Source organism: Actinomyces sp. HMSC075C01 (assembly GCF_001812965.1).
Lineage (GTDB): Bacteria > Actinomycetota > Actinomycetes > Actinomycetales > Actinomycetaceae > Actinomyces > Actinomyces acetigenes.
In genome coordinates this window covers 1-57,671 of the sequence record NZ_KV810984.1, presented here as the reverse complement: position 1 = coordinate 57,671, position 57,671 = coordinate 1, and the positions used below count along the sequence as shown (strand labels likewise).

Genomic DNA, 57,671 nt, shown 5'->3' with positions numbered 1-57,671 from the left:
TGGCCTCGCCCTCGCGGTCGTCGTCGGTGGCCAGGTAGAGCTCGTCGGCCTCCTTGAGGGCCTTCTTGAGCTGGGCGACCGTCTTCTTCTTGTCGGGGTTGACGACGTAGTAGGGGGTGAAGTCGTCCTCGACGTCGACCGCGAACTTCCCGTAGGGCCCCTTCTTCATGGTGGCGGGCAGCTCGGAGGGCTGCGGCAGGTCGCGGATGTGCCCCACGGAGGCCTCGACGTCGAACTCCGGACCCAGGTAGCCGGCAATGGAGCGCACCTTGTTGGGGGACTCCACGATGACGAGCTTGGTGGACACGTAAAGCCTTCCTCACGGGTGGTGCGCGGCTGGCCGCGGCTGGCGGGTCTGCGGGTGGTTGTCGGCAGGTCCCGGCGGTCTCCCCGTGATCGTGACGATCCGGGCGATCCGGGGCCCTGACGAGGGGGACGGAGGGAGACGGCTCGCACCGGCTCCCAGCCGACTGTAACGCACCACCCACCTTTTCCAACCAGGCAGTGTCCGGAAGAACGACTTTCGTCTCAGATGGGCTCGGCCAGGGCGCCGCGCACGGCCGCCAGGCGCTGAGCGGCGACGTTCTCGTCGTAGGGCAGGTGCAGCCCGCGGCACTCGGCGGCCAGCTCGGCCAAGGAGCGGACCTCGGGGAATCCGCGGGAGGTGAGCTGGGCGACCTCGTCGATGATCGGCGAGCCCGAGGAGCCGGCCCCGCCGCCGCGCAGATCCACCCACTGCCCCAGGCGCCGGGCCGCCCGGTCCAGGCTGGAGGTCACGGTGCGCAGGGCGTCATTGAGCTGGGCGACCTGGCCGCTGACGGTCTGCAGCACGGGGCCCAGGCCGCGGAAGCCGGACTCCAGCGCCTCACACAGGTCCGTCAGGGAGTGCACGGCGTCCACCTCGGTGCCATCGAGGATGGACTGCGCGAAGCACCCCACCATGAGGGTGAGCAGGCGCATGAGGGCCACCGAGAAGCGCAGCTCGGTGACCGACTGGTGCAGGACCTTGAGCCGCGAGGGCAGTGCGCTGAGCTCCGCGCCCGCGACGCCGGTGAGCTCGGTGATGCGCTCGCTGAGCATGAGCACCTTGGTCTGGGCGCTGTCGCCGACGTCGTGGGAGACCAGCTGGCCGATGCGCCCCACCCGCGCCTCCACCGCCCGGGCCGAGTCGTGGGTGGCCTCCATGGTGGTGATGAGGCGCAGGTACTCGTCGAGCTCGAAGACCAGGGCATCGGTGTCCTTCTCCATGGCGGCCGTCGCGTTGAGGATCCGGGCCACGGCGCCCAGCCCCTCGGGGGCGGCCGCAGGGACACGCACCCCGGCGGCCACCAGGGCGGCCACCTCGCGCGGCAGGGTCACCAGCGTCATGTCGTGCAGGGAGGGGAAGCCCAGGGCCGCCAGCTCCGCGGCCAGCTCGCGACCACCGAACTCGCCGAGCTGGTGGCGCGAGGCGCCCCGGGCCTGAAGGTCGCGCTCCTTGGCGCGCACCCGGCGGTAGACCTCCTCGACCCGCTCCCTGGTCGCAGTGTCCATCGGCTTGATCCGCACCGACAGGTACCCCTGGCGCAGCGGCACGATGGTGGCAAAGACCCGGTAGTCCAGGCCGTCCACGGCACGGTTGGTGATGTACCCGCAGGCTGGGCGCCGAGTCTGCAGATCGTCCCAGATGAGACGGAACAGACCCGCCGGCATGTCCAGGTGACGAATGATGTTGTGCGGAGCCCCGATGAGACGCTCGCGCGAGTAACGCGACAGCGTATCGAACGTCCGGTTTGTGTTCTGAATGACGCCTTTGAGATCCGTGGTGGAAAAGAAGATGTCCTGCGGATCGAACAAACGCTCGTAACCGACCTGCGACTCCATGGTGCTTTCCTTCAAAGTGAATAATTCGCGGGAGCACCTCGCCGAGGACTCTTTCCTTAGCTCCTCACACAGTGCCGAGAAGAACCTAGTGACACGCGCGGACCCGCGGAAGACAATTTATGACATTGTCACCAATAAGGTGGGACCTATCTTGTGGATTATCGCCAACTACTCCCCAGGTGACTCAGGGTCTCGCGGACCGTCGCCACCCGCTGACGGATGACGGGTTCGTCCAAGGTCACAACGACGCCGCGGACCTTGGCGGCCAGCTCGGCCAGTGAGGCCGTCTCCGGGAAGCCCTGTTCACCCACGGCGACGGCCTCACTCAGGGCGGCCTCGGCGTCGACGCCCTCGACGAGCGCCTGAGCCCCCTCGTCCTGAAGAGCGCGGATCCAGCGCTGGAAGGGCCGCTTGACGCGGTCGAGGTTGCTGACCACGGAGCGAAGGTCACCCTCCAGGCGCTCAGCCAGGTTCGCCGCCTCCTGGCAGGAGGGCACGAGCTCTTCCAGGTCGGAGAGCATCGCCTCGGCGAGGTCGCCGATGGCGTCGGCGGACTCCCCCTCCTGGCCGTCCAGGACGGCGGCGGCGAAGATGCCGGCCATGAGGGTGTGCAGACGCATCATCGAGCTGCGGAAGCGCACCTCGGAGGCCGCCTCGTAGAGCGCCACGAGGGAGGAGTTGAGCTGGCGCAGCACCTCGACGGCCTGAGCCCCGCGCTCCTTGACACGCTCGGAGACGGTGGGCACGGAGGACTCGGCGTCGAGGCTGGTCACCTCCCCCATAAGGGAGCCCACGCGGTCGGCCCGGTCAATGACCGAGCGCACCCCTCCGGCCCAGGAGCCCAGGCCGTTGATGAGCTCCTGGTACTCGCCGAGCTGGAAGATGAGCTTGTCGGTGTCCCGCTCGATGGCGGCGACGGCCTGCAGGACGGCGGACATGGGATCGTCCGACTCGGCGCGCGGCGGCACCCGCACGCCCTCGACGACCAGCAGGGCCAGCTCGCGCGGCAGGGCGGCCCGGGCGAAGTTGTGCAGGTCGTGGTACTGAAGCTTCGCGAGCTCCTCGGTCAGCAGCGCGGCCCCGTGCTCGGCGACCTCCCGGCGCCCGTGCCCCTCCTCGGCGTAGGCGCGCTCGGCGGCGCGCACGCGGGCGTAGATCTCCTTGACGGGCGTGAACATGGCGTGGTTGGTCGGGCGCACGCGCACAGACAGGTAGCCGTCGGCCAGCGGGGCGATCGTGGCGAAGACCCAGTAGTCCCGCCCGTCCTTGGCCCGGTTGAGCACGTAGACGCAGGAGGAGCGTCCCTGCTCGAGCTCATCCCACATGAGCTTGAAGGCACCGGCGGGCATGTCATCGTGCCGGATGATGTTGTGCGGAGAGCCGACGAGCTCCTCGGAGCTGTAACGGGACAGCGAGTTGAAGACCCGGTTGGTCCTGCGAATGACACCCTTGGTATCCGTCGTCGAGAAGAACAGGTCCTCGGCACCGAAGCGGCGCTCGTTGCCATCGACGTATTCCATGACTCTCCTGCTGTTGCTGTATGAGGGAAATGATGTCGACGCCGGCTCACCGACGGCGACACACCGGATGAGGGACGGCGGAGATACCACTTGGCCGCCCTCCGGGAGGCTACGCTACGTAGTAACGTTCTGGTGCACGCGAATGTGGAGATCAACAACCAAGACGCATGACCGCTTAAGCATGTCACAGCACTCGCGTCGCCATGTCTCCGTTCGGTCTCAGATCGGTAACACAGTCGAGACACAGGTCGTCCTGTGGTCGAGCACAGCACCTTCCTGTTGAATAGACGACGTGACTAACGCCCCCACCGAGAACCTCACCCGCGCCGACGGCACCCCCCTACGCGTCCTGGTCGTCGACGACGAGCAGATGCTCGCCGACCTGCTCGCCTCCGCCCTGCGTTACGAGGGCTGGGAGGTCACCACCGCCGGGACCGGGATCGCAGCCGTCCGGTCCGCCCAGGAGATCGACCCCGACGTCATCGTCCTGGACATCATGCTGCCCGACTTCGACGGCCTGGAGGTGATGCGCCGGGTGCGCGGCCACCGCCCGAACGTGCCGGTCCTGTTCCTGACGGCCAAGGACGCCGTCGAGGACCGGGTGGCCGGACTGACCGCCGGAGGCGACGACTACGTCACCAAGCCCTTCTCCCTGGAGGAGGTCGTGGCCCGGCTGCGCGCCCTGCTACGCCGCTCCGGGGCCAGTGAGGAGAAGCAGGCCTCCCTGCTGGAGGTCGGGGACCTGCGCATGGACGAGGACTCCCACGAGGTCTGGCGCGGCGAGGACGAGATCCAGCTGACCGCCACCGAGTTCGAGCTGCTGCGCTACCTCATGCGCAACCCCCGCCGGGTCCTGTCTAAGCCGCAGATCCTGGACCGGGTGTGGAACTACGACTTCGGCGGGCAGGCCAATATCGTCGAGCTCTACATCTCCTACCTGCGCCGCAAGATCGACAAGGGCCGCGAGCCCATGATCCACACGATGCGCGGCGTCGGGTACGTCCTCAAGCCGGCCGCCGGCACGGATGAGCGCAGCTGAGCACCCGCAGATGTCCCAGCAGCCGGCACCAACCGGGCGGCGGATGAGCCTGCGCTCATGGCGGCCCGGCTCGCTCCTGAGGCCTCCTCGCAGTCTGCGCACCCGGCTGGTGGTCGGGGTGCTCGGGCTGGTGCTAGTCATGGCGGCGGTCATGAGCGCCTTCTCCACCGTCAGCCTGCGCCACACGCTCATGGCACGCACGGACAGCCAGCTGATGGCGGCCGCCCAGCGCGCCGCCGACAAGCGCCACGACCTGACGCAGGAGGCCAGGAAGGCCTCCGAGGAGGCGGCCCAGGAGGGCGCGGACAAACCGGGCGATCAGCCCGACGGGGCCGACGGCGGCCCAGGCAAGGAGGGGGTCCCTCCGGGCCTCGACGCCGCCGGGCAGTCGACCGGGACCCTGACGCTCATTACTCCGCAGGCGTCGTCCTCCGGCGGTGAGGCCAGTGAGGCCGCGGCCTACATCGACAAGAACGGCCACTACGCGGCCATCTCCAAGGAGGACTGCCGGCTGCTGCTGTCCCAGGCCACGGAGGACCACCCAGTTACCGTGCACCTGCACCACCTGGGCAGCTACCGGGTGGTGGCCACCCGTGACGAGACCTCGGGCAGCACGGTCATCACCGGACTCTCCCTGGAGGGGGACAAGGCCCTCATCCGCACCCAGCTGCTCATCGAGCTGGCGGTGGCCCTGGTGGGTGCCCTCGTGGTGGCCCTGGCCGGGCGGACCATGGTGCGCTCCTCCCTGGCGCCCCTGGAGCGGGTGGCCCGCACCGCGCAACGCGTGGCCTCTCAACCGCTGGAGCGCGGCGAGGTGAGCATCGAGGACCGCGTGGAGAAGGCGGACCTGGACTCCTCGGCCGAGGTCGGGCAGGTCGGCGGCGCCCTCAACACGCTGCTGGGGCACGTGGAGTCCGCCCTGGCTGCGCGCCAGCGCTCGGAGACGCAGGTGCGCCAGTTCGTGGCCGACGCCTCCCACGAGCTGCGCACGCCGCTGGCCTCGATCCGTGGCTACACCGAGCTCATCCGCCGCGAGGGGGCCGACGCCGACCTGCCGGAGGAGGCCACCTACGCCCTGGAGCGCGTGCACTCCGAGTCGGTGCGGATGACGGCGCTCGTCGAGGACCTGCTGCTGCTGGCCCGCCTGGACGCCGGGCGCGAGCTGCGCCGTGAGGAGGTGGACCTGGTCGGTCTTCTGGTGGACACGGTGGCCGACGCCCGTGCGGCCGGCCCCGACCATGACTGGCAGCTGGATCTGGCCGTCCTGGAGCCGCCGGCCGACGCCACGCCGGAGGAGGCCGAGGACTTCCTGCCCGAGCCTCCGCTGGTCATCGGTGATGAGGCCCGCCTGCGTCAGGTCGTCGTCAACCTCCTGGCCAACGCCCGGGTCCACACGCCGGCCGGCAGCCATGTGACCACGACGCTGACCCGCGAGGGCGACACGCTCATCGTGCGCATCCACGACGACGGCCCGGGTATCGCTCCCGATGTGCGCGACCGGCTTTTCGAGCGCTTCGCCCGGGGCGACTCCTCGCGCGAGCGGCGCACCGGCTCCACGGGCCTGGGCATGTCGATCGCGCTGGCCATCGTCCAGTCCCACGGCGGGAGCATCGACGTCGACTCCTCCACCGCGTCCGAGGACCACGGGACGACCTTCAGCGTCAGGCTCCCGGCCGCGGCCGTCGAGGAGTAGGACCGGGGCCACGTAGGCCGCCGTCGCGTTCGTACCTTATGCCGCGCGTTCGGGGGTTCAGGGTACGAACGCGAGGGCTACCCTACGAACGCGAGGCGCTCACGTACCCGACGGCGCCGGGTAGGCGTCAGTCGCGGTGGCGGGCCTCGTGCTTGCGGCGGGTGCGGCCCCAGTCGGTCAGCGAGACGAGTGCGGACAGCGCCAGGCAGGTGATACCGACGACGGCCACCGACCCGGTGGCGTAGGCGCCGAAGAGCTGCCAGCGCGTCTCCGGGACGTCCAGGTGCCACCACACCCAGGCGCCCAGGCCGAGCGCCCCCAGGGTGCACACGATGCCGGCAGCGGCCATCAGAATATTGCCGACGAGCTGGTACCACAGGCGCGGCCCGGCGGCCGTCACCGGGATCGTCCCCACGGTGGTCAGTCCGGGCACCTCACCGGAGCCCTCCTCCCCGGTTCCCTCGCGCAGGGACCAGGGGGCGCGCCAGGCCCCGCCGGCCACGGCGAGGGCGCCCCAGGCGACGGGCACGAGGATCCCGGCCAGGACGTCTGAGGGGCGGTGCCACTGGCACACGAGGGTGGAGTAGCCCATGGCGATGGTGAACAGTGCCCCGGCCCAGGCCGACAGCGGCCGCCAGCGCCGCCCGGACAGCAGGATGAGGGCGACCGCGGCGGAGGCCGCCATGGTGGTGTGCCCCGATGGCAGGGTGTTGGCGTTGTCCCAGCGCTCGGTGATGTTGAAGTCGGGTCGCCACAGGATTCGGTACTTGAGGATCTGGGTGGTCAGGTTGGCACCGGCCACGGCGACGACAGCCCACACGGCGCGCCGGTGGCTGCGGCGCAGCAGGCCGATGACGAGGATCGTCACCACCAGGACGACCGCCGCAGGCATGGACACGACCGACAGGAGCCTGCGGGCGTGGGCGCTCACGTAGTGCGCCCCGATCTCCGAGCCCTCCAGGGCCATGGCGTCAAGGACCTGACCGGTGTGGGTGAACACGAACAGTCCCCACAGGCCGAGCGTCGCCGCCAGGCAGGACAGGGCCAGCAGGCCCCCGCGCAGGCGCAGCTGCCCCAGGGAGCGGGAGGACTGCGACTGGTAGGAGGCCACCGGCCGATCGTAGGTTCTTGCACGCACCAACCAACAGGACGTCAGCAGCGATTCCTGTGCGGGACTGCTCACGACTCGCGCGCCTCCAGGTCACTGAACGGGTCCTCCCCCTGGTCGCCCGCGGCCGCGGTGATCGGCCCGTAGGGGGAGGCAGTCCCCGGGTCCGGCTGCTCGGCGGGCGCAGACGCCGGAGCCTGAGAGGCCTCGTTTCCAGCAGTCTCCCCGGCAGCGGCCGATGGGCCAAGGACCTCGAGCTCACTGGTCTGGTCGGTGAACTGCGCATCCGCCCCGGCGGAGCCGACGACGTCCTGCAGGTGGCGTCCGGGCCAGTGCTTCGCCGCACCGACGTCGGCCGCGTCGTCACTGCGGCCATCACCACGGTCATCACTGCTGCTGCCCTCACGGGCGGCTGAGTCCTTGACGGCCCGCCCGTTGGCGCCCCGGGCGCGCCGACGACGCATCCACCACAGACGCACGAGGATTCCGACGACGACCGCCAGGATGACGGCGACGGCCACGATGATGGCCTTCATCCAGGTCTGCATGGGGGCGGGCAGGGCCTTGGCCTCCTCGGCCGCAGCGGCCGTGGGGTCCATGGGGACACGCTCACCGGTGACCAGGAGGCGGTGGGAGTTGACGCCGTAGGGCGTGCAGGTGATGAGGGTGACCAGGTCGCGCCCGGGGACCTTGCGCAGGGAGTCGGTCTCCTCGGGCTTGACGACGGTGATGTCGTTGACCTCGTACTTGAGGGTCTGGCCCAGGGAGGAGACATAGAAGACGTCGCCCTTCTTGAGCTGGTTGAGGTTGTCGAACATGGTCGCGGTGGACAGCCCGGTGTGGCCGGTGAGGACCGCGTGGGTGGAGGGGCCGCCGATCGGCAGGCTCGTGCCGAACAGGTGCCCGATTCCCTCCGTCAGGGTGCGGCTGTCGGTGCCGTGGTAGACGGGCAGGCTCACGTGGATGGAGGGGATGACGATCCGGGCCATGACCGGGTCGATGTCCATCTCGTGGAGGTAGGCCTGGTACTGGGGGGTGTCGGGGCGCTGCGACTCGAGCCAGGGGTCGAGGATCGGCGCGCTCTCCAGGTTGTTGTTGTAGGTCTCGGCGGAGGCGCGCTCCTTGGCGACGGTGTCCGGGCCGGCCGCCTCGACGGAGGCGGTGTACATCTTGGCCAGGCGCTGCTGCTCGTCGTTGTTGTGCTGGGTCGCCATGACCGGGTAGAGGAGGACGGCGACGCCGACCAGCACCAGGACCAGCGGGAGCCAGGTCAGGAGGCGCTCACGCAGGACCTTGCGGCGGGCCGCCTTCTTCGGGTCGATGTCCGCAGAGTCCGGGCCGTCCGGGCCGTCCGGGCCGGGCTGCGGGGCCGCGGAGTCGGGCTCCCCCTGGGCCTGGTTCATGCGGGACTGGGCGATGCAGTCACGAAGTGAAGGGAGTGGCGCTGTCACGAAGAACCTTGCCTTCCTGCGTCGGGTTGTCTGCGCAGCTCGCTGCGAGAGACGGTTGGGGATCGGTTGTGGCTTTAACGATTGGCAGGGAGGATCCCTGTGACGCCCTTGTGGGGGAGACGGGTTCTCCCGCCTCCCCCACAAGGAAGCAGTCAGCGTGATGACGGCCGGCTGGGGCCGGTCACCTCAGTGGCTGCCAAGGGCTGTCAGTGCTTGGCAGCGTGACGGCGCTTGTTGGCGTAGGCGACCACCGCGCCACCGGCCACCAGCAGGGCACCGGCGACGGTCAGGAAGATGACGCCGTTGGCACCGGTCAGCGGCAGGCGGAAGCCGGCGTTCTTCGGGACGTCGGTGACGGTCACCTCGGTCGGGACCTTCCCCTCGGCGTCATCGGCCAGGACCCGGAAGGGGATCGGGTCGGCCTGGAGGCTGTAGCCCTCAGGAGCCTTGGTCTCAACGAGGCAGTAGTGGTCCTCGTCGGTCAGCTGGTCCTTCTTCACGCCGTCGACGTAGTCATTGGCGCGCAGCGAGTTGATGGTGACCGTTCCCTGGCCGGCGGTGGTGAAGGTCTTCTCCCCACCGATGGTCAGCGGGTCGACGGTCGGGGTGCTGGGGTCGGCGTCGCGCAGCGTGGCACCGCTGGCGGTCTTGGTGCACTCGTAGACCTGGAACTCGGCGCCGTTGTACTTGGTCTTGTCAGCCAGCTTGTCGGTACCGGTTTTGGTGACGTTGACCTTCCCGTACTTGGTGAGCACGGGGGTGGTGGGGATACCGGGGACCTCCGTGGTGGTGCCGGGGTTGTTGGGGTCCCAGGTGAAGTTGGGGCTGTCGTTGGGGATGAGTCCCGCGGTGTTGGACAGCACGCCCTCGAGGTCAACGGACTTGGGGTCGAAGGTGGCGGTGAGGGTCACCTGGAGCTTGGTCTCGCCGTTGCCGTTGTGACGCGCCTCGGCGGCCTTGCGACGTCCCTCCTCGGTGAGCTGGATGGTGGCCCAGTTGTGGTCTTGACCGTCAGCGGTGATGAGGGTGTAGTCGGTGGTGTCCGCCAGGGTCACCTCGTTCTGACCGACGATCTTGACGACCGGGGCGAGGGTGTTCTTGTTGATGCGCTTGTCGAGCCGGTCAACGACCTCGTAGCGCTTGATGCGCGCGCCACCGGGGTAGTCCACCTTCGGGATGGAGGTGGTGATGGTGTAGGTGAGGTCCTGGCCGGAACCGGGGGCCTTCTTGTCCGCCACCTGCTTGTCCACACCGGAGAGGGTGTTCTTGGGGTAGACGTGGACGTTGTAGTTCCACTTGGTGGTGTCCTGCGGGTTGGTCATCGGCAGGGTGACGACGAAGTCCTCGGCCGGGATGACCTTGTCCGGGGTCTTGGTCTCGCTGACGAGGTAGGCGCCGACATCGGTCTGAGCGTCGGTGAAGGAGGCCAGACCGTCAGCACCGGTGGTGATCTTCTGGACGGTGTTGCTCTTGAGGTCACCGGCCTTGGCCACATCGCCCTTGATCTCGGCGAGCTGCTTCCAGCCCTCGGAGGTGGTCAGGTCCACGTTCAGCTTGGTGATGGTGAACTCGACGCCGGAGACGGGCTTGCACTCGGCCTGGGGGTCCTCGTTACCGGTCCCCTCCGTGACGCCGTTGGTGTCGGTCTGCTCGCACTTGTGGACGGTCAGCGTCGTGGCCGCGTCGGGGTCGATGGTGGATCCGTTCGGGTCAGCTGGTGCCGCCACGCCGGTCGGGGCGATGAGCGCGCCGACGGCGAGCGTCATCGCAGCGGCGAGGCCAAGGCCCCGGCGCGTGTTGAGGGAGTGCATTTCTGGTCTCTCCTGTGTTGTTGGGATGAATGAGGGATAAATGGGGTGACCCGCGCGCGACGGAGCGGAGTCCTGGGTTCTTCTCGCGATCAGGCCGAGCGCCCGAACGAGGAAGTCTTTCGTTGACGCAGCGCCAGCAGGCCGGCGCCGGCGATGGCCGCGATACCGACGGCGATGTTCATTCCGATGCCGCGTCCGCCGGACAGGGGCAGGGTGCCGACCTGAACGTCTCGGATGGTGATCGTGTCGTCGGACTTGCTGGCCCCGCTGCGCGAGACCGTCAGGGCCGAGCCACCGGGGTCGGGGGTGATGAGCTCGATGCCCGTGTCGGTCACCTTGAAGCGGGCCGGCTTGGCCATGAGCTGGTGCCCGGCGGGAGCCTTGGTCTCCACCAGCCAGTACTCGCGGTTGATGGCCAGTCCTGTGGTGGTGAAGGTTCCGGTTCCCTTGCCGCCGGTGAAGGTCACGCCGTCGGACAGGGGCTTGGCACCCGGAGAGGAGGGGTCCATCGGGTAGATGTCGAAGGCCGCGTCATCCAGGGGGCCCTGGCTGCCGGTCTTGATGATCGACAGGATGCGCTTGCCGGCATTGGGCGAGACATTGGCACAGGCCACGTCGTGGTCGGGCCGGGTGTCGGAGTCCTTGCCCTCCTGAGGAATGACCTTGTTGTACAGGCCGTGGCCGGGGACGAGGCGCTCCTTGTCCGTGGTGCAGGACAGCAGCTCATCGCTGTATCCAGCGGCTGACGGGTCGATCGTCACCGTGAAGGTGATCGTGTAGCGGATCGTCAGGCCCGAGTAGAGCTTCTCATTGTCGGACAGGCGGTAGGAGCCGTCGGGCTGGGCCGCGACCGTCCGGGCCGGTCCCATCTCGCGCTGCACCTTGACCAGGGTCGGGTTGAGCCCGGGGGCGAAGGAGGGCTTGTCGTTGATCGGTCCGGTCGACACGGTCAGCGATCCCTCGTTGACCACGCTCACGGTGTAGACGACGTCGAAGGTCGAGCCGTTGCCCGGCTGGGTGGTGACCTCCTTGGAGAACTTCAGCTTGCCGTCGGTGGACAGGCAGCCGTGGTTGTTCTCCTCGCCGTCGGTGTCCCCCTCCATGGCGATGGTGTTGACCAAGCCGGAGGGCTTGCCGTCGGCGCGCTGGTGGCCGCACTGGAAGTCGGACTCGTTGTAGCCCGGGGTGTTCTCGCGAACGGTAAAGGTCATCTGCATCGTGAAGGTGCGGCTGCCACCATCGGCCCCGGCCCGGGGAGCGGCGGCGAGGGACTCGCCGGTGCCCCCCTTGATGAGGGTGATCGGTCCGTTGAAGGTGCCGGTGGTGTCGTTCCTCCCGGGGAGGGTCACACCCTGGGCGTCCACACCCTTCTCCAGGATCCGCACCTTGTGCAGGTAGGTGCCGGCGGGCATCTGCGGGGTGTCGGTGAGGTCGGCGACCACCGGGCTGGCGACCACGGAGGTGTTGGTGACCGTCACCGTGTAGCTGGAGGTGAAGGTGCCATCGCTGTTGCGGACCACGTCGAGCGGGGTCTTGGAGGCCTTGAACTGGGGGTTGATGGGCAGGGTGCCGCAGGCTGCGGCCTCCTTGGGCTGCCCGTCGCCCTTCGTGGTCACCGAGGCCTTGTTGTAGACGGCCTTGCCCTGACCGACGGCGTCGGGGGTGCAGGTGCCCTGGATGCCGGGCAGTCCGGCGTCGGGTCCGGAGACGTTGAGCACCACCGTGTAGGTGTGCTTCTGGCCCGCGGGCAGGGTGATGCCGGTCTTGGTGTAGGGGACCCCGGCTTGAGGCGTCTCGGTGCCGGCGATGGCGCCACCGGAGATGCTGACCTTGTGGACGGTGACCCCGTTGGGGACCTGCCAGGCGTCATTGAGGTCGTAGGTGAGGCTCGCCTTGGCGGAGGGGTTGGTCACCGTGATCGTGTAGGTCTGGTCGAAGGTGTTCTTGCCGTCGACCTTCTCGGTGCTCTTGGTGACCTTGGCGAAGGTCTTGTCGATACCGGCGTGCGGAACGACGGAGTTGACGACCTTGATCCGCACGGCACCCTGCGTGGAGTCGGGCACGGTGAAGGTGACACCGCCGGCGTTGCCGTTCGCCGGGGCCACGGCGGTGGAGGCGAGCTCCTTCTCCTGGTTGCCGGGGTTGGTGACCACCTTGAAGGCGGCCGGGTCCTTCCAGCTGACGCTTCCGCCGGCGGGGGTTGCCGGCTGCTTGAGTCCCCTGGCGTCACGAGCATCCTCGGTGACGGCGCAGGTGGCGCCCACGTGCTGGGCGGGCAGGTCCGCGACGTTGCCCTTGGCGTCCACCGTGATCTTGCCGGTGGAGGTGCCCTTGCCGTCGGGGCCCGGGGTGCAGGTGTAGCTCAGGGAGTAGGAGCCCGCCGTGGCGGCGTCGGAGGCACCGTCGACGCTCTTGACCGCGCTGACGGGGGTCTGCTGGGGCTTCTGGTGCACGACGCAGGTGACGTTCTTTCCCTCGCCCAGCACGAACTTGTTGTCCGCGCTGACGGGCACGTTGCTGCCGTCGTCGTTGGTGCACACCCAGGGGCCGTTCTGCGAGTAGCCCTCGGGGCCGTTGCTCGTGGACAAACCGTAGGTGCCGCCGGCGGTGTAGACCTTGCTGACGGCGGGCGTGCCGCTGGCACCGGTGATGGTCTTCTGTCCGAAGAGCCCCTCGGTGGCGGGCTTGGCGGTCATGGTCCACTGCTCGGGCCTGGCGCTGCCGCCGTCGACGACGGTCACGAGGGTGACGCGTCCACGGCCGACGACGTACTCGTTGTGCCAGACGCACTTGACTCCGACCTCGTCCTGGTGCTCGGCGAGCTGGGTCTCATCGAGGCGGATCGTGCGTTTGTCGAGGTCCACCGAGTCGGACTCGTCCAGGCGGGTGATTCCGTCACGGCGCAGCAACGGAACGTCGCCACTACCCACCGTGCAGCTGACATTGCGCAGGAACCACCCGGATGTCCAGACCTCACCGGTCTTCCGGTCGACGGAGGCCTGCGGACTGGTGCCCGTCTCCTGCACCGTGGCGGCGTCGTTGGGGGCCAGCAGGGGGTAGGAGGTGGGATCGACGTCCTCAGCGTTCCAGGTGGGGGTCAGGGGACTGGGGGTCCCCCACTTCTGCGCGCCGTAGGTTCCCTCCGGTGAGGCGTTGGCGTACTTGAAGGTGGGGATCGTCAACGATCCTTGAACCGATGAGTCCGCCTTGACGTCCTTGGCGAAGGTGACCGGACGCTCCTGCTCGATGGAGCCGTAGAGGCAGCCGAAGGAGGTGGCGTTCTCGCGGGTGATGAAGCGCTCCTCCAGCTGGGAGGTCTGCGCCTTCTCCAGGTCAGCGAGGCACTGCTGGTCCGATCCGTTGTTGACGAATCCCCACAGCTTGAGCTTGTACTTGATGCCGGTGTTCGGGTCCGTCCAGGCGGTGTCGGAACGGTCGGACTCGATGTCGAGGATGTCGTCGGCGCAGGAACGCCCGTTCTTGTCGGTGAAGGCCTGCGTCATGTAGCCGTTGAACCAGACCAGGGATCCGTTCTGGTACATGTAGGTGTAGGTCCGCCCGTCGTAGCGACCGACTTTCCCGTTGCGGTCATAGGCGTAGGGGGTTGCCACCGTGTCCTGTTCAGTGGCGTAGTCGCCGATGACGAGCTTGCCGTCCGACCCGAGCTTTCCGGTGCACGTATTGATGGTGTCGAACTCCTTCCAGGGAAAGTTCGCCTCGATTGTGCCGGCGGTACGGATGTTGAAGCTGCCGTAGTAGGAGGTGCCGCCCTCGGCGGGGTTCGTGACCCGGCTGCTGTCGGTGTACACCGGGCTGTTGACGTGCCTCATCCGACCGACGAGGAAGACCTGACCAACCTTGACGCTCGTCGTGTCGGAGGGCTGGAAGCCCAGCGAGGTCTGGCTCCGGTCGGCGGCCTCCCCCTTGTAGACGTCGGGGCAGCTGTTCTGTTCCCAGCGGGGGCGCCCGTAACCGACCGCCGCATACTGGCCGCTGCTGCCGCGCACCATGTCAGTCCAGTAGAGGTTGCTTCCCGGCGTGTAGCGGATGCAGGCGCGGGTCCTCCCCCACTCCCACGGGTACGAGGTGTAGGAGCGTCCGTCACTCGCGGTGTCAGTAATACGATCACTACTCTGAATAGTGCGCACATAGCCGATCTGTGCCGAGGTGTCCCCCAGAGGAACATCCAGCTCTCCGGTGGCGGCGTCCGCGGACGGCGCCGTCCACGGGAGCGACACCATGGTCACCAGGACGATGGCAAGAGAACCGACCACCGCAAAGAATCTGCGCAGTAGTCCTTTGCGCCCGCACCGCGAGCGAAGTGATGACTGGGACATGCCGATGGATTCCGATCATGAGGGACGGGTGCACGGGGAGCGCACAAAAATGTGACTGCTAAGGAATGTAGGTCATTCGACCTCTTCCCCAACACCTCAGAAGCGGTTCGCGAGGCAACGATCATGCATCATCGCACGTCACAGACACTTTCCCCTGAAATAGCAGCGGTCAGTCAGAGTTTCATTTCCATATCATTGATGACGAAGACGTCACGGTGATCAAGAAATGACAACGCTGAACCCGCGTATATCTCGAGATGGAATCATATCCACCGGGCGCTCGACACTATCCGCCTCTCCGAGGCCCAGCAGCTCATCGTCACTTTCCCAGGCGCAGGAATCCCGTGGTCAGAAGATGACGGGCCGCCTCAACCATCTCCGCACGCAGCGCGGCAGCATCTGCTGCGTTCAGCTCACTGAGCGCGGCGACCGCGGAGGCGACCTGCCCGACGCTCAGCTCACCGTCGGCCACCCCGGCCAGTGCGGCCACCGCCGTCGAGGCCTGCAGAGCGCGCCCCAGTCCTCCGCCCTGACGCAGCAGGATGACCGCGGGCTCGGCTGCACCCGGGATGAGGTGACGCTCCTCGGTGACGTCGGGGGCCAGGAGCGGGTGCAGGTCGGCGACGGCCTCGTCGTCGAGACCGGCGAGCTGCTCGCGTACCTCCAGCACCTCGGCGACATGGGGCCCTAGGACCCCCTGACCGGAGGTGGTCACCTCCTCCAGGAGGCGCCAGGGCTCACGGTGGCGCCGAGGACGGTGGACGATGAGGTAACCGAAGCCGACACCCCGGACGTCACGAGCCTCGAAGTCGTCGATCCACGCCTCCAGGGCGGCGTCGAAGCCCCCGGCGTCACGCTCGGGGGTCAGGCCGCCGTCGCGCAGCCACATGGTGGCGTACTCCACCGGGTCCTGGAGCTCGCGCTCAATGACCCAGGCATCGAGCTCCTCGGGGACCCAGGCGGCCACGGCGTCGCGCCACGAGCCGGTACCACGGTGCTCCCAGTTGCCGAGCATGACGGCGACCGCGCCGGGCTCGAGGTGCTCGCCGAGACCGGCGACGAGCCCCGGCAGGATGGGGCCGCCGGCGTCGCGGTACTCCATGAGGGGCAGGCCGGCCTCGCGCACCGCCGGTGGGGTGAGGACGAAGGGCGGGTTGGAGGCGATGAGGTCGAAACGACGCCCGACCACCGGCTCCAGGAGGGAACCGCGCAGGAGCTCCAAGCGGCCGGAGCCGAGGACCGGCTCGGAGCCGGCGTCGGGAGCACCGGAAACGTTCACGCCGGCCAGGGCGGCGTTGAAGGCGGTGAAGGCCAGGGCGCGCGCGGAGATGTCGGTGGCCACCACGTGCTCGGCGTGACGCAGCAGGTAGAGGGTCTGGATGCCGCAGCCGCAGCCCAGGTCCAGAGCAGTACGGACCCGCGTGCGCGGGGTCAGGCCCGCCAGGGTGAGGCCGGCGCCGCCGACCCCCAGGACGTGGTCGGGGGCCAGGGCCCGGCCGGTGACGAGCTCACCCAGGTCGGAGGCCACCCACCAGCGGACCTCTCCGGCGTCATCAACGGCCTCGTGGGGGCGCAGGTCAACACGGGCACGGACGCATCCGGCCCGGTCGGGCTCGCCGACCAGGCCAATGGCGGCAGCGCCCACCGCAGCAGTGCGGGGCAGGGCGGCGTCAAGGGCGGTGGCGGGAACCGGCTCACCAAGCATGAACAAGGCGGTCAGGACCGCCACGGGCGAAGGCGTGGGCCCGGCGGTCAGGGCGGCGCGCACGGCTCGCAGGGCGGGCAGGCGGATCTCCCGGCGCAGGGCAGCGTCGACGGCCTCGCCCAGGAGGGCGGCCACCGCCTCCACACCCCAACCGGAGTCGGTCAGGTCCGCCCGCAGGCTCGCCGCCTGCTCGGGCGTGGCCGCCGGAGGTGGGAAGGAGGACGACGGATCAGAGGCGGACCGGGCGCTCGCGGGGCTCATGGGACCGACCGTAACGCGGGGCGCCGCTCATATCTGGCGCCCCGCCGCATACAGGACGGCGGCGCTCACCCGCCGGCTCACAGGAGGCGGGCGGCGAGCTCGGCGTACTGGCGGGTCTTGACCTCGACGTCGTCGATGTAGCTGATGAGCATGACCTCCTCGGTGCCGTGGTTCTCGGCGAAGGAGGACAGGGCCTGGGCGACCTCGTCGTAGGTGCCCACGATGATGGCGGTGTCGCGCTCGAGGTAGCGCTCGACCTCGGCGCGGTAGGCGGCATCGAGGGTGGCCGGGTCGCGGAAGCGCATGGGGCGGCCAGTGCGCAGGCTGAAGCGGGCATCGGCGGCCACGAGGGCCTGCTCGCGGGCCTCCTCGCGGGTGGCGGCGGCGCTGATGCACAGGGCGGAGAGGGTCTGGCCCCCGTGGATGGGGCCGCGGCCGGGGCCCTCGGGGAGGTGGGCGCGGTAGTGGTTCATGATCTCGACCTGCTGGCGGCCGGTGAAGAACTGGGCGTAGGCGTAGTTGAGGTCGTGGGCGCCGGCCCAGGCGGCCGACTGGCCAGAGGAGCCCAGGAGCCAGACCTCCGGCATCTGGGCAGGGAGGGGACGGACCTCGATGGAGGCGTAAGGGTGGGTGGCCGGAAGATCGTCGCGCAGGAGGGCGACGGTCTCCTCGATGAGGGCGTTAATGGCGTCGGGGTCGATGACGCAGCCCTGGTTGAGGGCTGCGGCCGCGCGCATGTCCCCGCCGGGGGCGCGGCCCAGACCCATGTCGACGCGGCCGGGATGGAGGGTGGCCAGGGTGGCGAAGCGCTCGGCCATCTGGAGCGAGCCGTAGTGCATGGCCATGACGCCGCCCGAGCCCACCCGGATACGGTCGGTGGCGTCCAGGATGTGCATCATGAGCAGGTCGGGCGCCGAGGACAGGAAGGAGCCGGTGCTGTGGTGCTCGGCCAGCCAGAGGCGGTGGTAGCCGGCCTCCTCCAGTCCGCGCCCCAGGCGGACGAGGTCCTCCAGGGTTCGGCGGGCCTGCCCTCCCTCGAAGAGCGGAACCTGCTCGAGGACGCTGATCCGGCTAAGACGAGGACTCATGGCTTCTCCTGACCTGGGGTGCGCGGGCGTGAGGCGACAGTGGGACAACACCGCGGGGCGGCGACTCATTCCGGCTGCGCGGCCGGAGCAGGCCTGGCAGTGGAGGCAGTCAGCCGACGAGCATCGTTGGGCACCGAGCCGCCCGCCCTCTACCCGGCGCGCCGGCGGGCCTCGCACGCCCCGCCCCGTCAGGAGACCGGCCCGCGGGCCCGAGCAGCCGGCGACCGAGCCGTGTCACCGCACCGACATCAGATAAGGTGAACCTTTATAAAAATAGGATAAGTTTTAGTTGCGCTTATGAGGCTGGCCCCTTACGGTTGGACCGACGGAGCCGCCCTGCGCCGGCCCTACCCGGGTCGGTGCAGGTCAGCGCAGACCCACACCCACTCGCACCGTGATTCGCACGATTCAGGAGGCACCCATGGCCGTTCTCACCATCGGAGACCAGTTCCCCGCCTACGAGCTCACCGCCGTCGTCCCCGGCAACCTCAAGGAGGTTGAGGCCAGCAAGCCCGAGGACTACTTCACCACCGTCTCCTCGCAGGTCCCCGCCGGCACCTGGCGCGTCGTCTTCTTCTGGCCCAAGGACTTCACCTTCGTGTGCCCCACCGAGATCGCTGCCTTCGGCGACCTCTACCAGGACTTCAAGGACCGCGACTGCGAGGTCGTGGGCGTCTCGGTGGACAACGAGTACACCCACTACGCCTGGCGCCGCAGCCACGACAAGCTCCAGGACCTGCCCTTCCCCATGGCCAGCGACCTCAACCGCGAGCTCACCGAGGCCCTGGGTATCAAGCGCCCCACCGGTGAGGCCGACCGCGCCACCTTCATCATCGACCCCCACAACGTCATCCAGTCGGTCTCCGTGACCGCCGACTCCGTGGGCCGCAACACCGAGGAGGTCCTGCGCCAGCTCGACGCCCTCCAGTCCGACGAGCTGTGCGCCTGCAACTGGCAGGCCGGCGCCGCCACCATCGACGCCCTGAGCCAGATGAGCTGACGGGCCGCCGCCCCAGCCCCCTGACCTTCACCACCTGAACGACGACGAAACGAGAACACATGAGCATCGACAACCTGCGTTCCGCCCTGCCCGAGTGGGCCAAGGACCTCTCCCTGAACCTGTCCACCCTGTCCCGCTCCTCCTCGCTGACCGAGCAGCAGCAGTGGGGCACCTTCGTGGCCGCGGCCGCCGCGACCCGCAACGAGTCCGTCCTGGTCCAGGTCATGGAGGACGCCCGCACCCACCTGTCCGAGGAGGCCATCAGCGCCGCCCTGGGCGCCGCCTCCATCATGGCGATGAACAACGTCGCCTACCGCACGCGTCACTTCCTGGGCTCGGCCTACGACAACGAGCGCATGGGCCTGCGCATGAACATCATCGGCTCCTCCGGTGGCGTGGAGAAGGTCGACTTCGAGCTGTGGAGCCTGGCCGTGTCCACCATCAACGGCTGCGAGAAGTGCGTGACCGCCCACGAGGCCACGGTGCGCGGCGAGGGCCTGAGCACCGAGCAGGTCTGGGAGGCCGTGCGCATCGCCGCCACCCTGACCGGCGTGGCCCAGGCGGTCGGCGTCGTCGAGACCCTCGACTGACCCGATCACCACGATTCAGACGGCGGCCGCCGGCTCCCTCTCTGGGGGGACCGGCGGCCGCCGTCTTGTCTGCGTATCTGCGCCTCCGTGCCGCTCAGCTGCGGGGGTCGGCGTCGATGGCGCCCTGGGTGTCGTTGAAGATCAGGTTGGAGATCTCCACCTGGACCGTCTCCACGTGGGGGACGTCGTGCAGGAGGAGCGGGTCATCGGCGGAGGTCTGAAGCGCCAGCGTGCCGCAGCCGAAGAAGCGGTCGGTGACGTCCTTGTCCAGCTGGATGTCGGAGATCCGGGTCAGGGGCAGGTCGTGGCCGATGCGGCTGATGATGCCCGAGCGGGTGATGATGCGCTTGGTGGTGATCGTGTAGGTGTGCATGTACCACTGCAGCCACGGCAGGAGCAGCAGGGGGATGCTCACGACGAGGATCGCCACCCAGATCGCCAGGATGCCCCAGGGGCGCCAGGTGGCGGGGGCCATGACCGAGGCGACGACGCCGACCACGAGCAGCAGAATCTCAACGACGAACCGCCACAGGAGGACCTTGATGTGGGTGTGCATGTGCCGCACCACGACCTCGTCGCGGCTCAGCATCTTCTTCGACAGTGCCATGCCCCCATCGTGCCAGGCCGCCGGGGGTCCGCGCACCTGAAAGGGCAGGAGTACCCGCTTGTGCGGGTATCGGACGGGGTGCCTTCACCTGGTGAGCATGCTCATGCCGACTGAGGCGACGACCGGCGCGATCCCCAGGATGACGAAGGCCGGCAGGTGGCAGGCGCCCAGCGGCAGGACCAGGCGCACCGCCAGGCGCTCGGCGGCCTCCTCGTCGCGGGCGTGCCGCCCCGCGCGCAGGCTCGCCGCCGTCGCCTCCAGGAGGGCGGCCGGCGAGGCACCGTCCTCCCAGCCGGGGCGCAGGCAGGACTCCAGGCGGGAGCGCCGCGCCCTCCACTGATCGTCCTCGGGCGCCTGCCAGGCCTCCTCCCACGGGGCTCCCAGCAGCAGGGCCCGCCCTACGACGCCGGCACCCTCCTCCTCCAGGGCATGGCCCAAGGCGGTCAGCACCCCGGGCACCGAGGCCCCGGCGCTCAGGGCGGCGGCGGCCAGGTCCAGGACCAGGGCCTCGTCGACGACGTCGCCCTCGGCGGTCGCGGCGCGGATGAGGCGCCTGGTCACCAGGTGCCCCACGACCATGAGCCCGATGCCCAGCGCCCCCACGGCGCTGCCGAGTCCGCCGTCGAGCAGGAGGGAGGCGGGGTCGGCGCCCACGAGCATCCCCAGTCCCAGGCCGACCACGGGCAGGCAGGCCAGGATCCGGGCGGTGCTGCGGGGACCGGCCAGGGCGGCCCGCCGGGAGGCCTCGGCGCGACCGGACTCGGCCACCCCGCCGGCCACGGTCTGGAGGATGTCGGCCAGGGGCGCCCCCAGGGCGGTCGACAGGCGGCAGGAGGCGATGGCGCCCACCGCCCCGGCGGCGGTGGCCCGCCGCTGCCGAGCCCGCCGCCCCCGCGAGGGCGGGCGCCAGTGCAGGTGCCCGCCACTCCATCGGGGCAGCCACGAGTCGTGCTGGAGGTTCGCGAGCGCGCGCAGCACGGGTGGGACGCCGTCCTCGTCGGGCTCGACGCCCTCGGTGAGGCCAGCGCGCAGGCAGGCGCGCGTCCAGGCCCGTTGCGCCGTTGCGCCGGCGCGCAGGAGGCTGGCGACCTCGGTGAGCAGCAGGCCGAGGTCCGGTTCGGGCGCCCCGGTGCGTCGGGAGCGCAGCGCGGCAAGCGCCGCCTGCCGCATCGGCGGGCGAGCCTGGGCCACGGGGGTGCCCGTGATCCAGCTGCGGGGCAGGCCTCGGCGGGCCGGCAGCAGGAGCACGGCGGCGGCCAGAGCGACCAGGACCGCCGCGATCCAGGCGCCGGGCACCAACCCGCCCGCCGACCCACCCAGCTGCCCGGCCAGGTGCCCGGCCGGGGGCAGGGGCGCGACGCCCACCGCCATGGAGGTCATGCCAGTCATGCAGGCCGTGCCGGTCATGTGGGTCTCCTCTCCCCCAGGCCCAGCTGTTCGTCGAGGTCAGTGCGGGCGAAGACCTGCGGGCCGACCCGCTCCCGCAGCGCTGATACGGCCGGGCCGGGGCTCAGGCGGCCGTCGCCCGTCACGTGCAGGGCCTCCTCACAGATGAGGACCGCTCCGGCCGGGGACGCCTCGCGCCGCAGCACGCCGATGGAGGCGACGTAGCGGCGTGCACCGGAGGCCCCGGCCTGCCGGCGCAGGTGGACGACGGCGTCGAGGGCGCTGGCCGCCTGGGCGGCGACGGCCGCCTCGTCGAGTCCCGCGAGCGCCCCCAGGGCGGTCAGGCGGGCGGGGACGTCGGCGGGCGAGTTGGCGTGGAGGGTGGCCCAGCCGCCCTCATGCCCGGTGTTGAGGGCGGTGAGGACGTCGCGCACCTCGGGGCCACGGCACTCGCCCAGGACGATCCGGTCGGGCCGCATGCGCAGGGCGGTGCGCACCAGGGAGGTCATGGAGACCGCCCCGACGCCCTGGACGTTGGCGCCGCGCTCCTGGAGGTGGACGACGTGGGGGTGATCGGGGCGCAGCTCGCTGGCCTCCTCGATGCACACGATGCGCTCGGTGGCCGGGACGAGTGAGAGCAGAGCGGCCAGGAGGGTGGTCTTGCCGGTGCCGGTGGCGCCGGTGACCAGGCAGCTGGCGCGGCCGGTCACGAGGGCGGCCAGGACCTCGTCCAGGCCGGGGGCGATCGTGCCGGCGGTGGTGAGCTCGTCCAGGGTGAAGCCGCGGCGGCGCTTGGTGCGCAGGCTGATGAGGGTGCCGTCGGCGCTCAGGGGCGGCAGGACCGCGTTGAGGCGGGTTCCGTCGGGCAAGGTGGCGTCGACGACGGGGCAGGCGTCGTCGAGGCGCTTGTGGGCGGAGGCGGCCATGCGCACGGCCAGGGCCCGCACCTCGGGCTCGTCCATGGTCGCCTCGGGGACGGGTTCGAGGCCGTGTCCCCGGTCGATCCAGGTGCGCCCGCCGCTGACGAGGACGTCGGTGACGCCGTCGGTCTCGATGAGGGGCTGGAGGAGCGGCCCGGCGCCGTCGACGTCGGCACGCACCCGCTGGCCCAGGCGCGCCATCCCCACCTGTCCGGTGGCGGGGGCGGCGGCGTCGTTGAGGGCCTCCTCCAGGGCGACGCCGCGGGCCAGGGCGCTGCGGACGCGGGCCAGCTCGGGGCCGTCTGTCCCGGTCCCGCCGGAAGAACCGGGAACTCTAGGCTGATCGGGACTCACCGGGACCATGACTGCCTCCTCGACTGATGGCCTGACTGGTTTGCTGGCTGGTTCGCTGACCGGCTCGCTGAGCAGCTCCCCGGCGTCGTGGCATCGGCGAGCCGGGGCAGTAGCTCCCTGGCCAGGGAGCCGGCGGCGCGCCTGATGGCCGAGCGGGCCCGCACCGGGTCCTCCCCGAGGGCCACCCGCTTGGCCAGGACCCGGTCGGTGGGGACCTGCCCCAGGACCGGGCAGCCGGTGATGAGCTCGAGGTCCTCGGCGACGACGTCCTCACCCACCTGGCGCGCCACGAGCCAGACCGGTACCCCCGCAGCGGTGTCGGCGGTCTGGACGACGGCGGCCTCAGCGTCGGCGGCCTGGGCAGCGGCGGGCGCCGTGCCTCGCAGTCGCGAGGCGATGCTCTCGGCGGCCACGGCCGAGCGCAGGTCGAGCCCGGTAAGGATGAGGACCCCGGCGCCCGGGGGCGGGGGCGCCCCTCGGGGCAGGTCCACCAGCACGACGTCGTGCTCGGCCCGCATCGCCTCCAGGACCGCCTCCGCGCAGGGCAGGGGGCCTCCGCGCACGTCCCCGGTGAGGACCGGCATGGCGTGCCACACGGGCAGGGCCCCGACGAAGTGGCCGGGTCGGAAGGCCGACTCCTCGGCCGGCAGGTCCGCCCAGCGCAGCCCGGTCAGGACGCTCTGCCCGCACAGGAGGTCCAGGCCGCCGGTGGGGTCGAGGTCCATCATCGCTACCCGCCTGCCCGCGCGGCCCAGCGCCCATGCCAGGTGCAGCAGCAGGACACTGGTCCCCAGTCCCCCGCGGGCGCCGGTGACGGCCAGGACCTGGGCGGCGCGGCCCGAGCCCGTCGCCCCTTCCCCCGCCTGCGCCTCACCACCGGGCTGCGCAGGCCGGCCGGCGGTGGGTCTCAGGGGAGGGAAGGAGACGTCCCGGCCGTCCCACACCGGCCTGCGCCCCATCGCCGGCCTGACCCGGGTTGCCCGCGTCGCCTTGGCCCCCCCCGTCGCCTCCGACGTCGGGTCCTTCTCCCCCGGCTCCGGTTGTCCCCTGCCGTCCCCCGCGGGAACGGGCGTCTGCCTCACGGGCATCCTCACCGGCATCGTCCTCTCCTCACACATGTCTCGACGTTGTCCCGCGCCCTTCCCCGCGGCCTGTCAGCCGTTCCCACGGCCGTTGCCACAGCCGCCCTCTTGGTTCCCCGGCCGGCGCCCTGTATGGCGGTACCGCGGTGCCGCAGGCGACTCCCCACCAGGGTGGGGGCCCGCCTGCGGCTGCGCCCGGCGGCGGCGTCAGGCCTGTGGAGACGGGTCGCAAAATCGGGCCTGTGGCCCCGCGTCCGCCGCGAAGGGCTGCGGCCGATCGGGAGCCGGCGGTGATGACGGAGGCAACCGCGGAGCTGACACGCCTGACACCGGCGGTCCCCTCATGATGAGATGGGTCCATGAGCGCGCAGGACCGCGCAAGCGTCCCCTCCCAACAGCCAGCGACGTCACCGGTGACGGCACCGACCGCCCCACCGGGGGCGTCGGAGCGCCCCCCTGCCGGCCCGCCCCCCACCGGGCACCGCGCGGCGGCCTACTTCGATTTGGACAAGACGATCCTGGCGAGGTCGTCGACCTGGGCGCTGGGCACCCCGATGCGACGCAGCGGCCTCATCTCCTCCCGCGCCCTGGCCCACGGGCTCATCGCCCAGATTCCCTACCTCCTAGTGGGCGCCGGCTCCCAGCGCTCCAGCAGCCTCATGGAGCACCTGGCCCTCATGTCCGCCGGTATCAGCCGCCGGGACCTGGTGGAGGTCGTGGAGGGCGCCCTGACCACGGCCATCGAGCCGGCCGTCTACGCCGAGGCCCTCGACCTCATCGAGGGCCACCACCGGGCCGGGCACGACGTCGTCGTGGTCTCGGCCTCCATCACCGAGATGGTCGCCCCCATCGCCCGTCTCGTCGGGGCCGACCGGGCCGTGGCCACCCACATGGAGGTCGGTGAGGACGGCCTGTTCACCGGGCGCATCTCCCGCTCCATGCTGCACTCGGAGAAGGTGGTGGCGCTGCGCGAGGACGCCGCCGCCCACGGCATCGACCCGTCCCGGTGCTGGGCCTACTCCGACTCCATCTCCGATGAGCCGATGCTCAGCGCCGTCGGCCACCCGGTCGCAGTCAACCCCGATAGGGACCTGCGGCGCCTGGCGCAGGAGCGGGACTGGCCGGTGCGCGACTTCGCCCGCCCGGTGCGGCTGCGGCCGCGCTGGGAGCCACCGAGCCTGTCGACCCGCGCCTCGATCATCGCCCACGTGGCCGGCGTGCTGGTCGTCGGGGGAACCGCCGCCTGGCTCATGGCCCGACGCGGCCCGCGCAGCACGCGCGGCATCTGAGTCCTCCGGCCGGGCGCCGAGCCGGGCTCGCCCCGAGTTCGCCCGGCCCGCCCCGGGATCAGCCGGCCCGCCAGGTGCCGGCCTGCACCGCCCGGCACAGGCGCTGGGCCTCCTGAACCCCCGCGAGCACCGCCTCGGCCTGCCACACCACCCAGGCCACGACCCCGTCCATGGTGCCCGAGGCGTAGGCCCCGGCGGCCTCGGCGTAGGCCGCCGGCACCCGCCCGGGGTAGAGGTCGGTGACCGCCGTGCCGGTCGGCTCAACCCCGTCATGCACTAGGAGGTGACGCACGAGCAGCCTCCCCACTGCGGCGTTCCCGGCGGTGAAGGGACGCGCTGCCAGCATCTCGGCGTGCACGACGGCCGCCCGCACCAGCGCCGGTACCCGCTGCGCCTCGATGAGATCGATCAACCCCGCCAGTCTCACCGCCAGCTCCTCACCCTGCGGCGCATCCCCCGGACCGCCCTCCCGGGCACGCACCTGCCCGGCGCGTGGCACGCCGACCTCCCCCAGCCCCACCCGGCCGCCGGACGCCAGGGGGCCGACGACGTCGCGGTGCAGCGCCGCCAGCAGCGAGCGCGCCGGGGGCACCGCCGGCCGTCCCCGCCCCACCAGGTCCGGCATCCAGCTCACCAGGCGGGTCCCGGCGCGCCACAGCCCGGCCACGGCATCCAGGCCAGGGTCACCGGTGGCGGCCTGGGTGAGGGCTCCGGCGGCCACCTGCCCGCGCAGCACCTCGGCGGAGACCACCGCCCCCTCGACGCCGCCCGAGGCGATGGCGCCCCGGATCGCGGCCTCGGCGCGGGCCTCTCGCCACCGGCGCCGCAGGGCCTCGTTCCAGCGCAGCTCGGAACAGGCCTCACGCACCGCCGCCTCGGCGGCGCGCACCCGCTCGTCGGCGGCCACGGCCCTGAGCGCCTCCAGCGCAGGATCCTCGGGCGAGGGGGCGCCGTCGGCGGGCGAGCCAGCCGCCGCGCCTGCACCGACCCCACCGGTATTCGACCCTCCGGTCGACACGCCGGGCCGGCCCGCCACACCCTGACCTCCGGGCCTCCTCAGACCGCCCGGCTCCGACGGCCCGATTCCCACCGACATTCGCACCACGCCCCCACTGTGGCACACCGCGGTCACCGCTGGCCACAGGCACCGTCAGTCGGCCTGAGGCCCCGCATCCCGACGAAACCAGCACGAGGCGAGCGCACCCCCTAGACTCGATCAGGTGAGTGACTCCCCCTCCCATCACGCCCCGGGCTCCGGCCCGCCGCCCGCGACCCCTGGAGCATCGGGTCGGCCACCGCGCAGTCGCCGCCCCGACTACGTGCTCACCGCCGTCGTCGGAGTCCTCTTCGCCCTGGGTGCCTCCGCCCTCCTGGGCCTGACCGCCGGCCAGACCTCGGTACTGCGCACCGGCCTGCTGCTCGGCGCTCTCCTGCTGCTCTCCTCGGCCGCCGCCGTGCTGTTCGCCAGTCGCTCCTCGCTGGGCGCGCTCGCCACAGGGCTGACCGCGCTGACCGCCCAGTCGATGGTCTTCCTGGCTCCCATTCACGCGGCCTCCTTGACCGAGCCCTGGCTGCAGCGGCTCGTCAGCACTGGTTTCATGCTGGTCCTGGCGGGCCTGTGGCTGGGCGGCTCCTGGGGGATGCGCCTGGCCCGCCGCGCCGGCCAGGCCCAGGGGCATGCCGCCTTCCGCCTCACCGAGGCCGACCGGACCGTGGGCTCCACTCCGACGCCGCCGCCTTCGCGCCGTCGCGATCACCTCCTGTCCCTGCCCTGGGTCATCGGCGGGCTGGCGCTGGCGGCCTTCCTGCTGCCGCGCGCCTACCTGCGGGCAGTCGCCCCCGGTGTCCAGACCGGGCCGCTGCTGCTGGCGGCCGTCCTCGTCTCCTTCCTGGCCCTGGCCGCAGCCGGCGCCTCAACGGCCCACTCCACCCTCGGTGCGCGCGTGACCGGCCCCGTTCTCGTTCTTGCGGCGGTGCCCGCGCTCAGTAACGATATGATCCCTGGCGGCCATCTGGTCTCCAGGCTCCTGCCGTACGGCCCGAACGCCGTCGTGCTCGCCGCCACCGGCATCGAGCTCATGGCGATCGGCTGGGGGGCACATGTGGCTCGCCGGCAGGGCCGTGCCAACGCGCTGGCCAGGCTGCGATCCGGCGTCTGAGGGTCCCATGCCCGACTCCGTGTCCCGGAGTTGACTGGTCCCTTCCGGTATCCCCGCCCCTACTACTACCGTGTGCATGCGTAAGGAGACCTCGTGAGCACCGACAACACAGACCGCACCGCGCCGCAGGCACCACCCGCCCCCTCCGACGACGTCGCCCCGTCCTCAAAGGCGGCGTCGACACCCACAACGCGGACACCGGCCACGGATCCCCGTTCGGGAGAGGCGACGGTCAACCTGGCCGATGAGGCGCTGGGCTCGGCCTCCCTCGCGAGCCTCGTCGGCAAGGTCACCCAGGTCTCCCAGGCCGCCTCTCCCACGCCTCGGGCAACGGCGGCCCAGGACGGCGAGGCCGCTCCGGTCAGTGCCGCTGACGCCGATGAGGCAGAGACGGCCGATGACGGGGCCGGCGAGGCAGGGGCAGCGGCCGCTGACGACGAGGCCGACACCTTGAACCTCCGCGAGCAGGCGCCCTTCGCCGCCTCCGGGAGCCGCGCCGCCCAGGCCGTCGAAACCGTCAAGACCGCCGCCAAGGCTGCCGCGAACCCCGCCCGGGTGGTCGCCGGCACAACCACGGACACAGCCGATGAAGCGGCTGAGGACACCGGCGCTCCTTCCGAGGAGCCGACGTCCTTGGTGCACCAGTACCCTCACGGCGGAGACCTCCCGGCCGACCGCCCCGTCCAGGCCCCGTTGCGTCCCACCGTCGACGACGCAGTCGTGGAGACGGCCGTCAGGACCACTGCGGCCAATGGCATGCCACGGTCGATTCCGCCGTCGTCGGAGCCCGGCGAGGTGGAGGAGAAGCCGGCACCGGTCGCCGACGCAGCCCAGGCCACCACGGAGGCCACGACCGAGCCGGCGGCCCCCGAGGTCGCCGGCGCCCCGAAGGCCCGTGCTGAGACTGTTGAGGCCGGCACCACCCAGGTCGCCGTACAGACCACGGCGCCCACGGCTCCTGAGTCCACCCGCCCCGAGGAGCCTCAGGACTCGGCCGCCACAGCCGCTACGCCTCCAGCAGCCACCGCAGCTACCGCCAACAGCACGACCAGCACAGCCAGCACAGCCAGCACGACCGCAGCCCTCAGCAACTCCGCCGGCTCCGCCCCGGAGGCGCCCTCGCCCGCCGCGGTGGACGACGAGGACGAGGCCCCGGCAGTGAGCACCGAGCCCACCCGTCAGCCGGCAGGCGCACCGGACACCCGGCCAGTCGGCCGGCCGATCAGCCATCCGGCCAGCCAGCCGACCACAGCATCCGCCGCAGTGCCGACGACAGCGGCCGCGGACAGTCAGGGACGCGCGCCCGCGGCCGACACCGCCGAGGCTCCCGCGGCGCCGCAGAGCCTCATCGAGACTGAGGACTTCGAGGACTTCGAAGACCTTGAAGAGTTCGATGACTCCGAGGACTCGTCCCTGCCGGAGGAGCCCACCGGGACCGATGACCTCGACGCCCCTGAGGCGGAGGCCGACCTCGCCCCCGCGTCCCCGGCGATTCCCACCCCCGTGACCGGTTCCCCCGCCGTGAGGGCCGTACCCGTCTCGGTGGCCACCGGTGCGGCCCGGGCCGCGAACGAGATCACGGGCACCACCCCGCAGACCCCCTCCACCGCAACCGGCACCACGGATGACGCGGCGGGCGTGGACGACACTGACAACACCAATATCGACGACACCGACGACATCAAGGACTTCGACGGCGAGCTCGACGCGGACAACGACGAGGCCAGCGAGGCCGGTGAGGCCAAGCAGGTGGCCGGGACCGACGAGGAGATCGAGGACGATGCTCAGAACGTGACCGAGAACGCTGTCGAGGAGGCTGCGCAGCCGGCAGCCGCCTCGGTGCCCGTCTCGACAGCCGCCGTCGATGACCGTGAGGACGATGAGGACGTCGACGACACCGATGACGGCTTCGTGCCCGTTGAGGCTCCCGCCACCCCTGCGGCCTTCCCGGCCTCCTCCGTGCCGTCAGCGGCCCCGGCGGCGCCGGCCACCCCGTCACCATCAATGACGTCTCCGGCCGAGCCGGAGGCACCGGAGTCAGCGGCCCCGGCGGCGCCGGTGAGCGCTGCGGCGGACAACCGCCCCTCGGCCCCGTCCTGGCCGGCGACCCCCGCGGCCCAGCTGGCCCGGACGGGCTCCGCCGCCAGCGCCCCCTCGGCGCGTTCCACCGAGTCGGCGCCCCGAGCCGTCTCGTCCCCGTACATCGAGCTCTCCGACCTCCACCCCGAAGCCCCCGCCTCCGCGAGCGCCCGGGACTACCGCCCGACGCCGGCGGCCTCGCCGTCGGCCCCCTCTCCGCAGCAGACGCCCGACTGGTTCCCAACCGCCCCCACCGCCCGGGGACTGTCCGCGAGCGCCGACGCCGGGCAGAGTGACGACCCGGAGGAGCGCGGCCGCTCGCGGGCCCGGCAGGCCGCCATGGCCATGACCGGTGCCGACGAGGATGACGACTCCATCCTCCTCAGGGGCGCCAGCGCGCTGAGCGCCCCGGGCTCGCGCGTCGAGACCCACTGGGCCGGGGTGCTCGTCGCCATCGTCCTGTTCCCTCTGGCCTGGTTCCTCGTGCACGACGGCGCCGCCACCCTGACCGGTGGCAACCCCTCGGCCTGGCCGGCGGCCGCCTCCCCGATGGGCGCGCTGGAGATCCTGGGTGGGACCGCGGCCTGCGCCGCCGCCCTGTTCATGATCTCGCGCTCCTCGCTGGGGGCCTTCGTCGTCGGCGCCATCAGCACGGTCATCGGTCTGCCCTTCATCCTCACGCCGGGGGTCACCAAGTCGATCCTGGGGCCCACGGTCGATCGGCTCCAGGCTCACTCCGACCTGGGCAAGGCCCTGTCCACCTACGTCATGGACGACGGCCTCTCCGGCCGCTTCATCCTCATGGGCGTGCTCACAATCATGGTCGCCGTCGTCGCCCACCTGGCTCGCCGGGCCGGGCAGCGCAAGCAGGACGACGTCCGCGGCCCGCGTGACTGAGCCCGACGCCGCCCCGACGCCCGCCGGGACGGAAGGGACAGGGGCGCCGTCGGCTCGACGGATGCAGACCCTCGCCGATGCGGCCCGTGACGCGGTGCCGATCGTCGTCGGATACGTGACGCTGGGGCTGGCGGCCGGGATGCTGCTGGTCGCCGAGGGCCTGGCCTGGTGGTGGGCGCCGGTGTGGAGCCTGGTCATCTACTCCGGGACCATGCAGATGCTGCTGGTGCCGCTGGCCGGTGGCGGCGAGCCGCTGGCGACCATCGCCCTGTCCACCGGTTTCGTCTCGGGCCGGCACGTCTTCTACGGGTTGGGCTTCCCCCTGGAGCGGGTGCGGGGCAGGGCGCTCACGCGCCTCTACGCCGTCCACGCGATCACCGACGAGGTCTACGCGCTGCTGGCGGCGCGCGACCGGAGGGCCATGAGCGGGCGCTACCTGGTGGGCGTGGAGGCGATCAGCCACGCCTCCTGGGTGTCGGGCACGACCGTCGGGGCGCTGGCCGGGACGGCGCTGGCCTCCGCGGTGGGTGAGCGCATCGAGCTGCTCGGCTTCGTTCTCACGTCCCTGTTCGTGGTCCTGGCCATCGAGAACTGGCGCAACCACCCCGATATCGGGGTGCTGCGCGTGGGGCTGGTGGCCGGCGGGATCGGCCTGGCGGTCGGTGGTTCGGCGGCGCTGCTGACCGCGCTGGTGATCCTCGCCGTCGGCCTGGTGGGGCTGTACGCCTGGCGCGGCCGCCGCCCCGGGACGAGCGCGCCGGAGCCGGGGCGGAGGGCCGACTGATGCTCACCAACCCGCAGATCGCGGTCGCCGTCGTGGTCGTTACCGTCATTACCTTCGTGTGCCGGATCGCGCCCTTCGTGCTGCTGCGCGGGCGTCAGGACAGTGCGCTGCTGGCCTTCCTGTCCCGGGCGATGCCGCTGGGGGTCATGATCGTCCTGGTGGCCTACACGCTGGGCGAGGTGAGCCTGTCGCCGTCGAGCTGGCTGCCGGCCGCCTGCGGGATCGGGGCGACGGCGGGCCTGCACCTGTGGCGGCGCTCCATCGGGCTGTCACTCATCGGCGGCACCGGCGTATACGTGGCCCTCAGCCTCCTGCTGGGCTGACCCGCCGCGGCCGGTGGCCGACCATGTAGAAGACGATGAGGGCCACGTAGGTGGCCACGCTCAACCAGGCGCTGACCAGCCCCAGCAGCGCGGCCAGTGCGTACAGCCACGGCCCCATCGCGAAGCGCCGGGTCATGGACCGCACCTCCGCCTCGGAGACCCACGGTCGCAGTCGGCTGCGGTCCCGGATGGATGCTCGCCACAGGGCGTTGAAGAACAACCCGCCGACCACCATGACCATCCCGTAGAAGACGGCGCCCGTGCGCTCGTCGTGGCCGGACTCCAGGGACCGGGTGATCACCGAGGTGGCGAAGGGTAGGAAGGCGACGTCGAGCAGGAGGAAGAGGTTGCAGATGAGCATCCACTGGTCGACGCTGCACACTCGCACGAAGATGGCGTGATGGTTGAGCCAGACCTGCCCCACCAGGAGGAAGCTGAGGACGAATCCCACGTAGCTGGGCCACAGGGAGGCGAGGGAGTGCAGGAGGCTCCCGCCGTCGTCGGGCAGCTTGATCTCCAGGCTCAGCAGGGTGATGGCGATGGCGATGACCCCGTCGCTGAAGGCCTCCAAGCGGCCGGTCGTCATGAGCCCCGGCCCGTCCTCTCCTCCAGTGCCGCCGGCCCCGGCGGCCGCCCCCTCCTCGGGAGCCGGGTCGGCGACAGTGTCTGAGGCCGCGACATCCGCGTGCGCACAGCCACAGGAGTCAGTGCCAAGGCCCTCGGCGAGGTCATCGGCGGAGCCATCACCCGAGTCATGGCGGCGCTGGGCAGTCATTCCTTCCCCTTCCCTCCGCGATCAGCAGCGACATCGAGCCCGACCTCCAGCTCCAGCACGGCTCCGGGAGCCGGTTCGTCCCGCTGCGTGTCCGAATCGGTGACAAAGAGGATATCCAGACGCTCGCACTATTACCTGAACCGCGGAATCATGCGGTTTTCTTTCCTTGTTCTCCGCCTCGTCGCGGCCTTTGTCTCCGTTTTGGACATTCCCTGCCTCCGGCGGCGTCGTGGACGCACGGGAGAGGGGCGGAGACGGCGCACCGCCGGGGACGGGTCGCATCGAGGACTGTCTGTCTCCACAGACGGGGACATCCTGCGCCGTCGGGGACATTCCGGTACCGACGGGGACACTCGACGCCGTCAGGGACCGGATTCCTGTCCCCGAACGCGCGTCCTGTCCCCGCCCGGGACGACACGCACCCGGCCGCGTGGAATGTCCCCACCCACCCGAGAACGTCCCCCGCGGGTGCCCCTGGGGCGGTGCAGGACGACGTGGGCGGTGCAAGGCGACCCGCGGGCAGTGCCAGGCGCCCCCTCTCCGCCGCGGGCGCCCATGCGAGCACTACCGGCCGACCCTCGGACGTCTCGTCGCCGGTACGGGGCGCCGACCAGTAGGCTGCGGGTGTGCCTGTTGACGTCAACCGCCCCGGCCCCTGGACCCACCGCAACCTCACCGCCCGCGGCACCCGTTTCCATGTCGCGCTGGCGGGCCCCGAGGCCCCGGCCGGAGCCGGCCCCCTCACCCTCCTGGTGCACGGCTTCCCCGAGTGCTGGTGGACCTGGCGCCACGTCATCCCCGCCCTGGCGCAGGCCGGGCACCGCGTGGCGGCTCTCGACCTGCGCGGCTTCGGCGGCTCGGACCAGCCGCCGTCGGGCTATGACCTGGTGACGCTTGCCCAGGACCTGGCCGCCGTGGTCCGGTCCCTGGGACACGAGCGGGCCGTGGTCGTCGGCGCGGGGCTCGGCGGCCAGGTCGCCTGGGCGCTGCCGCGCCTTGCCCCGGACCTGACGACGGCGATCGTCCCGGTCGGCGCCCCCCACCCGCTCGCGCTGCGCTCACTGCGAGCCCGGGCGCTGTCCGGGCCGGCGCTGCAGTACGTGAGCCTGCGGATCCCGGGGCTGGCCGAGCGCCGCCTGCGCAGCCGCAGCGCCCTGGAGGGCCTGCTGCGCTCCTGGGCCGGGCCGCACACGCGCGAGGCGGTGGCCGAGGAGGCTCCCTACTATGCCGAGCTCCTGTCCCGACCCGGCGCCGCCCGCAGCGCCCTGGAGCCGCTGCGCAACCTCGTGCTGTCCCGGGCGGAGACTGCGGCCCTGGACAAGCCGGTGACGGTGCCCGTCCTGTCGGTGCAGGGCGAGCTCGACCCGGTCCAGCCCGCCCAGGCCTACGCGCGCGACACCCACCGCGTAGCCGGCAACCTGCGTCAGGTGACGGTCCACCGCTCCGGCCACTTCCCTCAGGAGGAGACCCCGGCCGGGTTCGTCCGGGCCCTGCTGCCCTTCCTGGCCGACGTCGCCCCACCCGCCTCCGCCTGATGCCGCGAGCCGGGCATTTTTCGCGTAGCCCAACCGTATTTCTGTTGGGCTACGCGAAAAATGCCCGGCTCGGCGTCGACCTAACGTCGGCCTGCACAGGCTCGGCCCTCAAACGCCCACCTGCGGGCACAACCCGGCCTCGAGCAGTGTGCACTGGCCGCAGCGGGGCGAGCGGGCCGAGCACACCTGGCGCCCATGCTCGATGAGCCGGTGGCAGCCGTCGGTCCAGCGCCACGGCTCCCACAGGGCCGCAATGTCCTTCTCCACGCGCAGCGGGTCCTTCGACGTCGTCCACCCCAGGCGGCGCGAGAGCCTGCCCACGTGGGTGTCCACGGTGATGGCGGGCCGGCCGAAAGCGTTGCCGAGCACGACATTGGCGGTCTTGCGCCCCACTCCCGGCAAGGCCACGAGCTCCTCGCGGCTGCGCGGGACCCGCCCCTCGAAGCGCTCGGTGAGTGCCTGACCGATGCCGAGCAGGTGGCCGGCCTTGGCGCGCTGGAAGCCGAGCGGCCGCAGGATCGCCTCGAGGTCCTCGCGCCGGGCGGCTCCCAGGGCGGCGGGGTCGGGGTAGTGCTCGAAGAGCTCGGGGGTGACCGTGTTGACGCGCGCGTCAGTGGTCTGGGCCGACAGGACGGTGGCCACGAGCAGCTGGAAGGGGCCGTCGTGGTCCAGGGCGCAGGCGGCGTCGGGGTAGAGGGTCATGAGCTCATCGTCGACGGCGCCCGCGTGCCGGGCCGTCTCGGTCGTCAGCGCCGTCTCGGCAACCCCGGGCGCAGCCCCGACCGCCCCCACCACCTCGGCCCCAGCGGTCCCGCTACTCACTGCCCTGCGCACTGTGTCCTCTCTCCGCGATCTCATCGGCGGCACCACCAGCACCACCCGCGCCGGAGGGTTCCTCCTGCGAGCCCCGGTCCGCCTCTGAGCGGGTCGTCCCCCGCAAACCGCCATTGCAGTCGATCCCGCCGCCTGCCCGCAACCTCACGGATGGGACCGTGTCGCACGACGCACCCGATGTTGCTCACTTCCCTTTGACCTGCAACACACGGGGGCTACAATGCTCGACGGCGTGCCACAGGTCACAAGCCGTGGCAGGATAGACCCGAGGGCTCCCGCATGCGGGATGCCAGCCCCCTAACCACCAGGAGGATCTCCGTGGAAGACAGCATTATCTCCAGGATCCCGCTCTTCGAGGGCCTGAGCCCGGAGGAGCAGGAGGAACTGCGCGCCATGATGACGCAGACGACTCTGCGCCGTGGCGAGACCCTCTTCAACGAGGGCGACTCAGGCGACCGCCTCTACATTCTCCTCTCCGGGAAGGTGAAGCTCGGCCACGCCAGCGCCGACGGCCGCGAGAACCTGCTCGCGGTGCTCGGCCCCGGCGAGATCGTCGGCGAGCTGACCCTGTTCGACCCGGGCCCGCGCTCCACCACCGCCACCGCCGTGGCCCCCACCGAGCTCCTGACGCTGGACCACAACCAGCTCATGACCTTCGTGGAGTCCCACCCGCAGCTGGCCAAGGACATGCTGCGCGCCCTGGCCCAGCGCCTGCGCCGCACGAACACCGCGCTGGCGGACCTCGTCTTCTCCGACGTGCCCGGCCGCGTGGCCAAGGCCCTGCTGGACCTGGCCGACCGCTTCGGCTCACCCACCGACGACGGCGTCCACGTCCCCCACGACCTCACCCAGGAGGAGCTCGCCCAGCTGGTGGGCGCCTCGCGCGAGACGGTCAACAAGTCGCTGGCCGAGTTCGTCTCCCGCGGCTGGATCCGCCTGGAGGGCCGGGCCGTCACGCTGCTCGACGTCGACCGCCTGCGCCGTCGCGCCCGCTGAGGTCCCGTCTCGGGTCGCGAGCCCTCAGCGCAGCGCACCGGAGAAGCCGCCGGGCGCTGACACCCGCATCAACCGCAGAGACGACGCCGCGCCTGCAGCCGGAAGGTACCGACCGCAGGCGCGGCGTCGTGCATGCCTGCCTCGCCGGGCGGCCCGTCAGGACCGGGGGCGCTTGAGGTAGGCGATGAGGTTGTCCGTGCCGGAGGGGCCTGGCACGACCTGGACGAGCTCCCAGCCGTCAGCGCCCCACTGGTCGAGGATCTGCTTGGTGGCATGGGTGATGAGGGGGACGGTGACGTACTCCCAGGTGGTGGGCGCAGAGGATACGGACTCAGATGATGCAGTCATAGACCTCAGCCTAGAGCCCGCCGCCAGACGCCGGAAGCCGGCAACGCGGGGCGGCCCTCAGGAGGCGCAGCGCACCCGGGCCAGGATGCGAGGGGCACGGCGGGCGTGGATCTCGGCGACGAGCTCGTCATCCTCGCGCTCGAGCCACAGGCCCCAGTCGTCGACCTCGGGGAAGCGCCGCAGCAGCGCCCGCCTCTCCCGCTCGGTCAGCCCGCCCCAGACGCCGAAACTGGACTCGGAGTTGAGAGCCTCGGCCAGGCACTCCATACGAACCGGACATGCGAAGCACAGTGATCGTGCGTCGCGCTGCTCAGCGCCCTTGCCGAAGAGCTGGTCAGGCTCGACGGTGGCGCAGGCCGCTTGGGCCGCCCAGGTCTGGTCGTCTTGAATCATGCTCACTCCCGATCCATTCAACGGCCGACGCCGTTGTCGGTCACGTCACAGTCGTTACCGTATGGCAATCGAGTGTCTCTCACCAAATCCTCCCCTCGAGGCCTGGGCAATCCGATCGGCGCAGATCCCCGACAGCGCGCCGATGATCAGCACCAACAAGGAGAGTTCTCTGATAGCGAGCCGATTGCCGGACATCGAGCCCGCTGCACCCCGAGCCTTTCCCACGGCTGAGGATTCCGGTTCTCACGGACGGCAGCCCACCTCCGAACCGCACCCTTCCCCAAGAGATCGTGATGTCAGCGTGACTCCCGCCTGGACAATTCCTAAGAATTATCTGTACGCCAGAGCTGTCTCGCTATGTGACCGAGCCGCCCCGTCGTCGAGCGCCCGCCACGCCGTCGAGTCACCCCACAGTCCCGCCGAACAGAGGGCGCAGAGCCGGTCTCCAAGGGTCTTCCCAGCCCGAAGAGGGTCTACGCCACTGCATCCTCCAAGCGATTCCACGTAGGCTGACGCCATGGCGAAATCCTCTGCGCGCGGGCGCTCCCTGACACCACCCCAGGTCGTCTCGATGCTCGTGGTCTTCCTGACTCTCTCGTGCGTCGGCGGGGTCCTGTCCGCGGGCTTCGCCGCCCCCTTCGTGGGCGCCACAGCAGCGCTGACCAAGGCATCCGCCGAGCTCTTCGAGGAGCTCCCCAGCGACTTCAACGTTCAGCCGCCCAGCCAGATCTCCACCCTCCTGGCCTCCGACGGCTCCGAGATCACCAAGTTCTACGCGGAGAACCGCATCGTGGTGCCCCTGAGCTCGATCTCGGTCAACATGCAGAACGCGATCGTCGCCGTCGAGGACCAGCGCTTCTACCAGCACCAGGGCGTCGACCCCACCGGTATGGTGCGAGCCCTGGTGTCCAACAACGCCGGCGGCTCGCGTCAGGGCGCCTCCACGCTGACCCAGCAGTACGTACGCAACACCCTCATCGAGACCGGTCTGAAGAACGACGACCACAAGCTCATCCGGGACGCCACCGAGAGCACCGTGGCCCGCAAACTGCGGGAGATGAAGTTCGCCCTCAGCCTGGAGCAGAAGTACTCCAAGCAGCAGATCCTCGAGGGCTACCTCAACATCGCCGCCTTCAGTCCCTCCACCTACGGGGTCGAGGCCTCCTCGCTGCACTACTTCAATAAGCACGCCAAGGATCTGACGGTGGCCGAGGCCGCCCTGCTGGCCGGAACCACCAACGCACCCAGCGCCTACGACCCCAAGTCCCAGCCGGAACTGGCCAAGAACCGTAGGGACTGGGTGCTGGCCAAGATGCTGGAAGAGAAGTTCATTACCAAGCAGCAGTACAACGAGGCCGTCAACTCCGAGATCAAGCTCGATATTCAGGACTCGCCCGCGGGCTGTGGGGCTGCGGGCAGCTACGCCTACTTCTGCACCTATGTGGTCAATGAGATCCTCGGCTCGGAGAACTTCGGACCTAATGTCGCCGCCCGCCGTCAGCTCCTGACGCGCGGTGGCCTGAAGATCACCACCACCTTGAACCTCGAGCGTCAGAGTGCCGCCGACTCCGTCATTCAGGCCAGAACTCCGATCGGGGGCTCCGACGGAGCCAACTCCACCATCGTCTCGATCGAGCCCGGCACAGGACGAATCCAGGCGCTGGCTCAGAACACCAATTACGAGGACTCCCAGCTCGTCTTCGCTGCGGACGCCAAGCACGGTGGAATCGAGCTCCCCGACGGAAACGTCGGCTTCCAGCCGGGGTCGACCTTCAAGGCAATCATCCTGGCCGAATGGCTCAAAACCGGCCACACGCCCTACCAGATGCTGAACGCGTCCGCGCCGAAGAACTACGGGCCCAATACGTTCACAGTTTCCTGCGATCCCGACCGTGCGGCCGGTCCCTGGCTCGTCAACAACGTCGCCGGAACCAACGCCGGCATGATGACCGTCAGAGAAGCCACGAAGCAGTCCATCAACACGGGCTTCACCGAGATGCTCAGGGACCTCGATGTCTGTGAGGTCACGAAGCTCGCCGCCTCCATGGGCATCACCAAGGCGGACGGGAGCCAGCTGGATCCTGACCCCTCCATCGCCCTGGGAAGCACACCCGTCCCACCGCTCAGCATGGCCAACGCCTACGCAACCTTCGCCTCCGGCGGCAAGTACTGCAAGCCCATCGCCATCGACCAGATCCTGGACGCCAGCGGCACCTCGATGGCCGTACCCAGCGCTGACTGCACCCAAGCCATGGACCAGGGTGCCGCGGACGAGACCGCAAAAACGCTCCGCGCCACATCCGAACCAGGAGGTACCGCTAAGGACGCCGTCTTCGGTCGACCGATCGCGGGCAAGACCGGAACCACGGATGAGGCTGAGAACACCTGGTTCGTGGGATTCACCCCGCAGCTGTCCACCGCGGTCTGGATCGGTGACGCCACGGAGAGCGGCAGGAGCCTTGTCGGCAGGACGATCGGAGGGGTGTACTTCCCGAAGATTTACGGTAGCGACCTGGCCGCGCCGATGTGGCGCGACTACATGTCCCAGGCCGTGGCGAACGATCCTGCCCTGCCCATTCCCTCCCACGGGTGAGCGACTCTCCCCGCGAGAACGACAACTGCACAGAACAGGACCCGACTCCCCATGACGCCCTGCCCTGCCGGCCGCGCCGCCCTGTCCGTCATCGGCACCACCGCTGCCCTGGGGGCGGCCACGCTGGCCTACAGCCTCATTGAGGCCAGGTGCCCCGTGCTGCGGCGCATCGACGTGCCGGTACTCGCCGCCGACGAGGAGCCCCTCACGGTGCTGCACCTGGCCGACCTTCACCTGACGGGCCACACCGAGGCGCGGGTCGCCTGGGTGCGCCGGTTGGCACAGCTGCAGCCCGACGTCGTCGTCAACACCGGCGACAACCTCTCCCTGACATCCGGGCTGGAGCCGCTGCGGCGGGCACTCGAGCCGCTGACGGGTCTGCCCGGAGCCTTCGTCATGGGCGACCACGACTACCGATCCACCGTCTTCCGCCTGCCGACGCGCTACCTGCACCGGGACCCGCGCAAGGCCTCCAGCCGGGTGCGCGACGAGGACATCGAGGCTCTGCCCTGGGAGGAGGTCCGTGACCTGCAGACCGCCGGCGGCTGGGTGGACCTGACCAACCGGCGTGGCTCGCTGACCGTGCGCGGACGGCGCATCGAGCTGGTCGGCGTCGACGACCCGCACGCCAACCGCGATGTCCTGCCCGTCCCCGAGGCCGCCGACTCAGCGGAGTCGGCCACCTCCCTGCCGGCGATCCGCGACCATGAGGGCCGGGCTCTGCGGCTGGGGCTCACGCACGCCCCCTACCGGCGGGTCCTGGAGGCGATGTCGGCAGACGACGTCGACCTGGTCCTGGCTGGGCACACCCACGGCGGGCAGCTGTGCGTGCCTGGGGTCGGGGCGCTGGTGACCAACTGCGACCTCGACCCGGGGCGCGCCTCGGGGCTGTCGCAGTGGCCGGGCCGGCTCGGGGACCCGCGGGCCGCCGACCACATGTACCTGCACGTCTCCGCCGGGCTCGGCACGAGCCCCTACACGCCCGTGCGCCTGGCCTGCCGGCCCGAGGCCACGCTGCTGCGCCTGCTGCCGGCCTGAGACGGCGCGCCCCCAGCGCTCTGCCACGGCACTTCAGTGCCCCGCTAACACTTCGACAGAATCTTCAAATTCGACGCTGAGCCGCGTCTTTTTTGAAGTTTTGGTCGAAGTGTTCTGGGGCGGCGGCCACGGCCTGCTCGACGACGCGGGCCGGCTCCCTGAGGGCGGTCAGGTCGGCGGGGATGTCGGTGAGCCGGGCAGGGCCGACCAGGTGGGTGCGGATGGAGGCCATGACGGCGTCGATGTCATCGGCGCCCCAGGGCTGGGAGGCGTCGTGCGGGCGGTAGTGGTGGGCGACGATGCTCGCCCCGTAGTCGGCGGCGCGGCAGGCGATGGCGTGGCCGATGCCGATGCGGCGGCTGACCCCCGTCACCAGGACGGTGCGCCCCGCCAAGGGCAGGGGGTCGCGTCCGGCGGGACCGCTAGAACCGGCGGCGCTGCTGGGGCCACCCGGAGCGGTGGAGGCGTGTCCGTGGTGAGCGTCGGTGGTCATGCAGGTGAGTGTAGAAGAGCGGGCACCATGGGAAGGACTCTCCAGGCGCGTCATCGAGATTCCCGCGAAAGAGGGCTCATCGGTGTCACCGCCCTGCCCTATCCTCGGCCTCATGAGCTCACCGACCATCGTGCCCTGGAGCACCGAGCAGGTCACCGCGCTGGCACCGGACAAGCAGGTCGCCACGGCCGGCCTCAAGCTGGCCTCGCCCACCAAGTGGTCCGACACCGGCGTGCACGAAGCACTGGTGTGGGGAAGTGCCGCAGGGTCGGGCAAGAAGCCGTACCGGGTGTGCGTGGATCTGTCCGGTCCGGCCTTCAAGTGCTCCTGCCCCAGCCGCAAGTTCCCCTGCAAGCACGCCGTCGGTCTGCTGCACCTGTGGAGCCAGGGCCAGGTGGCTGGCGGGGAGCCGGAGGCTTTCGCCGCCGAGTGGCTGGAGGGCCGGGCCAAGCGCGCCCAGCAGAAGGCCGCGCGGCAGGAGTCCGCGGACCACCCCGAGGCCCCGGCCCGGGCAGCCGCCTCCGCAAAGAGCGCCGCGGCTCGAGCTCGCACCCGCGAACGGCGCATCACCGAGGGGCTGGCGGACCTGGAGCGGTGGCTGGCCGACCAGTTCCGCCAAGGGCTGGCCAACAGCTCGGCCCAGCGCCCCAAGCAGCTGACGGCCTTCGCCTCCCGCATGGTCGATGCCCAAGCCCCCGGAGTCGCCCGGCGCCTGACGGCCCTGTCACGACTGACGGACTCCTCCCCCAACTGGCCCGAGCGACTGGTCGACGGGCTCGGGCTGCTCCACCTGCTCATTCGGGCCTGGACCCGCCGTGAGCAGCTGCCCGACGACCTGAGGGCCACTGTCTGCTCCTACGTAGGGATCACCGTGCGTACCGAGGACGTCCTGGCCTCGCCCGGCGTCGGTGACACCTGGGTGGTCGTGGCCGGCCGGGACACCGTGGAGGGCAGGCTCGCCGAGCGTCGCCTGTGGCTCTACGGCACGACCACCCGGCGCTGGGCGCTCATCCTCGCCTTCGCCCCCGTCTCCGGCGGTTTCTCCACCACTGTCGTTCCCGGGACCCGGTTCGACGCCGTCGCACACTTCTATCCGGGGCGCGGCCAGCTGCGCGTAGCCCTGTCCGATGAGCAGCCCTCGCAGCCCGTGACCGGCTGGGTGCCCGAGCCCTCAGGGACGGCGTCCGCTCGGGACGCCTGGAGGCGTGCTGTCGCCACGGACCCGTGGGTGGAAGCCGTACCAGTGCTGGTCTCAGGGCGCTTCCGTCTGCTCGGCAACGGTGAGCCGGCACTGGGGGACGCCGACGGGGCGCTGCCGCTCATCGTGCCCGACGACGCCCGATGGGTTCTGCCGCTTCTGGCCGACAGTGACGAGGTCACGGTTGCCGGTGAGCTGTCGCCCGCGGGCCTGCGGGCTCTGAGTGTTGTCACCAACGGAGAGGTGCGTGCCCTGTGAGTGACCTGTCCCGGTTGTCCCAAGCCGCCGTCATCGGAACACGTGCGAGACCCTTCTCCTCGAAGGCCCTCCCCAGAGCCGTCGCCGAAGCTCTCCCCGCCCAGCAGGAGAAGACAGAGGGTGGGGATGCGGGCGACGCGGCGGACGGCACCAGTGTGCTCCTGGACGCGGCCGCCGCCTACGGTGCGGTGCACCGCGCCACGATTCCCTCGGTCCCCTCCTCCGCCGCCCGGGACACCGGTTGGCCAACGTCGTCGCGCCCCCTGGCGCCGCAGGCGCTGCGCCCCGTCCTCGAGCAGATCCTGGCCAGCAAGCCCCAGCAGCAGCTGCTGGCCACCGCACTGGGGCTGGTGGCCGACTGCGACTGGAGGCTGCCGGCCCCGCTCCTCGTGCGCGTCCTCAATGAGACCGCCTACAGGCACGAGGAGCGCGAGGCGGTCCTCGACGTCATCGACGAACGCGCCGCAGCGGTGCTCCGCGAGCATCCGGTGTGGGGCAAGCGGGTCGAGCCCTTGGTGTCCCTGCCCGGCGGCGGCTCCGGGGACGACTCCGTGTGGAGACTGGGCACCACCGCCCAGCGGCTCGCCTACTTCAGGCGGCTGCGCGCCCAGGACCCGGCTGCAGCACGGACCCTCATGGTGACGTCATGGAAGAAGGAGAAGGCCGAGGCCCGCGAGGGGATCGTCGAGGCGCTGACCACCGGTCTGGGAGAGGCGGACCTGCCTATGCTGGAGATGGCCATCACGGACCGCTCCGGAGGGGTGCGCCAGGCGGCGGCCCAGGTGCTCCTCCATCTGCCCGAATCCGGCCTGGTCCAGCGCGCCGAGGCCCTGGCCGCCTCGCATATGAGCGTCACCAAGCGGTTTCTGCGCACCCCCCGGGTGGACTGCCGACCCATCGAGGTGACCGACGAGGTCCTGCGTGACGAGTACGGGGAGCGCGGCACCGGAGACCCCTCCCGAGTCGACGTCGGCCCACCGGCCGCCAGGAAAGCGGCTGCCGGACACCCTCCTGCTTTGCTGGAGGAGGTGGTCGGACGCGTCCCGATCGACCGCTGGCCGGCTCTCATCGGGCTGTCCGCCGGTCAGCTCCTCGAGGCCGAGGTGACCTTCGAGGGCAAGCCGCTGGATCTGAGCAGTGCCCTGTTCACCGCGGACCGCCGTGAAAGTGGCGCCCTCATCGAGGCCTGCACGGTCGACGCCTTCAAGCGGGGTGATCTCGATCGCTTCACCGACATGCGCCGCTTCTGGCCGCGCCCTTACTCCGCGGAGCACTCGCGCCGCATGGTCTCCTTCCTCCGGTCCGCCCTCGGCTCGCACCGACCCGAGGACATCGGCTACTGGACCACCCAGGAGACCACCAGGCTGCCGGTCTCCTGCCACGCGGCGGTCCTGCCCGAGGCACTGGCCCTGATGGAGGAGGTCTCCCGTCCCGACTCAGCGCCGGCCTTCGTGACCGACGCCGTCGAAGGGCTGCGTCTGAGACTCCGGCTGGAGGCTCTGCGCACTCCGCCGTCCTAGCCGCACCGTAAGCCCCACGCCCTGTTTCTTCCTGACCATCCGCCGACCACCCGCCCATCAGCCACCGAGGAGCTCCCGTGACCAGCACCCAGACCATGGATCAGACCAGCACTGACAACGCGCCCCTGCTGCGCCCGCACGCCGAGCAGCGCTACGCCGAGGAGCTCGCCGCCCTGGCACGTCTTGACGAGCGCACCCGGCCGGCGAGCTGGCGGCTCTCACCCTGGGCGGTGGTCACCTACCTCATGGGCGGCACGTTGGAGGACGGCACCGTCATCACCCCGAAGTACGTCGGCAATCGGCGTCTCATCGAGGTAGCCGTGGCAACCCTGGCCACGGACCGGGCCCTGCTCCTTCTGGGGGTGCCGGGAACGGCGAAGTCCTGGGTGAGCGAGCACCTGGCCGCGGCGATCTGCGGCACCTCCACGCTCCTGGTTCAGGGCACGGCGGGCACCTCGGAGGAGGCGGTGCGCTACGGCTGGAACTACGCCCGGCTCCTGGCCGAGGGCCCCTCACAGGCGGCACTCGTCCCCTCCCCCATCATGACGGCCATGGGGACGGGCCGGATCGCCCGGGTCGAGGAGCTCACCCGCATGCCCTCCGACGTTCAGGACGCCCTCATCACGGTGCTCAGCGAGAAGACCCTCCCGGTGCCGGAGCTGGGCACCGAGGTGCAGGCGCACGGGGGCTTCAACCTCATCGCCACCGCCAATGACCGCGACCGCGGCGTCAACGACCTCTCGGCGGCGTTGCGCCGCCGCTTCAACACGGTGGTGCTGCCGCTGCCGGCCTCGGCGGAGGAGGAGGTGAGCATCGTTGCTCGCCGCGTGGAGGACCTCGGTTCTGCGCTCCAGCTGCCTGCCGCGGAGGGCGCCCTGGAGGAGATCCGTCGGGTGGTCACCGTCTTCCGCGAGCTGCGCCAGGGTGTGACGGAGGACGGACGCACGAGCCTGAAGTCGCCGTCGGGCACCCTGTCCACGGCGGAGGCGATCTCGGTGGTCACCAACGGTCTGGCCATGAGCGCCCACTTCGGCGACGGCGTCCTGCGGCCCTCGGACGTGGCCGCCGGGATCCTCGGGGCGGTGGTGAGCGACCCGGTGGCTGATCAGGTGGTGTGGTCAGAGTACCTGGAGGCTGTGGTGCGCGAGCGCCGCGACTGGTCGGACTTCTACCGCGCCTGCCATGAGGTCGGGCAGTGACCGTCGGCGCAGGGCTCAGCTCCGGGGCCGACGTCGGAGCCGAGGCCGAGTCCGCAGGCGGCACTGCAACCGGGGCCGAGGACCCGCGCCCACCTGTGCGGGTCCTGGGCATCCGTCACCACGGTCCGGGCTCGGCACGGGCCCTGGCCACGGTGTTGGAGGACTACCGGCCCGACTGCGTCCTCATCGAGGGGCCGGCAGACGCCGATGGTCTCATCGAGTGGGCGGGCCGAGGGCTGGAGCCGCCGGTGGCACTGCTCGCCTGGGACAACACCGATCCTTCGCAGGCCTCCTTCTGGCCGATGGCCGTCTTCTCCCCCGAGTGGCAGGCGCTGTCCTGGGCGGTGACGCACGGGGCGCAGGCCCATTTCATGGATCTGCCGGCTGCCGCCGTCCTGGCCGCCCGGAAGGCCGAACGGGAGCGGGCCCGGTCGGAGGCCGACGCCGAGGCCGGAACCGAGGGCGAGGTGGAGACCGAGGAGCCTCTTGACGATACGAGTGGCTCGGAAGACCCAAGCGACTCGGGCGGCTCGGAGGGGACGGACAGCCCAGCGGATAGCGGATCGGAGGGCGCGGACGTCGCGGCCCGGGACACGGCCCAGCCGGTGCGGACCGACCCGATCGCGGAGCTGGCGCGCCTGGCCGGCTATGAGGACCCGGAGGCCTGGTGGGAGGACGTCGTCGAGCTGCGTATGGAGGGCGACCCCTTCGACGCACTGACCGAGGCGATCGGGCTCCTGCGGGAGGCCTCCCCAGAGACCGACGAGGCCACGCTGCGCCGCGAGGCGCATATGCGCAAGGTTCTCCGGGCGGCCAAAAGGGCGGGCCACGAGCGGATCGCCGTCGTGTGCGGGGCGTGGCACGCCCCGGCGCTGGCCGGCAGGCCGCCGAAGGTCGCCCAGGACAACGCCCGGCTCAAGGGCATGGCGAAGGCCAGGACGTCGCTGACCTGGGTGCCGTGGACACACCAGCGTCTGGCCGGGGGCAGCGGTTACAGCGCCGGGGTGGAGTCGCCGGGCTGGTACCACCTGCTTTTCACCGCACCGGACCGGCCGGTCGTGCGCTGGCTGACGCAGGTGGCCGCGTCGCTGCGCCGTCAGGACCTGCCGGTCTCCTCTGCCCACATCATTGAGGCGGCGCGGCTGGCCCAGAGTCTTGCCGCGCTGCGCGGGCGCCCCATGGCCGGTCTCGACGAGCTGAGCGAAGCGGTCCTGTCGGTCATGTGCGATGGCAGCACGGTGCGGGCAGCCGCCGCGACCCGTGAGGTTCTCATCAGCGAGGCGCTCGGCAGCGTGCCCGACGGCGTCCCCATGGTCCCCCTGGACGCCGATCTGCGCTCGACCGCCAAGAGCCTGCGCATGGCCTTCGCGGCGGCTCCCAAGACACTCTCCCTGGACCTGCGCAAGCCGCGGGACCTGGCCAAGTCCCAGCTGCTGCGACGCCTGGAGATTCTGGGGATCACCTGGGGCAGACGGCAGCGGGTGGCCTCGAGCGGCACCTTCAAGGAGGTCTGGGAGCTCGAGTGGGACCCGGAGATGTCCGTGCAGGTGGTGGAGGCCGCGGCCTTCGGCACCACAGTGGCCTCCGCCGCCGGGAACGCCCTGCTGGGCGCCACCGACTCCCTGCCGCAGGTGACCAGGTCGGTGGAGAAGGCGCTGACGGCCGGTCTGTCCGAGGTCGTGCCCACGCTGCTGGGAATCCTCGATGAGCAAGCGGCCCGCGAGATGGATATCGTCCGGCTGCTGGGCTCGGTGCCGGCCCTGGCCCGCTCCCAGCGCTACGGGGACGTGCGCGGCACGGACGCCTCCAGTCTGGAGGCGGTGACCCGAGCCGTCCTGGTGCGCGGGTGCGCGGGGATGCCTGCGGCGGCCGCGAACGTGGATGCCCAGGTGGCCCGCACGCTGCGTACGACGATCGACGAGGTCCAGGACGTCATCGGTCTCCTGGACGAGCAGGCCGCGACGCTGTGGAACGGTGCGCTGCGCTCCGCGCTGGCCACCCGGAGCCTGCCGGGTCTGCTGGCCGGACGCATCACCCGGATGCTCCTGGACGCCGGGGAGCTGGACCGCGACGACGCCGCCTCGAGGCTGTCCCGGGCGCTGTCACAGGGCACGCAGGCCGAGGAACAGGCCGAGTGGATCGAGGGCTTCCTCGCGGGGGACATCCTCCTGCTCAGCTATGACAACACCCTGCTTGAGGTGCTCAACGAGTGGCTGGCGCGCATCGGGGACCAAGCCTTCGTCGACGTCCTGCCCGCGCTGCGACGAGCCTTCGGCCAGTGGCCGAGCCCTCAGAAGACGGACCTGGCCCGGCAGATCCGGGACCTCGGGTCCCCCACCCCGGACGGGAACGGCCCGGTAGAAGAGGCCTTCGACGACGTCGAGGCGGTTCTGGACACCGTGAGCATGATCCTGGGAGGTACCCGATGACCGCGTGCGAGCGCACCGACGACGAGAACCAGCCGGAGCAGCACACCGGCCAGGCAGTCCCAGCGGACCCGGCCGACCGGGCCGACCGGGCCGACCGGGCCGACGTCGAACCCACCACGATTGAGCAGCGCTGGCGCCTGGCCCTGGGCGTGGACGCGCGTGGCTACTCCACCTCGCTGTCGGAGGGCCACAGGGCGATGGACGCGGCACTGGCGGACCTGTACGACGTCGACCCGCAGGACAAGGAGCGCGGGGGCCTGGGCGGCTCCGCACCCCATGTGGCTCGCTGGCTGGGGGACATTCGCAAGTACTTCCCCTCACGAGTCGTGCGGGTCATGCAGACCGATGCCATTGACCGCCTGGGGCTCACGACTCTCCTGCTGGAGCCCGAGGTGCTCCAGGGCGTGGAACCCGACGTGCACCTGGCGGCGACGTTGGCCACCCTGTCGGAGATGATTCCTCAGGAGGCCAAGGCGACGGCGCGCACGGTCGTCGACAAGGTCGTCAAGGAGGTGGAGGAGCGGATCGCCGACCGGCTTCAGCAGTCGGTGCGCGGTGCGCTGGACCGCTCCAGGAGGACCTCGCGGCCCCAGCTGGCCGACATCGACTGGAACCGGACCATTGCCGCGAACCTCAAGAACTACGTGCCGGAGCTGGGCACGGTCATCCCGGAGAGGCTCGTGGGGCACGGCAGACGCCATCGGGGCATTCAGAAGGAGTTCACCATCTGCATGGACCAGTCCGGGTCCATGTCCTCCTCGGTCATCTACGCCTCCATCATGGCGGCGGTCATGGCCTCGATCCGTTCACTGCGTACCATGCTGGTCGCCTATGACACCGCTGTCACGGACCTGACGCCGCTGCTGTCAGACCCTGTCGACGTCATCTTCGGGACCCAGCTCGGCGGCGGCACGAACACCTCCCCGGCCATCGAGTACTGCCGGCAGACGATCACGCGGCCGGCGGACTCGGTGTTCATCCTCATCAGCGACCTGTACGACTCCGACCCGACGCAGATGCTGGGACGGGTGCAGGAGCTGCTGGGAAGCGGGGTGCAGGTCGTCGTCCTGCTCGCCCTGAGTGACAACGGCGTCCCCAGCTACAACCACGACGTCGCCAAGCGGCTGGCCGCGATGGGGGTGCCGGCCTTCGGGTGCACGCCGGACGCCTTCCCGGGTCTGCTGGCGGCCGCGATCCACGGTGAGGACCTGGGCCGGTGGGCTGATGAGCAGGCGGCTGCGCAGGCCGAGGGCGCCTGAACCGGCCGGCAGCGTCCCAGTACGAGCGGGGCGTCCTACGGCCGGTACCCCAGATCTCGAGCCACCGCCGAAGCCGACTCACCAGCCACGACACGCGCCACCGCATCGCGACGCCCCCTGACTAACCCCAGTCCCAAACATAAAACACCCCTCTACGAGTGGTGCATCCACCACCAGAACCCACCGCCCCCCGACGCGCAAGATGTCCTCGGCCGCGTTGGATGCAGGTCGGCGCCTCAGGCCTCGGTGCGCGCGAGCTCGCGGGCGAAGGCCTCGTGGTTGTCTGGCGAGGACAGGACGAAGCGGATGAGTTTCAGGCTGCCGACGGCGTCGGGATCGGTGCGGGAGCGCTGCTCGACGGCGCGGGCCGCAGCCACGGCGATCTCGGCGACCTGGGCGATGGGCCATCCGTAGACACCGGCGGAGACGGCCGGCAGGGCGATGCCGGCGCAGCCGAGCTGGATGGCGAGCTCCAGGGAGCTATCGAAGCAGGCGCGCAGCAGGGCGGGGTCGTCCTCGCCGGCGTGGAGGTTGGGGCCCACGGTGTGGATGACCCAGGCGGCGGGCAGGTCGAAGCCGGGGGTGGCCACGGCTCGGCCGACCGGCAGTCCGTCGGGCAGCTCGGTGTCACGCACCTTCTGGCAGGCGTCGAGCAGGCGGGGGCCGGCGGCGCGATGGATGGCTCCGTCGACTCCCCCTCCGCCCAGGAGGGTGCTGTTGGCGGCGTTGACGATGGCGTCGACCTTCTCGGTGGTGATGTCGCCGACGACGGCCTCAATGCGCATGGGAACTCCTTGTCTGCGGCGGGTGTCCTCCGTCTTGTCAGCCCTTGCGCCTCACGGGCGGGATGGGGCCCGAGGATGACGGTGCCCGGGCCGCTCAGGGTGCTCCGGGGTGCGGGCCAGCAGGCGGACCGGCCGTAAGCAGCCTGGCACGGTGGGCGTCTCGGGCCAACCAGGTTCCGACAGGGAGCGAACATTGACGTGACAGAGGACTCAGCCGATCCGATTTCCTCCCCGCGGTGGGTGGAGGCTATGCTGTCGCCTGCTGCACACGGGGTGTGGCGCAGTTTGGTAGCGCGCTTCGTTCGGGACGAAGAGGTCGTGGGTTCAAATCCCGCCACCCCGACGACGAGGACGTCCGCGAGCTTGCTCGTGAGACGTCCGAGGAGGAGGGGGTAAGAGGCCGCCAGGCCGAATACCCCGACCAAGGAGGAAACCCATGAGCTTGCTCATGAGGTTTCCGACGCGTAGGGGTCGACAGGCCGAAGGGCCTAAGCACCCCGACGATGAGAAGGCCTGCGGGTTCGCTCGCGGGCTTTCTGGCGTACCAGAGCCGAAGAGACCAGTTCAGCCCCACCGGAGTCGACCAGCACTATGGCTCAGTGTCCACAGCGCTGACATCAACGGCCCCGACGCCCCTGCACCCAGCTGAGATCGTTGGAATGCCGCAGTTTCGCCCAGGCATGCAGCGCCGATTCGGGGCTGATGTCAGCACCATGGACACCGACACCCCGCAGTCCCTCGGTACCATCCTTTGCCCCACCGTCAAGCCTCCCCACGTCGCGGGGGTTCGGTCGGGCGCGACTTCTCGCTTCACAGTCACGCCCGACCGCCTGCACTGCACGAGCGTCGGGCGCCATGGCACGAAGGTCGGGCGTACTGCATGGGGGTCGGGGGTTCGAGCAGTGCGCACAACCCACGGCCAGCGCCTCCCGACCCTCGGGCAGTGGGAGCCCGGGACGAGGCCGCCGACCGAACGCTCTACCCTGAGGTGAGGACACCACCGGGAAGGAGGCCACACATGCCGGATCCCAGCACCGAGCTCGAGGAGCTGCGTCGCAGGGTCGAGGAGCAGTCCCACCGAATCGATGAGCTCCAGGACGCCCTCCACACACTGTCGATCGCGGTCCAGTACCGGCAGGAGGAGCCCTACCTGGCCTTCCTGGCGGAGCACGGCATCGCCGGCCGACGGCGGCTCGCACTGAACGGGGTCATCAATGGGGTGCTCTCCCGGGCCCGGGGTGACGTCCTCTCCCTGGGCCAAGGCGCCCGCACTGAGCTGGCGGAGGACTATCCCGCACTGGCCGAGGCCTACCTACCCGAACCGATCGACGGCGACGAGGCGGTCCGCGTCGTCGGCGAGGTGCTGGGTAGTGAACATCTCGGCAAGCAGGCACTCGAGGCCCACCGCGCCCGCGGCCTGGGACTCGAAGGCCACCAGGCACTCACCAGCTGCTCAGACATCCCACCCCGCGACACGTAGCCATGTTGCCCCGCATGGCCGAACCGTTCGACGCCGGTGCTCGCGCATCAGCGATACATCCGAGCCGCGTCGACGATCCCGCCGAGCAAGGGCCGTGCAGTGACGGACCGGAGGGACCGGATCATCCAGCCCTCACGCTCACACAACGTGACACGGGTCCTGCCTGCTCACGAAGGCAGACAGGACCCGCTACAACCGAAGACCGCTACTTCTCCTGCTTCTTAGCGTTGATCGTAAACGGCCCGCCGCCGGAGTCGGTACCCGTGAGAGTCAAGGTCTTGGTCTTCTTGTCCCACGACAACGGGATATCCATCTCGTCAGCACTCTCATACCGCCACTTGAATGACTTCGGAATCTCCTCGGTATTCACCTCTTCCGGAATACCCACACCAACCCCCTGAGATCCCTCATTGAAGAACCACTCAGCATCTCCGGTCTCTTTGAGCGTCAAGGACGTACCCGACAAGCTCCAGGTCCCCTCCGTCTGACGATCCTGGTCTCCACTCTTGGGGACGAAGGTCCATTTTCCGTCCGCCACCGTCACCGTGACGTCAGGGGCCTTCTCCAGGCCGTCCATGGTGACCTCCCAGGTCCCGGTGGCGAACTTCTTGAAGGCCAAGGTGGATCCGGAGCAGCCGGTCAGCGGGGCGATAGCCGCACCGACGGCCGCGATCGACAGGTACTTGAGGGTCTCGCGACGACCAAGGGCGTGAGCGAGGAACCGAATCTGCTGTCGCATGACATGCGTCCTTCGAGGTGAGTCGGGGGAACGGGCACTATGAGGCACCCAGGACTGACCGGCTCAATGTACCCATTTCCCACCTCCCTCGCAGGCGATTAAGGCAAACGCCGCCATTCACGTGCACGCGCACGTTACCGAATTCATCAGACAACACGCGAAGCTGACGGTAACATTCTCGCTCCGCTCACATCGCGCCACCTCTGCTCGCCAAAATCAAGAATCCATGACGCATCCGCAACCCCCTTTTCTCGTCCCTCACTCCTCCTGCCGTCATCACACCCCCGCCGCAGCCCCCAGGGCGCGACCGCCCCACGCACCCCGCACAGCCGGCCGTCCGGCTCCGCCGTCGGAACCGGCTCCCCTCACCCCACCCGCCCTCCTCGCCACCCACAGCCGGGACATATGCCGCCCACAGGCGCACCGGCTAGGCTGACTCCCGGATATTCACCCCGGGGAAAGGACGAGCGAGCGTGACCGAGCCTCCATGCGACTCCGCCGCCCCCACCGCCGCCTCCCCCTCCCCCCGAGCCCCCCGACGCCTGAAGTACGTCGAGGCCGTCCTGTGCATCGGCTTCGCCCTGGCCTTCCTCGTGTGGACCTACCTGAGCGCCCCGGGACCGCTCGCCCCCGGCGCCACACACCGCTCCCCCGCCATCGACGCCCTCCTGCCGACCCCCGACGCCCAGCTGCGGTCAGCCGCCGGCCAGCTCGCCGAGGCCTTCGCGACCCTCACCCACCCCTTCCTCATCCTCGGGCTCATCGTGGCCGGGGTCGCCTACGCCTACACGGCCCGCATGCGCCGCCTGAGCGTCTCGCTGGCCATCGCCGCCGCCGGCATCCCCACGCAGTACCTCATCGCCCTGTACCTGGCCCGCCCCGCCCCGGGCTCCACCTTCTCCGACTCCATCGCCGCCTTCGAGTACTCCTACCCCAACGCGCACATCACGGCGATGACCCTGGCCTCCTGGGTCCTGGTGACCCTCGCACGCGCCCACCACCGCAGCACCATGGTCGCCGCCGGCACCGTCCTGGGCTACGCGGCCGTCGCCGTGACTGCCGTCAGCCAGTGGTACATGGGCCTGGCTGCGCTCAGCGACCTCATCGGCGGCTTCCTCCTGGGTGCCGCCTTCGCGAACCTGGCCCTGTGGGTCGGCGGCATCGACGCGATCCTCACCAGCTGGGTCAATCGCCGCCTGTCGCGCGCCAGCAGCGAGAAGCGCGCCGCCGTCATCTACAACCCCACCAAGTTCGATGATCTCTCGCTCCTGCGCCGTCGGGTCGCCGCCGAGGTGCGCGCCGCCGGCTGGCTGCCCACCGTCTGGCTGGAGACCACCCCCGACGACCCCGGCCGCTCCATGGCCCGTCGCGCCCTGGAGGCCGGCGTCGACCTGGTCATGGTGGCCGGCGGCGACGGCACCGTGCGCGCCGTCTCCTCCGAGCTGGCCGGCACCGAGATGCCCATGGCTCTCATCCCCGCCGGCACCGGCAACCTGCTGGCCCGCAACCTGTCCGTCCCCTTGGACACCGATGCCGCCATCCGCCTGGCCCTGCACGGCCGCCTCCAGGCCATCGACATGGTCACCTGCGCCTTCGACGACGGCCAGGAGCGCTTCGTCGTCATGGCCGGCATGGGCCTGGACGCCCAGATCATGGAGTCCACCGACTCGGGCCTGAAGAAGGTCATCCGCTCGGGCGCCTACGCGGTGGCCGCCGTCCAGAACGCGGTCCCCGACCCCTTCACCGCCACCATCACCCTCGACGACGCACCCCCGGTGCGCCGCCAGATGGTCATGGCGCTCATGGGCAACGTCGGCACCATCACCGCCGGCATGACCCTCTTCCCGCGAGCCACCCCCTCCGACGGCCTGGTCGACCTGCTCCTGGCCAGCCCCGGCAAGGTCGTGGACTGGGCCCGCCTGGGAGCGCAGATCCTCACCGGCCAGGAGATGGAGGGCTTCACCCTCACCCGCGCCCGGAAGGTCCTCATCGAGGCCGACCGCCCCGTCCCCTTCGAGCTCGACGGCGACACGGTCGGCTCCACCCGCACCCTGCGCGCCGAGGTCGAGGACGGCGCCCTGCACGTCGTCGTCCCCCAGTAAGTCGCCCCGAGAGCGCCCCCGGCCCTCGCGAACCGGGCCGGCCACGTGAGCATCGTGACGCATCCGTGACCAGCCCCGCTGCCCTAGACTGACGCCCAGTTGTTCCCCGTATGGGTGACTACAGCCCCCATCCGGGCACCCGCGCCCCGATCACATCGTCGGCGCGCCCCTCTTCAGCCAGCAGGAGTTCCATGCGTTCTCGTCTTACGGTCGCCCTCGGCCGCACAGCGCGCCTGGCCGCCCGCGTGCGCGGCGGCGGCAGCGGCGGCACCGCCTTCCCCGGCCTGGTCATGGAGCGCACCGACCCCGGTTTCCTGGAGCGCACCCTCGGCCGTCTGCCCCGCGGCGTCATCGTGGTCTCGGGCACCAACGGCAAGACCACGACCACCAAGATGGTCGTCCAGCTCCTGCGCGAGCAGGGCCTGAAGGTCTTCACCAACCGAACCGGCTCGAACTTCGTGCGCGGCGTGCTCGCCTCCCTGCTCACCGAGGTCGACGCCGCCGGCAACCTGGACGCCGACATCGCCGTCCTCGAGCTCGACGAGGCCCACGCCGTGCACTTCGTGGCCCGGGTCCGCCCGCGCGCCTGCCTCCTGCTCAACGTCATGCGCGACCAGCTCGACCGCTTCGGCGAGATCGACTACACCGCCTCCCTGCTGCACTCGATCGCCCAGGCCACCAGCGACGTCGTCGTCCTCAACGGCGACGACCCGCGCCTGGCCGCCCCCGCCTTCCTGGAGGGCGTCAGCGCCCGCGTCGTCTCCTTCGGCGCCGGGGAGGACCTGCGCTCCCTGTTCCTGTCCGACGACGACCTGCGCACCGGCCTGGTCAGCCCTCGTCAGGCCGGCCAGGCCCCCGGACCGCGCGTCACCCTGGAGGCCATCGACGGCCAGCGTGCCACCGTGCGCGTGGACGGGGTCTCCCACGAGGTCAGCTTCGCCATCCCCGGCGTCCACAACCTGCTCAACGCCTGCGCCGCCCTCGGGGTGGTCCTGGAGGTGTTGGGCGAGGACGCCGACCTGCCCGGGCTGCTGACCACCCTGGGCACCGTGCAGGCCGCCTTCGGCCGCGGCGAGGTGCTGACCCTGGATGGCCGCCCCGTCCAGCTGTCCCTGGTCAAGAACCCGGCCGGCTTCCGTATGGGACTGCTCTCGGCGGCCTCCCAGGCCCAGGACGGCGAGGTCGTGGTCGTGGCCATCAACGACGAGTACGCCGACGGCCGGGACATGTCCTGGCTGTGGGACGTGGACTTCTCGGCCCTGCGCGCCGGCGGGGTCGCCGTCGTCACCGGGGTGCGGGCCTGGGACATGGCCCTGCGACTGCGCTACGACGAGGTCGAGGTCGCCGAGGTCGAGCCCGACCTGCGCCGGGCCGTGGCCCTCATGCGCCGGGTGGCCGCCGACACCGACCGCCCCATGCGGATCTTCACCACCTATACCGCGATGCTGGCCCTGCGCTCGATCCTGGGCGAGATGACGGACGTTGAGGAGGTCATGTCATGACCGCGCGCTATGAGCACACCACTGACGGCCCCGCCCGCGGGCACCTGCGCCTGCTCCAGCTCTACCCGCGGGACATGAACATCTACGGCGACTGGGGCAATACGCTCGTGCTGGCGCGGCGCGCCCAGTGGCAGGGCTACGATGTCGAGCTGCTCTCCTACGACCCGGGCGACGAGCTGCCCGGCGACATCGACATCCTCGTGGGCGGCGGCGGCCAGGACTCCGGTCAGGACCGCATCAAGGAGGACCTGGTCAAGGTCGGCCCCACCCTCAAGGCGTGGGCGGCCGACGGCGTCCCGATGCTGGCCATCTGCGGCCTCTACCAGCTCTTCGGGCACGGCTTCACCACTGCCAAGGGCCAGGAGTTCCCCGGCATCAGCCTCATGGACGCCCATACGGTGGCCGGAGACACCCGCCTCATCGGCAACATCACCCTGGACACCGAGGACTTCGGCGCGGTGGTCGGCTACGAGAACCACTCCGGCCTGACCACCCTGGGGTCGGGCGCACGCCCCTTCGGCACAGTGAAGGTGGGCGACGGCAACAACGGCAAGGACTCCACCGAGGGCGGGCGCATCCACCACGTCATCGGCACCTACCTGCACGGCTCCCTGCTGCCCAAGAACCCGGCCGTGGCCGACTGGCTGCTGGCCCGCGCCGCCGAGCACGCCGGCGCCACCTGGGAGCCCGAGCCGCTCGACGACTCCTGGGCCGAGCGCGCCCGCGCCGTGGCCATGTCCCGGCCCCGCTGACCTCTCGGCAGCGCCAAGGTGTGACGACGAACCTGCCGGGGGCAGCAGGGCCTCTCCTCCTTCCGGGCCGTCGTCACACCTCTGTTATTTTCACAAGAGATATCGGACCTAATGCGAGAGAAGTAAGGAGAGATTCACGTCACTCCTATTCGATATCGAGCATTTTCTGAGGTTCCTCTCATGGAGTTGGAAGGAAAGTGGCGGGCATCCCACCCCTCCGAAACACAGAAGCCTCACCTCAGGCACGTTCACCATACGATCACTCACTGTTGGGCACTGATTTATTCAGGCCGTCACCCCAACGTGACACCAGCACATCAGACATTGCAGAACGCCTGCCATGACAGCCCAGAATTCTACTGGTTTCGATAAGCCACTGCCGCCTCACCAGGCACCTCAAGCCCCCTCATGAATCTGGGGGAGGCGGGGCACAGGGGAAGGACTCTCGGCTTCATGTGAAATATCCCCGTACGACCATCTCGATATTTTATCGATCAGCCGCCCCCTGCTTCCGAAAGAATGACGCCGCGCAGAAGCAGGAGGTGGTCGCACCACATTTTATACGGTCCGGCTCCATGATCGGACCTCACCTGAAGCAGCCACAGCCCCCGCTCCCAGGATTCTATAAGAAATCGTTCCCCCTCCCACCGCGCCTCCGGCCGGAAGGCTCGCACTGAGGCAGAACGCCATCTGGCCTGCTGTGAGACAGAGAAGCATTCCCTTAGACTCCTATCGACGAAGCCACCTTCATGTCGACCCGAGGACACCATGGATTTCGCTGTTCCACGACACCGCGCCCCCGACGGCACCACGTACCTTCCCGAACCGGGTGCCGCCACCTTCGCACTGTCGGACCTGAGCCCCGGCACCAGCGGACGCATCACCGGCCTGCTCGACGACGGCGTCGGCGGGGTCCTCGTCAAGCGCCTGCGCAACCTGGGATTCATCCCCGGACGGATCGCCACGCCGCTGCGCCGCGCCCCGATGGGGGACCCGGTGGTCTACCGCGTCTCCGACTATGAGCTGTGCCTGCGCCGTAAGGAGGCCCGACTCATCCAGGTCACCACCGTGGAGGCCGAGAACCGCATCATCCTCCAACCCAGGCCGGCCGGACGGCACGCGGCCGACGACCCCGCAGCACCGAACACGGGAGAGACTCTGTGAGCACCCACGACACCACGCGGCACGCCACCGGGCAGTCGCAGCACCGCGACCAGCCCTATGACGGCGCCGACTGCCACTGCGGCTCAGGAAGCTCCAAGACCCTGGTGGCCGACGCCCCGCGCGTCGCCCTGGCAGGCGCTCCCAACGCCGGCAAGACCTCCATCTACAACGCCCTGACCGGCCTGCACGCCAAGACCGGCAACTACCCCGGCGTCACCGTCCAGCGGTCGATGGGAACCTGCAAGGTCGGCGGTAAGACCCTGACCATCGAGGACCTGCCGGGCGCCTACTCCCTGGACCCGATCAGCCCCGACGAGCAGATCGTCCACGACGTCCTCACCGGGACCTCGACCACGGTCAGCGCCCCGGACGCCCTGGTCATCGTCGTCGACGCCACGACGCTGCAGCGCGGCATGAACTTCATCGCCGAGGCCCTGTCCCTGGGACTGCCGACCTGCCTGGTGGTCACCATGACCGACGAGCTCAGCCGCCGCTCAGGTCGACTCAACGTCGCGGCCCTCGGGCAGGCCCTGGGGATCCCCGCCGTGCGAGTCATCGGGCACCGCGGCGTCGGCATGCCCGACCTGCGCGCCCAGCTCGCCCAGGTCGAGAACTGGCAGCGCACCCCGCTGCCGCCGCCCACCACCCCCGACGAGATCACCTCCTGGGCCGACTCGGTGCTGGCCGCCGCGGACTACCAGGCCCCCGAGAGCGACCAGATCACCTCCGCGGTCGACAAGGTCCTGCTGCGCCCCGTCCCCGGCACCATCGTGTTCTTCACGATCATGTTCTTCTTCTTCCAGGCGATCTTCACCTGGGCGGCTCCCTTCCAGGACGCCGTCGAAGGAGGCTTCGGGTACCTGGGGCAGCTGGTGCACGAGTGGCTCGATCAGTCCCATCCGCTCATCGCCGGGCTCCTGGGGGATGGCCTCA

The 57,671-nt window shown here is 70.5% G+C and carries 44 protein-coding genes, 1 tRNA gene and 1 pseudogene (1 of these 46 running past the window's edge); 25 read left to right on the top strand and 21 right to left on the bottom strand.

What is annotated here, in order from left to right:
* The 3 genes from topA to HMPREF2883_RS05180 form a co-directional block, all read right to left on the bottom strand.
* Positions 1-307: the start of a type I DNA topoisomerase gene (gene topA, locus HMPREF2883_RS05190; RefSeq protein WP_070659385.1), read on the bottom strand. The gene continues 2,618 nt to the left of window position 1, outside the view; only the first 307 of its 2,925 coding nucleotides appear in the window; it begins with the start codon at positions 305-307; its stop codon lies off the left edge, out of view.
* Positions 308-528: 221 nt separating this feature from the next.
* A complete protein-coding gene (locus HMPREF2883_RS05185) occupies positions 529-1,863 on the bottom strand; it encodes a PAS domain-containing protein (RefSeq protein ID WP_070659382.1) in 1,335 nt (444 codons plus the stop codon).
* A gap of 158 nt (positions 1,864-2,021) precedes the next feature.
* Positions 2,022-3,383, bottom strand: coding sequence for a PAS domain S-box protein (locus tag HMPREF2883_RS05180; RefSeq protein WP_070659380.1), 1,362 nt, complete (start codon positions 3,381-3,383; stop codon positions 2,022-2,024).
* Between the two features lie 292 nt (positions 3,384-3,675).
* On the opposite strand from HMPREF2883_RS05180, the gene HMPREF2883_RS05175 reads away from it, so the two are divergent.
* Positions 3,676-4,422, top strand: a complete 747-nt coding sequence (locus HMPREF2883_RS05175) for a response regulator transcription factor (RefSeq protein ID WP_070659378.1) — start codon at positions 3,676-3,678, stop codon at positions 4,420-4,422.
* Between the two features lie 10 nt (positions 4,423-4,432).
* Entirely contained in the window at positions 4,433-6,115 is a 1,683-nt protein-coding gene (locus HMPREF2883_RS05170) for a sensor histidine kinase (protein WP_176747150.1), read from the top strand.
* Positions 6,116-6,242: 127 nt separating this feature from the next.
* Here the strand turns inward: HMPREF2883_RS05170 and HMPREF2883_RS05165 are convergent, their stop codons facing one another.
* The 6 genes from HMPREF2883_RS05165 to HMPREF2883_RS05140 form a co-directional block, all read right to left on the bottom strand.
* A complete protein-coding gene (locus tag HMPREF2883_RS05165) occupies positions 6,243-7,226 on the bottom strand; it encodes a phosphatase PAP2 family protein (RefSeq protein WP_070659376.1) in 984 nt (327 codons plus the stop codon).
* Between the two features lie 68 nt (positions 7,227-7,294).
* Positions 7,295-8,674, bottom strand: coding sequence for a class C sortase (locus HMPREF2883_RS05160; protein ID WP_070659374.1), 1,380 nt, complete (start codon positions 8,672-8,674; stop codon positions 7,295-7,297).
* A gap of 206 nt (positions 8,675-8,880) precedes the next feature.
* Positions 8,881-10,485, bottom strand: a complete 1,605-nt coding sequence (locus tag HMPREF2883_RS05155) for a SpaH/EbpB family LPXTG-anchored major pilin (protein ID WP_070659372.1) — start codon at positions 10,483-10,485, stop codon at positions 8,881-8,883.
* Between the two features lie 89 nt (positions 10,486-10,574).
* Positions 10,575-14,759 carry a SpaA isopeptide-forming pilin-related protein gene (locus HMPREF2883_RS15755; RefSeq protein ID WP_275531655.1) on the bottom strand — a complete coding sequence of 1,395 codons (4,185 nt, stop codon included), beginning with the start codon at positions 14,757-14,759 and terminating at the stop codon, positions 10,575-10,577.
* Between the two features lie 382 nt (positions 14,760-15,141).
* The gene (locus HMPREF2883_RS05145) at positions 15,142-16,788 is read right to left on the bottom strand and encodes a DUF7059 domain-containing protein (protein ID WP_070659364.1); all 1,647 of its coding nucleotides are present in this window, start codon (positions 16,786-16,788) and stop codon (positions 15,142-15,144) included.
* A gap of 77 nt (positions 16,789-16,865) precedes the next feature.
* Entirely contained in the window at positions 16,866-17,876 is a 1,011-nt protein-coding gene (locus tag HMPREF2883_RS05140; RefSeq protein ID WP_070659362.1) for an MsnO8 family LLM class oxidoreductase, read from the bottom strand.
* A 421-nt stretch (positions 17,877-18,297) separates the two neighbouring features.
* Here HMPREF2883_RS05140 and HMPREF2883_RS05135 point away from each other — a divergent pair, with 421 nt between their 5' ends.
* The gene (locus HMPREF2883_RS05135; protein ID WP_070659360.1) at positions 18,298-18,876 is read left to right on the top strand and encodes a peroxiredoxin; all 579 of its coding nucleotides are present in this window, start codon (positions 18,298-18,300) and stop codon (positions 18,874-18,876) included.
* 59 nt (positions 18,877-18,935) lie between these two features.
* Positions 18,936-19,466: an alkylhydroperoxidase, AhpD family gene (locus HMPREF2883_RS05130; RefSeq protein WP_070659358.1), complete on the top strand. Its 531-nt coding sequence runs from the start codon at positions 18,936-18,938 to the stop codon at positions 19,464-19,466.
* Between the two features lie 94 nt (positions 19,467-19,560).
* Here HMPREF2883_RS05130 and HMPREF2883_RS05125 read toward each other — a convergent pair whose 3' ends face one another.
* The 4 genes from HMPREF2883_RS05125 to HMPREF2883_RS05110 all read right to left on the bottom strand — a co-directional run bounded on the left by HMPREF2883_RS05125 (position 19,561) and on the right by HMPREF2883_RS05110 (position 23,821).
* Positions 19,561-20,073 carry a PH domain-containing protein gene (locus tag HMPREF2883_RS05125; RefSeq protein WP_070659357.1) on the bottom strand — a complete coding sequence of 171 codons (513 nt, stop codon included), beginning with the start codon at positions 20,071-20,073 and terminating at the stop codon, positions 19,561-19,563.
* Between the two features lie 84 nt (positions 20,074-20,157).
* Positions 20,158-21,480, bottom strand: coding sequence for a hypothetical protein (locus tag HMPREF2883_RS15450; protein ID WP_256277341.1), 1,323 nt, complete (start codon positions 21,478-21,480; stop codon positions 20,158-20,160).
* On the bottom strand, positions 21,477-22,742 hold the full coding sequence (locus HMPREF2883_RS05115; protein WP_070659354.1) for a TadA family conjugal transfer-associated ATPase: 1,266 nt from the start codon (positions 22,740-22,742) through the stop codon (positions 21,477-21,479). The genes HMPREF2883_RS15450 and HMPREF2883_RS05115 overlap by 4 nt, the downstream gene beginning before the upstream one ends.
* Positions 22,730-23,821, bottom strand: a complete 1,092-nt coding sequence (locus HMPREF2883_RS05110; protein WP_256277346.1) for a cellulose synthase operon protein YhjQ/BcsQ — start codon at positions 23,819-23,821, stop codon at positions 22,730-22,732. Before HMPREF2883_RS05110 ends, HMPREF2883_RS05115 begins: the two co-directional genes overlap by 13 nt.
* Before the next feature lie 353 nt (positions 23,822-24,174).
* Here HMPREF2883_RS05110 and HMPREF2883_RS05105 point away from each other — a divergent pair, with 353 nt between their 5' ends.
* Complete coding sequence (locus HMPREF2883_RS05105) at positions 24,175-25,104, top strand: HAD family hydrolase (RefSeq protein ID WP_070659351.1); 930 nt, start codon at positions 24,175-24,177, stop codon at positions 25,102-25,104.
* Between the two features lie 58 nt (positions 25,105-25,162).
* Here the strand turns inward: HMPREF2883_RS05105 and HMPREF2883_RS05100 are convergent, their stop codons facing one another.
* On the bottom strand, positions 25,163-26,200 hold the full coding sequence (locus HMPREF2883_RS05100; protein ID WP_083313553.1) for a Fic family protein: 1,038 nt from the start codon (positions 26,198-26,200) through the stop codon (positions 25,163-25,165).
* Positions 26,201-26,324: 124 nt separating this feature from the next.
* Here HMPREF2883_RS05100 and HMPREF2883_RS05095 point away from each other — a divergent pair, with 124 nt between their 5' ends.
* From HMPREF2883_RS05095 to HMPREF2883_RS05080, 4 genes are all read left to right on the top strand, one after another.
* Positions 26,325-27,263: a hypothetical protein gene (locus tag HMPREF2883_RS05095; protein WP_256277339.1), complete on the top strand. Its 939-nt coding sequence runs from the start codon at positions 26,325-26,327 to the stop codon at positions 27,261-27,263.
* A 93-nt stretch (positions 27,264-27,356) separates the two neighbouring features.
* Positions 27,357-30,239, top strand: coding sequence for a hypothetical protein (locus HMPREF2883_RS15445; protein WP_256277338.1), 2,883 nt, complete (start codon positions 27,357-27,359; stop codon positions 30,237-30,239).
* The gene (locus HMPREF2883_RS05085; RefSeq protein ID WP_371080394.1) at positions 30,232-31,023 is read left to right on the top strand and encodes an AzlC family ABC transporter permease; all 792 of its coding nucleotides are present in this window, start codon (positions 30,232-30,234) and stop codon (positions 31,021-31,023) included. Before HMPREF2883_RS15445 ends, HMPREF2883_RS05085 begins: the two co-directional genes overlap by 8 nt.
* On the top strand, positions 31,023-31,346 hold the full coding sequence (locus tag HMPREF2883_RS05080) for a branched-chain amino acid transporter permease (protein WP_070659345.1): 324 nt from the start codon (positions 31,023-31,025) through the stop codon (positions 31,344-31,346). The genes HMPREF2883_RS05085 and HMPREF2883_RS05080 overlap by 1 nt, the downstream gene beginning before the upstream one ends.
* Here HMPREF2883_RS05080 and HMPREF2883_RS05075 read toward each other — a convergent pair.
* Positions 31,327-32,121 carry a TMEM175 family protein gene (locus tag HMPREF2883_RS05075; protein ID WP_070659341.1) on the bottom strand — a complete coding sequence of 265 codons (795 nt, stop codon included), beginning with the start codon at positions 32,119-32,121 and terminating at the stop codon, positions 31,327-31,329. The two genes, HMPREF2883_RS05080 and HMPREF2883_RS05075, sit on opposite strands and share 20 nt — an antisense overlap.
* A gap of 626 nt (positions 32,122-32,747) precedes the next feature.
* Here HMPREF2883_RS05075 and HMPREF2883_RS05070 point away from each other — a divergent pair.
* A complete protein-coding gene (locus HMPREF2883_RS05070; RefSeq protein ID WP_070659339.1) occupies positions 32,748-33,656 on the top strand; it encodes an alpha/beta fold hydrolase in 909 nt (302 codons plus the stop codon).
* 108 nt (positions 33,657-33,764) lie between these two features.
* Here HMPREF2883_RS05070 and nth read toward each other — a convergent pair whose 3' ends face one another.
* Positions 33,765-34,535 carry an endonuclease III gene (gene nth / locus HMPREF2883_RS05065; protein ID WP_141759034.1) on the bottom strand — a complete coding sequence of 257 codons (771 nt, stop codon included), beginning with the start codon at positions 34,533-34,535 and terminating at the stop codon, positions 33,765-33,767.
* A gap of 273 nt (positions 34,536-34,808) precedes the next feature.
* On the opposite strand from nth, the gene HMPREF2883_RS05060 reads away from it, so the two are divergent.
* Positions 34,809-35,486, top strand: a complete 678-nt coding sequence (locus tag HMPREF2883_RS05060) for a Crp/Fnr family transcriptional regulator (protein WP_003787943.1) — start codon at positions 34,809-34,811, stop codon at positions 35,484-35,486.
* Positions 35,487-35,642: 156 nt separating this feature from the next.
* Here the strand turns inward: HMPREF2883_RS05060 and HMPREF2883_RS05055 are convergent, their stop codons facing one another.
* Both HMPREF2883_RS05055 and HMPREF2883_RS05050 read right to left on the bottom strand, forming a co-directional pair.
* Complete coding sequence (locus HMPREF2883_RS05055) at positions 35,643-35,834, bottom strand: Sp36 family protein (RefSeq protein WP_070659337.1); 192 nt, start codon at positions 35,832-35,834, stop codon at positions 35,643-35,645.
* A gap of 57 nt (positions 35,835-35,891) precedes the next feature.
* On the bottom strand, positions 35,892-36,227 hold the full coding sequence (locus tag HMPREF2883_RS05050; RefSeq protein ID WP_020991983.1) for a WhiB family transcriptional regulator: 336 nt from the start codon (positions 36,225-36,227) through the stop codon (positions 35,892-35,894).
* 517 nt (positions 36,228-36,744) lie between these two features.
* Here HMPREF2883_RS05050 and HMPREF2883_RS05045 point away from each other — a divergent pair.
* Together HMPREF2883_RS05045 and HMPREF2883_RS05040 are read left to right on the top strand one after the other, a co-directional pair.
* Positions 36,745-38,820 (top strand): transglycosylase domain-containing protein, encoded by a 2,076-nt coding sequence (locus HMPREF2883_RS05045; RefSeq protein WP_070659334.1) that lies wholly within the window; start codon positions 36,745-36,747, stop codon positions 38,818-38,820.
* 51 nt (positions 38,821-38,871) lie between these two features.
* A complete protein-coding gene (locus HMPREF2883_RS05040) occupies positions 38,872-39,858 on the top strand; it encodes a metallophosphoesterase (RefSeq protein WP_070659332.1) in 987 nt (328 codons plus the stop codon).
* A 118-nt stretch (positions 39,859-39,976) separates the two neighbouring features.
* Here the strand turns inward: HMPREF2883_RS05040 and HMPREF2883_RS05035 are convergent.
* Positions 39,977-40,351, bottom strand: a pseudogene (locus HMPREF2883_RS05035) (3-ketoacyl-ACP reductase); the annotation flags it as partial.
* Between the two features lie 112 nt (positions 40,352-40,463).
* On the opposite strand from HMPREF2883_RS05035, the gene HMPREF2883_RS05030 reads away from it, so the two are divergent.
* The 5 genes from HMPREF2883_RS05030 to HMPREF2883_RS05010 all read left to right on the top strand — a co-directional run bounded on the left by HMPREF2883_RS05030 (position 40,464) and on the right by HMPREF2883_RS05010 (position 48,214).
* Positions 40,464-41,807: an SWIM zinc finger family protein gene (locus HMPREF2883_RS05030; RefSeq protein WP_070659331.1), complete on the top strand. Its 1,344-nt coding sequence runs from the start codon at positions 40,464-40,466 to the stop codon at positions 41,805-41,807.
* Positions 41,804-43,327 carry a DUF5691 domain-containing protein gene (locus HMPREF2883_RS05025; protein ID WP_070659328.1) on the top strand — a complete coding sequence of 508 codons (1,524 nt, stop codon included), beginning with the start codon at positions 41,804-41,806 and terminating at the stop codon, positions 43,325-43,327. Before HMPREF2883_RS05030 ends, HMPREF2883_RS05025 begins: the two co-directional genes overlap by 4 nt.
* A 77-nt stretch (positions 43,328-43,404) precedes the next feature.
* Positions 43,405-44,526 carry an ATP-binding protein gene (locus tag HMPREF2883_RS05020; RefSeq protein ID WP_256277337.1) on the top strand — a complete coding sequence of 374 codons (1,122 nt, stop codon included), beginning with the start codon at positions 43,405-43,407 and terminating at the stop codon, positions 44,524-44,526.
* Positions 44,523-46,955, top strand: a complete 2,433-nt coding sequence (locus HMPREF2883_RS05015; protein WP_070659325.1) for a DUF5682 family protein — start codon at positions 44,523-44,525, stop codon at positions 46,953-46,955. Before HMPREF2883_RS05020 ends, HMPREF2883_RS05015 begins: the two co-directional genes overlap by 4 nt.
* Complete coding sequence (locus HMPREF2883_RS05010; protein ID WP_083313552.1) at positions 46,952-48,214, top strand: VWA domain-containing protein; 1,263 nt, start codon at positions 46,952-46,954, stop codon at positions 48,212-48,214. The genes HMPREF2883_RS05015 and HMPREF2883_RS05010 overlap by 4 nt, the downstream gene beginning before the upstream one ends.
* Before the next feature lie 236 nt (positions 48,215-48,450).
* On the opposite strand, the gene HMPREF2883_RS05005 is transcribed toward HMPREF2883_RS05010, so the two are convergent.
* Complete coding sequence (locus HMPREF2883_RS05005; protein WP_070659321.1) at positions 48,451-48,999, bottom strand: O-acetyl-ADP-ribose deacetylase; 549 nt, start codon at positions 48,997-48,999, stop codon at positions 48,451-48,453.
* A 269-nt stretch (positions 49,000-49,268) separates the two neighbouring features.
* Here HMPREF2883_RS05005 and HMPREF2883_RS05000 point away from each other — a divergent pair.
* Positions 49,269-49,342: transfer RNA gene (locus tag HMPREF2883_RS05000), tRNA-Pro, on the top strand.
* Positions 49,343-50,017: 675 nt separating this feature from the next.
* Positions 50,018-50,479 carry a hypothetical protein gene (locus HMPREF2883_RS04995; RefSeq protein WP_070659319.1) on the top strand — a complete coding sequence of 154 codons (462 nt, stop codon included), beginning with the start codon at positions 50,018-50,020 and terminating at the stop codon, positions 50,477-50,479.
* A gap of 205 nt (positions 50,480-50,684) precedes the next feature.
* Here the strand turns inward: HMPREF2883_RS04995 and HMPREF2883_RS04990 are convergent, their stop codons facing one another.
* The gene (locus HMPREF2883_RS04990; RefSeq protein ID WP_070659317.1) at positions 50,685-51,218 is read right to left on the bottom strand and encodes a hypothetical protein; all 534 of its coding nucleotides are present in this window, start codon (positions 51,216-51,218) and stop codon (positions 50,685-50,687) included.
* A gap of 473 nt (positions 51,219-51,691) precedes the next feature.
* Here HMPREF2883_RS04990 and HMPREF2883_RS04985 point away from each other — a divergent pair, with 473 nt between their 5' ends.
* The 5 genes from HMPREF2883_RS04985 to HMPREF2883_RS04965 form a co-directional block, all read left to right on the top strand.
* Positions 51,692-53,320 carry a bifunctional phosphatase PAP2/diacylglycerol kinase family protein gene (locus tag HMPREF2883_RS04985; protein ID WP_070659315.1) on the top strand — a complete coding sequence of 543 codons (1,629 nt, stop codon included), beginning with the start codon at positions 51,692-51,694 and terminating at the stop codon, positions 53,318-53,320.
* Positions 53,321-53,511: 191 nt separating this feature from the next.
* Positions 53,512-54,822: a Mur ligase family protein gene (locus HMPREF2883_RS04980; protein ID WP_070659314.1), complete on the top strand. Its 1,311-nt coding sequence runs from the start codon at positions 53,512-53,514 to the stop codon at positions 54,820-54,822.
* Positions 54,819-55,574 carry a type 1 glutamine amidotransferase gene (locus HMPREF2883_RS04975; RefSeq protein ID WP_070659313.1) on the top strand — a complete coding sequence of 252 codons (756 nt, stop codon included), beginning with the start codon at positions 54,819-54,821 and terminating at the stop codon, positions 55,572-55,574. Before HMPREF2883_RS04980 ends, HMPREF2883_RS04975 begins: the two co-directional genes overlap by 4 nt.
* Positions 55,575-56,342: 768 nt before the next feature.
* Entirely contained in the window at positions 56,343-56,738 is a 396-nt protein-coding gene (locus HMPREF2883_RS04970) for a FeoA family protein (protein ID WP_070659312.1), read from the top strand.
* A partial coding sequence (locus HMPREF2883_RS04965; protein WP_176747148.1) for a FeoB small GTPase domain-containing protein occupies positions 56,735-57,671 on the top strand: 937 nt, incomplete at its 3' end. The genes HMPREF2883_RS04970 and HMPREF2883_RS04965, both read left to right, overlap by 4 nt.

Coding starts and splice junctions, on each gene's coding strand:
- HMPREF2883_RS05100 (WP_083313553.1), bottom strand. CDS start 26,200: ATGTCGGTGGGAATCGGGCCGTCGGAGCCGGGCGGTCTGAGGAGGCCC.
- HMPREF2883_RS04995 (WP_070659319.1), top strand. CDS start 50,018: ATGCCGGATCCCAGCACCGAGCTCGAGGAGCTGCGTCGCAGGGTCGAG.
- HMPREF2883_RS05180 (WP_070659380.1), bottom strand. CDS start 3,383: ATGGAATACGTCGATGGCAACGAGCGCCGCTTCGGTGCCGAGGACCTG.
- HMPREF2883_RS05005 (WP_070659321.1), bottom strand. CDS start 48,999: ATGCGCATTGAGGCCGTCGTCGGCGACATCACCACCGAGAAGGTCGAC.
- HMPREF2883_RS05130 (WP_070659358.1), top strand. CDS start 18,936: ATGAGCATCGACAACCTGCGTTCCGCCCTGCCCGAGTGGGCCAAGGAC.
- HMPREF2883_RS05125 (WP_070659357.1), bottom strand. CDS start 20,073: ATGGCACTGTCGAAGAAGATGCTGAGCCGCGACGAGGTCGTGGTGCGG.
- HMPREF2883_RS05010 (WP_083313552.1), top strand. CDS start 46,952: ATGACCGCGTGCGAGCGCACCGACGACGAGAACCAGCCGGAGCAGCAC.
- HMPREF2883_RS04975 (WP_070659313.1), top strand. CDS start 54,819: ATGACCGCGCGCTATGAGCACACCACTGACGGCCCCGCCCGCGGGCAC.
- HMPREF2883_RS05040 (WP_070659332.1), top strand. CDS start 38,872: ATGACGCCCTGCCCTGCCGGCCGCGCCGCCCTGTCCGTCATCGGCACC.
- HMPREF2883_RS05115 (WP_070659354.1), bottom strand. CDS start 22,742: ATGGTCCCGGTGAGTCCCGATCAGCCTAGAGTTCCCGGTTCTTCCGGC.
- HMPREF2883_RS05030 (WP_070659331.1), top strand. CDS start 40,464: ATGAGCTCACCGACCATCGTGCCCTGGAGCACCGAGCAGGTCACCGCG.
- HMPREF2883_RS05145 (WP_070659364.1), bottom strand. CDS start 16,788: ATGAGCCCCGCGAGCGCCCGGTCCGCCTCTGATCCGTCGTCCTCCTTC.
- HMPREF2883_RS05050 (WP_020991983.1), bottom strand. CDS start 36,227: ATGATTCAAGACGACCAGACCTGGGCGGCCCAAGCGGCCTGCGCCACC.
- HMPREF2883_RS05155 (WP_070659372.1), bottom strand. CDS start 10,485: ATGCACTCCCTCAACACGCGCCGGGGCCTTGGCCTCGCCGCTGCGATG.
- HMPREF2883_RS04980 (WP_070659314.1), top strand. CDS start 53,512: ATGCGTTCTCGTCTTACGGTCGCCCTCGGCCGCACAGCGCGCCTGGCC.
- HMPREF2883_RS05055 (WP_070659337.1), bottom strand. CDS start 35,834: ATGACTGCATCATCTGAGTCCGTATCCTCTGCGCCCACCACCTGGGAG.
- HMPREF2883_RS05185 (WP_070659382.1), bottom strand. CDS start 1,863: ATGGAGTCGCAGGTCGGTTACGAGCGTTTGTTCGATCCGCAGGACATC.
- HMPREF2883_RS05045 (WP_070659334.1), top strand. CDS start 36,745: ATGGCGAAATCCTCTGCGCGCGGGCGCTCCCTGACACCACCCCAGGTC.
- HMPREF2883_RS04990 (WP_070659317.1), bottom strand. CDS start 51,218: ATGCGACAGCAGATTCGGTTCCTCGCTCACGCCCTTGGTCGTCGCGAG.
- HMPREF2883_RS05140 (WP_070659362.1), bottom strand. CDS start 17,876: ATGAGTCCTCGTCTTAGCCGGATCAGCGTCCTCGAGCAGGTTCCGCTC.
- HMPREF2883_RS05075 (WP_070659341.1), bottom strand. CDS start 32,121: ATGACTGCCCAGCGCCGCCATGACTCGGGTGATGGCTCCGCCGATGAC.
- HMPREF2883_RS04970 (WP_070659312.1), top strand. CDS start 56,343: ATGGATTTCGCTGTTCCACGACACCGCGCCCCCGACGGCACCACGTAC.
- HMPREF2883_RS05110 (WP_256277346.1), bottom strand. CDS start 23,821: ATGCCCGTGAGGCAGACGCCCGTTCCCGCGGGGGACGGCAGGGGACAA.
- HMPREF2883_RS05135 (WP_070659360.1), top strand. CDS start 18,298: ATGGCCGTTCTCACCATCGGAGACCAGTTCCCCGCCTACGAGCTCACC.
- HMPREF2883_RS15450 (WP_256277341.1), bottom strand. CDS start 21,480: ATGACCGGCACGGCCTGCATGACTGGCATGACCTCCATGGCGGTGGGC.
- HMPREF2883_RS05170 (WP_176747150.1), top strand. CDS start 4,433: ATGTCCCAGCAGCCGGCACCAACCGGGCGGCGGATGAGCCTGCGCTCA.
- HMPREF2883_RS05105 (WP_070659351.1), top strand. CDS start 24,175: ATGAGCGCGCAGGACCGCGCAAGCGTCCCCTCCCAACAGCCAGCGACG.
- HMPREF2883_RS05080 (WP_070659345.1), top strand. CDS start 31,023: ATGCTCACCAACCCGCAGATCGCGGTCGCCGTCGTGGTCGTTACCGTC.